Consider the following 54839-nt stretch of genomic DNA (forward strand, 5'->3'; position numbering starts at 1 on the left):
GAACGCCAGCCCGAAAATCGCAACCCCCGGCGATACGGACGGCATGGTCAGCCCTCCTGGCCGGGAGCCCGCCGCACTGGCTGGCTGCCGGGCCGATCCGGCTGTGTCGAGCGACGTCGGAGGGCAGGAGCCATTCGCATGGAGGAAGTCTTCAGCGTCGATAGATCACGGTGAGGGTGACGGAGTTGGCTTCATAACTGCGTCCCGCCTCGTTGCTGTCGCGGTCCAGGTATTCGTAGTCGAAGCGGCCAATCCAGTGCCGCGTGAACTGCTGTTCCAGGCCCACACCCACGACCAGGTTGTCGTCCTCGCGGTCGGTGTCGTCGTAGTCGCGATTCTCGTACCCCGCCAGGAAGGACAACGTCGTCAGCGGCCGCAGCCGGTAATCGACGTCGAACAGCGCGCCGGCCCGGACCTGATCCTCGGCCAGGTCATCCAGGTACTCGAAGCTGCGGTAGTACGGTTGCACGCGGAAGGTGGTTCGCTCGCTCTTGTACTGGTAGACGAGCTTGCCCATGCGCTCGCGATACACCTCGGGCTGGACCAGGATGTCCGGATAGGCGAGGTAGATGAGGTCGCGGTTGGAGAAATCGAACGTCGGCGTGACCAGGTTCTGCGTGGCGTCCGTGTACTGGTAGCGCGCGGTCAGTCCGAGCAGGCTGCGCGAGGAGAAGCGCCAGTCGGCGCGCGCACGCACCAGTGCGCCGGAGTCCTTGTCCGGGCTGATGTCGCGGTCGAGTTCGGTATAGCCAAGATCGACGTCGAAGCTCAGTTGCGGTCCCTTGCGGCCGTAGCCGACATAGGCGTCGTAGCGCTTGTAGTCGGCCCGTTCGCCTTCGGGGTCGTAGTTGATGTCCGCCCCCTCCAGGTTGCCGGTGATGTAGGAGACGGCGTCGATGTCGTGACGCACCCGCGCGGCCGCGCCGTAACGGTCGCCATTGAAGTCCTCGCTGGTCTCGGCCCAGCTGTTGCCGTAGCGCAGGTCGAACTGGCCCCGGGTGGCGGCGCCGAAGCGCGCATACAGCGTGGGTCCGGTGACGAACAGGTTGACCTGCTGCACGTTGTCGGGCGAGTAGGAATCCAGTTCGTCGATCTGCTGCGGACTGAAATAGTCCTGGAAGACCCAGTCGAAGCGGTCCGGCACGATCATCCAGTCCAGCGTGCCGGAGAACTTGCCGCGGAAATCGTCGTCGAAGTTGTTCTGCAGGTAGATCGGATAGAACAGGTCGCCGCGGGCCTGCAGCTTGATGTGCGAGCTGTCCTCCTCCGCGGTGAACCGCACCACCGGGCTCAGCACGGTGTCGCTGACCTCGTTGTCCTCGGTCAGGCTGAGGTTGTCGCCGTACTTCAGCGACAGGCCGACGTCGTACTCCAGGTCGAGCGCCCCCGACGTGCCCGGCAGGACCGCCAGCAGCGAGAGCAGCAGGGCCGTTCTGCGGATGCGTCGCGGAGCGCGGTGGATGGCGGATTGCCCCTTGCGAGCGATCGTCATGGATTGCCCCTCATGAGCCGGTCCTCACACGCCCTGGTTGAACACGACGCCGGCGAACTTGTTCGGATCGAAGTTGGCCGCGGCCTGTGCGATCGCGGCGGGACTGTCGCGCCCGTAGCCGGCGACCAGCACCACGATGTCGGCCAGGTCCGACAGGATGCGCGCGTCGGGACCGGAGCTGACCGGTGGTCCGTCGAGCAGCAGGTAACGCGCCGGGTAACGGTTGCGCAGCGTGTCCAGCAGCAGGTGCATGCGGAACGAAGAGAAATACTCGCCGCCGAACTCGTCCGGCGAACCGGCCGGGATCAGGCGCAGTCTCGGCACGCCGGTCTCGTAGACGATGTCGCCGAGATCCGTTTCCGGGTCGCGCAGGTAGTCGGTCAGGCCGCCGCGCACCGGTTCGATGCGCATCGTGGTGTGCTGGCTGGGATGGTAGGGATTGCAGTCCAGGACCATCGCGCTGCGCGTGTCGTGGAAAGCGAACGCCGCGGCGAGGTTGCGGCACACGTAGCTGGCGCCGCTGCCCGGGCTGACCGCCGTCACCAGCGTGACGAAATTGTGGCCGTCCGCGGTCGCCTGCAGGCGCGTGCGCAGGTCGCGGAAGGCGTTGACCTCGGGTCGGGGCGCCAGGCTGTTGCTGATGATCGACCGTTCCTGCAACTGTGCAGGTGTCAGCGTCTGGCGCTCCATCGCCGGAGTGACATTGCGGTCGGATGCCGGCCGTTCGATATCGCCGTTGCGCGGTGACAGCGTGCTGGGCTGGTTCATTGGGCGAGGATCCATCGGGCGGACAGGGCGAGTCCGTAGGCCACGGGCACCACCAGGACCAGCAGGCATGCCAGTCGCAGCTTGTGCCTGGATTCGGCGCGACGACTCTGCGTGTTCTGCATCGGGATCGTCCCGAGCACGGGCAGGCCGGCGAGTTGCTCCACCTGCGCCGGCGAGCGGACGCGGTTGTCCATCCTCAGCATGCCGAGCAGGAACAGCAGCGGCGCGATGACCGCCAGGAACAGGCCGATGCCGGCCACGTGCACCAGGCGCAGTCCGCCGCTGGGCTGCAGCGGGATGGCCGCAGGTTCGAGCACGCGGAACGTCAGGCCCTTCTTGCTCGTGTCCATGTCCATCGCGACCTGGGCGTTCTCGCGGCGCTTGAGCAGGTCCTTGTAGACGTCGCGGTTCACTTCATAGTCGCGTGTCAGGTCGGACATCTCACCGCTGGCCTCGGCGACGCGGTCGCTGCGCGCCATCTCTTCCTGCAGCAGTTGCTGGCCGAGCGCGATGCGGGACGCCGAAGCCGCGCCGCGGCCGCGGGCATCGGCCACGCGCGTGGAAAGTTCGCCATAGGCCGGGTTGAGTGTCCCGCCGGTGGATGCGCCTTTCGGCACCACCAGCGTCGTTTCCGATGCGGCACTGCTGCGCACGCCGTTTTGCAGGTCGCGGATCTGGCTGTTGATGCGAACCACGTCCGGATGCTGGTCGGTGTAGCTCAGCAGCAGGCGGTTGCGCTCGGCGACCAGTTCGGCCATCTGCACCTGCATCTGGCTGCCACGGCTCTGCATCATGCCGAGCGGGCTCTGGCGCGAAAGCGCGGAGCGCATGGCGCCTTCCTGCGCCTGCGCATCGAGCAGATCCATGCGCGCGTCGTCGACCGCGCGACGCAGCTCGGCGATGCGACGGACGACATCTTCGTCGGAGCCTGCCCGTGCGTCGGGATTGGCTTTGCGGAACGCGGCCAGCTTGGCTTCCGCGTCGCGCAGCCGGGTGCTGTAGCGCGAGACCTGGCCGCTGATGAACTCGTAGGCGCTCCTGGCCTGGCTGGCTCGCGCCGCGAGACTTTCCTCGATGATCATCTCGCCGAGCTTGCCTGTGACCCGGTACGCACGCAGCGGACTGCTGTCGGTGTAGCTCACGCGCACCACGTTCGGCAGTTGCTTGGACGAGGTGATCTCGGTGTTCTGCGCGATCTTCTTGATCAGCTGTTCCTGCTCGAGCGCGCTCGGATGGCTGTCCATCCAGCCGCCGGCCTTGAGCACCTCACGCATCACCTTGCGGCTGAAGGCCACCTCCCGTGCGATGGCTGCACGGTCGACGACTTCGGCGTTCGCGGCGGACTTGCCTGTCGCCAGCGTGTTCTCGTCCACCATGATCGTGGTGGTGGACGAATAGTTCTTCGACAACGTCAGGCCGAAGAACAGGGCGCCGAGCGCGATCGCGGCGAAAATCGCAGCGAGGAACACGGGGCGGCGGCGAGTCTCCTCGAAGACGACGGGCAATAGCGTTGCCGCCGTCGGCAGGCGACTCTCGGGGGCGGTCCACTCGACAAGTGCGGTGCTCATGACGCCGAGCTCAAAGCGCGCGCTCGGGCACGGTGATCACATCGCCGGGCGCAACGGCGTAGTTGGTCGCCAGGTCGCCACGGTTGAGGATGCGATCGAGCTTGACCGCATAGTTGACGGTGTCCTGCCCGTTCTTGCGATACAGCCCGGAGCGGTCAGGCGCCGCGAACTCGGTGACGCCACCGGCGGCGAGCACCGCGTCGAGCACGGTCATGCCCTGGCGGTACGGAATCGACACCGGCGTGCGCACGGCACCGGTCACGCGCACGCGCGACAGGTATTCGTGGCTGCGCAGTTCGGTGAGGATCACCGTGACCTGCGGCTCGCGCACGTAGGTAGCGAGCTTGCTCTGGACTTCCTTGGCGACTTCGTCGGGCAGGCGGCCCGCGGCGGTCACGTCGCCGACCAGCGGCACGGTGATGTTGCCGTCGGGACGCACGGGAGCGGTGATGCTCAACTCGGGACTGCGCCACACCGATACCTGCACGACGTCATCGACGCCGATGCGGTACGCCGAGGCCGTGGTCGGCACGTCGGCGGGAGGTGCGGTGGAAACGGCACCACTGGAGCTCGCGCACGCGGCCAGCAGCAGGGAAACACATACAGCCCACAAACCGATCACGACGCGCATGGCTTTTCTCCGGTATACGCCCTAATTCCGAACGCCTCTGGCGGTTTAACCCGGCCAGCCGAAGCGCCCGGGACATGCAAACCCGGGGCCAACCCGGATCTTCGTTCAGGTGCCGTAAAAACTGCGGTACCACTCGACGAACTTACGTACTCCTACCTCTACCGGCGTGGACGGCGCGTATCCGGTGTCGCGCTGGAGGGCCTCGACGTCGGCGTAAGTGTCCGGAACATCGCCCGGCTGAAGAGGCAGCATCCGCATCTCGGCTTTACGGCCCAGGCATTCCTCCAGGACCTCGATGTAGCGCAGCAGTTCGACCGGGCGGTGGCTGCCGATGTTGTAGACGCGGTAGGGCGCTGACGAACTGGCCGGGTTCGGCACCAGCGGATCGAAGGTGGGATCCGGGCCGGGCACACGGTCGAGGGTGCGGATAACGCCTTCGACGATGTCGTCGATGTAGGTGAAGTCGCGGGTGTGGCGGCCGTGGTTGAAGACGTCCAGCGGCTCGCCGGCGAGGATGCGCCGCGTGAACAGGAACAGCGCCATGTCGGGGCGCCCCCAGGGGCCGTAGACGGTGAAGAAGCGCAGGCCGGTGGTTGGCAGGTCGAACAGATGGCTGTAGGTATGCGCCATCAGTTCGTTGGCCTTCTTGGTGGCGGCGTACATGCTCACCGGATGGTCGACGCTGTCGGCCACGTCGAACGGCAGCTTGCGGTTGGCGCCGTAGACCGAGCTGGAGGACGCGTACACCAGGTGCTCGACGTCGCCGTGGCGGCAGGCTTCGAGGATGTTCATGAATCCGACGATGTTGCTGTCGATATAGGCGTGCGGGTTCTCCAGCGAGTAGCGCACGCCGGCCTGGGCGGCGAGGTTGACCACGCGTTGCGGTCTGAAGTCGGTGAACGCCGTCTTCACGGCCTCGCGATCCTCCAGTGACGCCCGCGTGAAACGAAAACCGGCCTGCGGGAGCAGCCGCGCCAGCCGCGCTTCCTTCAGCCGCGGATCGTAGTAGGCGTTGACGTCGTCGTAGCCCAGGACTTCGTCGCCGCGCTCCAGCAGCCGCTCGCTGAGGCGCGAACCGATGAAGCCCGCGGCTCCGGTGACCAGTACCCGCATGTCGGGCTCCTCGTTCCTTTACAGGCAGCCGTCGACGCTGGCGCGCGGAAACGCGCCCTTGACGTCGAACAGCACCGCGTCGGGCGTGCCGTAGGCGCGGATGCCGTCGATGCCGAGTTCGACGAACTCGCGATGGGCGACGGCCAGGATGACGGCGTCGTACTTGCCGGGGTCGGGGTCTGACACCAGGTCGATGCCGTATTCGGCATGCGCGTGTTCCGCGCTGACCCACGGGTCGTACACGTCGACCAGCGCGTGGAATCCGCGCAGTTCGTTGATGATGTCGACGACCTTGGTATTGCGAAGGTCCGGGCAGTTCTCCTTGAACGCCAGGCCCAGAACCAGCACCCGCTTCGGGGCCGCCTTGCCGTTGCGCTTGGACATCAGGCGCACCAGCCGGCGCGCGACGTAGCCGCCCATGCCGTCGTTGATGCGGCGGCCGGCAAGGATCATGTCGGGGTGGTGGCCGATCTGCTGGGCCTTGTGGGTCAGGTAGTAGGGATCCACGCCAATGCAGTGGCCGCCGACCAGGCCGGGCCGGAAAGGCAGGAAATTCCACTTGGTACCGGCGGCCTGCAGGACTTCGTGCGTGTCCATGTCGAGGCGGTGGAAGATCATCGCCAGTTCGTTGATCAGCGCGATGTTGACGTCGCGCTGGATGTTCTCGATGACCTTGGCGGCCTCGGCGACGCGGATGCTGGAGGTCTTGTGGGTGCCCGCGGTGACGATGCGGCGGTACAACGCATCGACGAACTCCGCGGCCTCGGGCGTGGAGCCGGAAGTGACCTTGCGGATCGTCTCCAGGCGGTGCTCCTGGTCTCCGGGGTTGATCCGTTCGGGGCTGTAGCCCGCGTAGAAATCCTGGTTGAAGCGCAGCCCGGACTCGCGCTCGATGATCGGCACGCACACCTCTTCGGTGGCGCCCGGATAGACGGTCGATTCGTAGACCACGACGCCGCCCGGCGCGATCGCGCGGCCCACCGTGCGGCTTGCAGATTCCAGTGGACGCAGATCCGGACGCTTGAACTCGTCGATGGGCGTCGGCACGGTCACGATGAACACGTTGCAAGCCGCCAGCGGTTCAGCCTGGCTGGAGTACGTCAGCTTCGTCGCCGAGCGGAGTTCCTCGGTGGAGACTTCGAGCGTGTGGTCGTGCTGGCGTTCCAGTTCGGCGACGCGTTCAGCATTGATGTCGAACCCCAGCGTCGGGAACTGGCGGCCGAACGCCACGGCCAGTGGCAGGCCGACATAGCCCAGGCCGACTACCGCAATACGGATCCGGTCCATGGAAGGCAGCGGGGCGGTCATCGCGTCACGTTCTCCGGTCTGGCGGCAGTCTTCGGGAGATGAGCACGCGACGCGTGCCCGAAGGCGGACAGATGGCTCGTGCCGGTTCGATGTCCCCTGTATCGGGACAGAACGTGAAAGTTGCCGGTTACCGGCAAGCACGGGTTTCTGCGTTGTGTTGATGGAGACCGAAAAGGAGGCGAGCCCGATGCGAATTCTGGTGACCGGCGGTGCGGGCTACATCGGCTGCCACACCTGCGTGGTGCTGGCCGAGCGCGGTCATCAGATCGTCATCGCGGACAATTTCGTCAACAGCTCGCCACTGGTGCTGCAGCGGCTTGGCCGCCTGACCCAGAAGGTGATCGCATCGCATCGTGTCGACCTGCGCGACCACGAGGCGCTGAACACGTTGTTCTCCACCTACCGCTTCGACGCCGTGGTGCATTTCGCCGCGCTCAAGGCGGTCGGCGAATCCTGCGAGCGTCCGCTCGACTACTACGAGAACAACGTCTGCGGCAGCATCGCCCTGCTGCAGGCGATGGTCCGGGCCAAGGTGCGGCGAATCGTGTTCAGTTCCTCGGCGACGGTCTACGGGGATCCGCAGCAGGTGCCGCTGGACGAAGCCGCGGCGGTACAGCCGTGCAACCCCTATGGCCGCACCAAGGCGATGATCGAGCAGCTGATCGGCGACCTCTGCGCGTCCGACCCGATGTTCACCGCGGCCTGCCTGCGTTACTTCAATCCGGTCGGCGCACATCCGTCGGGCCTGATCGGCGAGGATCCGTCCGGGATTCCCAACAACCTGATGCCCTACATCTGCCAGGTGGCGGTCGGGCGTCGCGAGCAGCTGCGCATCTTCGGCAACGACTACCCGACGGCGGATGGCACCGGCGTGCGCGATTACCTGCATGTGCTGGACCTGGCGCGCGCGCATGCCGATGCGCTGGAGTACCTCGCCGATACCGGCCGCAACCTCACGGTGAACCTCGGCACCGGCCAGGGCATCAGCGTGCTGCAGCTGCTGCGCGCCTTCGAACAGGCCTGCGGTCGCGAGATTCCATACGAGATCGTCGAGCGGCGTCCCGGTGACGTGGCAACGATCTATGCCGACCCCACGCTGGCGGCGTCGACGCTGGGCTGGCGCACCGAGCTGGACCTGGACGCGATGTGCCGCGACGCCTGGAACTGGCAGATGAGCAACCCGGACGGGTATCGCGCACTGGAGCGCGTGCGGCGGATTCCCGCCCTGCGCACGCGGCGCCGGGGCAACATCGCCCAGGCCTGAGGGGGCGCCGCGCAGAAGTACGGTTGCGGCGATGAGCAACGCGCCGCAGCGCGTGAAGAGGGTGAACTACGGCAGGGAAGGTCTGGAATAGCCGTTGTCATCCCCGCGTCCGACTGGACTCCCTCCGGTCGCAGGAAGAACAGGCCTAGCGCACGGCTGGCCGCACCGGACCGGCGCTGCCGGCGCGGCGGCGGGCCAGGATGATGCGGCGAACCTGCAGCACCGCCCCCATCAGGAACACGAGGAAGGCTATCGCCACGCCCGTCTGGACCACCGGCGCTTCCGGCCCGGAGGCCCACGGCTGCCCCACCGGCACCCGCGTGGCGGTTTCGGTGATGGCCGGAATCATGTGGAAGAACAGTGTCAACGAGTATCCGACCACCGACACATACGCCGATGCGCGTCCGAACCAGTTCCAGTGCTCGGCGCACCAGGCGATGGCCAGCACCATCAGCGTCAGGATGCCGAGCGCGTGCGGCTTGCCGAATCCGCCGTGGCGGAAGATGAAAAAGCCCGTCAGGCAGGTCAGCACCGTCATGACCAGGTAGACGCGGCCGGAGAACGTTCGCGAGCCGATTTCCCCGTAACGCACGAGGGCTGCCACGCCAGCGGCGACCGCGACCAGGCTGATCACGGTATGGACCATGCCGAACGGTGTGATGCCTAACATGACGCCCTCCCCAGGGCTTCTCCGGGTGATTCGCCCCGGTGGACCGAAACAACGTGGTTCCGTGCCCGCGGCGGCCACGCCCCGGATCAGGCGTTCACGCCCTGTAGCGCTTCCAGCAACTGATCGGTCGTGAATATCGCATGGGCGAAGGACGGGGCATTGATCTCGTGCGCGGCATGCATCGCTTCCGGGCTGAACGCCGCGGTGGCGTCGCGCACCAGCGTGACGTGGTAGCCCAGTTCGGTGGCGAAGCGGCCGGTGGACTCGATGCAGGTATTGGCGATCAGGCCGACCAGGATCACGTGGCTGATCCGCTTCTGTTTCAGCAGGAAATCGAGGTCCGTGTTGGCGAAGCCGCTGCCGCCCCAGTGCTCCTTGACGATCGTGTCGCCCGGTTGCGGCGCGAACTCGGGGAACCATTCGCCGCCCCAGCTGCCCTTGGCGAAGACCTGGCCTTTCGCGGTACCGAGCTGGTACGGCGTCGGGTGGTCCCATCCGGCGAAGTCGTCCGGTTCGGAGCGGTGGTGCGGAACGATGAACACGGGGAGCCCAGCGGCGCGCACCGCCGCCACGATCCGCTTGAGGTTGCCGTGCAGCCCCACGGATTCCGCGACGGCGGCGACCCGCGGCCACAGCTTGCCGCCGTCGGCCAGGAAATCGTTGTACGGGTCCACGAACAGCAGGGCGGTATGGCCGGCGGGGTAGGTGGGCATGGGAGGCGTCCGGCGGAGGCAGGAATGAACGCGCATGTTCGACCCGCGTGAAGAGGCCGTCTTGTATGCCAGTGCGGGCGCTTCACGCTCTTTTTCGCACCCGCCCTTCCTACTTGGGCCCGTTAGTGCGTTCGATCCAGACAGGCGGCACCGATCGCCTGCACGAAACCAACCCGCATTCAGCCGCAACGGACCGCGCGTCGGGCGGTGCTGCCGCATTGGAGTGGCATCACCCGTTCGAGGCATGGGGCTTCACGCATCCAATGGAGAGGATGCCTGTCTGTCCGCGCCACGGCCATGCATCGACGAGGAGGCTCCGATGGACACGTTCGACGTTTCCTGGAACACGCCGGTAGACGCGCGCGAATGCGCGGCGGTTGCCGTGCCGCAGGAAGCGCCGGACGATGTCCGTGTCCACTCGCGCTGGAAGCAGGGCTTGCCGCAAGGCACCGTGCTACGCATCCACGACTACATGGCCACGCACATTGGAGAAAGCATCAGCCTGGAGTCGCTGGCGCGCGTGGCCTGCATGAGCCGGTTCCATTTCGCCAGGCGTTTCCGCCAGAGCACCGGATGCAGTCCGATGGCGTTCCTGTTGCGCATGCGCATCGAACGCGCTCGCGGCCTGCTTGCCGATGGCGATACGCGCATCGCCGACATCGCCGCGGAGCTCGGATTCTTCGACCAGAGCCATTTCACCCGCACGTTCCGCCGCACGACCGGCATGAGTCCGCGGGCCTATGCGCGTGCGCAGGTGACGCTCTCCTGACGGCCGCCGTCCTCGCCGAGTCAGTCGTGCTGGATGAAACGCAGGCCGACGCCTGGCTCGGTGGCGATCCAGCGCGGGGCGGCGGCATCGTCGCCCAGCTTGTGGCGCAGTTTGCCGACGAGGATGCGCAGGTAGTGCGTATCGTGCTGGTGGGTCGGTCCCCACAGTTCGCGCAGCAGTTGCGGCTGGGTAACGACGCGGCCCGCATGCTGCAGCAACAGCGCCAGCAGTGCGTATTCCTTTCTTCCCAGCGCGACGACCGCTCCGTCAAGGCGCACTTCGCGGCGCGCCAGGTCGATGTGCAGGCGGCCGTCGTCGTACACCGGCAGGGCTTCGCCTGATGTGGCGTGCGCGCGCAGCAGTACGCGGATGCGGGCCATCAGTTCCTGCACGCCGAACGGCTTGGTCACGTAGTCGTTGGCGCCTTCGTCGAGGCCGGCGACCTTTTCCCCTTCGTGCGCCCGTACCGTCAGCAGGATGACCGGCACTTGCGACCACTGGCGCAGTTCGCGCAGCACGTCGTGGCCGTCGCGGTCGGGCAGACCGAGGTCGAGCACCACCAGGTCGGCGCCGTGGGTCGCCAACGCCTCCAGTCCGCCGCTACCGGTGTCGCGCGTCTCCACCGCATAGCCCTGCGCACGCAGGCTGATGTCGAGGAACTTGCGGATCTGCGGCTCGTCGTCGATCACCAGGATGCGCGCGGGCGGCGTGGCGGACGCCGGACCGCTTGGCGGGGGCGCGTGGTCGTCGGTCATCGTTGCACGGCAGGCGGGGAAGGCTCGATGCGGGGCAGGGTAATGCGGATCGTGGTGCCGCGGCGACCCTCCCCCTCGACGATGCGCCCCGGCAGCGCTTCGACGCTGCCGCCGTGCGCACCGATCATGCCCTGGCAGATCGCCAGCCCCAGGCCCGTGCCCTGGCGCCCGCGGTCGCCGCGTTCCACGCTGTAGAACATGTCGAAGATACGCTTGCGCTCATCCTCGGGGATGCCCGGGCCGCGGTCGCCGACTTCGATGCGCAGTTGACCGTCCACGTCGCGCGCGTCGACGTGGATGGACTCGCCCCGCGGCGAGAACTTCGCGGCGTTCTCCAGCACGTTGAACAGAGCCTGCTCGACCAGTGCCGGGTGTACCCAGATCGCGCGCAGGTCCGGTTCGACCGTGACGTCGAAACGCGCGCCCGGTTCGTAACGCTGCAAGCGGGTGACTGCCGAACCGATCAGTTCGTCCACGCCGATCCAGTCGCGATTGAGGGTGAGGCCGCCATGTCCCAGGCGCGTCATGTCGAGCAGGTTCTGGATGTAACGGTCCAGGCGCTCGCCCTCGACGCGGATGGTGTCGAGCAGGTCGTGGCGGTCGTGCGCGCTCATCGCGTCGGCGTAGCTGTCGAGGCTGCTGGCGGCGCCGATGATCGCCGCCAGCGGTGAGCGCAGGTCGTGCGAGACCGACGACAGCAATGCCGAGCGCAGGCGCTCGGTCTCGTTGCCGACGCGCGCGTCTTCCAGATCGGCGACCAGGCGCGTGCGGACGACGGCCTGCGCTATGTCCTCGGCCATCGCTTCAGCGAGGCGGCGCTGCTCCAGGCCAAGCCGGTGCATGCCGGCGGGAAAGCGCAGGCCGATGACGCCCCCTTCGCCGCCTTCGATGGCCAGCGGCAGGAACCACCATTCCGAACCGGCGAGCGTGTCGGTGTAGTGCCCGGCCGGTTGGCGGTGGCGCTGCGCCCAGTCCGCCGCTGCACGATCCATGTCGCTCAGCGGTGGCGTGCCGTCGCTGAGCCGGATCGGCCCGCTACCGAGGCGGATCATCACGTCGGTGCCCAGCGAACGGCGCAGCGCATCGCGTCCGGCCTGCACCACCTGGCCCAGGTCGGCCGCGGTGGCGAGCTGGCGGCTCAGCGTCTGCATTGCGTTGGCCTGCGCGTTGGCGGCGCGCAGGGCCAGCACCTGCATGCGCAGCTTCGACGCCAGCCGTCCCGCAACCAGCGCGGCGACCAGGAACAGCAGCACCGTGGTGACGCCCTGCCGCGCACTGATCATCAGCGTGAAGCGCGGCTCGATGAAGAAGAAGTTGTAGGCGAGGAAGCACAGGACCGCGGCGATGACCGCGGCGGTCATGCGCGTGCGCGCGGCCACCAGCACCACCGCGACGATGAACACCAGCGACAGGTCGTCCAGGCCGATCCAGCGCTCGGCGATCCAGGCCAGCGCGGTGGCCAGTGTGGCTGAGGTCACCGCCAGCAGCGCGTCGCTACGCCCGAGGTGTTCGCCGAATCCGCGCGAAGAGCGCCGCGCCTTGGCGCGCGCCTCCGGCGTGCTGACGATGGTGAGTTCATAGTGCGCGCCGCGCTGGATCAGCTGCTGCGTCAGCGTGCGGTTGAACATCCGCGCAACAGGACGCTCGCGCGTTCGGCCCAGGACAATCGTGCTGGCGCCGATACGCGAGGCATGGTCGAGCAGCGCGTCGACGATGCTGTTGCCATGCAGGACCGCGGTGTCGCCGCCCAGTCGCCGGGCCAGCGCGAAGGCCCGGTCGAGCTCGAGCTGTTGCGCTTCGTCCGGTACGCGGGCGATCTGCACGTTGACCACGGTCCAGGGCGCGTCGCGGCGTTCCGCCAGTCGGCGCGCGACACGCACCAGGTACTCCGACTGCCCCAGCCCGTCGATGGCGAGCAGCACCGTACGCCGCAGCGGCACGCCGGGAAGCCCGCGCGCGGTCTGCGCTTCGCGCAGGTCGCTGTCGACGCGGTCGGTCGCGGTCTGCATCGCCAGCTCGCGCAGCGCGGTGAGGTTGCTCGGCGAGAAGAACGCCTGCAGCGCGTGTGCGGCCTGTTCCGGAACATAGACCTTGCCTTGCTGCAGGCGTTCGATCAGCTCGCGCGGCGGCAGGTCGACCAGGACGATGTCGCGGAGCCGGTCGAACACGGCATCGGGCACGGTTTCGGAAACGCGCACGCCGGTGATCCGGTGCACGACGTCGTTGAGGCTTTCAAGGTGCTGGATGTTGATCGTGGTATGGACGTCGATGCCGGCATCGAGCAGTTCGATCACGTCCTGCCAGCGCCGCTCGTGGCGGCTGCCGGGTACGTTGCGGTGCGCCAGTTCGTCCACCAGCGCGAGCTTGGGTTTGCGGGCGAGCAGGGCGTCGAGGTCGAGTTCCTCCATCACCCGTCCACGTCCGTCCTGCCCGACGTAGTCGATGCGCTTGCGCGGCAGCACCTCCAGGCCGTCGAGCAGCGCCTCGGTTTCGGCGCGGCCGTGGGTTTCGACCAGGCCAACGACGACATCCAGGCCTCGGCGCTGCAGTTCGCGCGCGCGCGCGAGCATGGTGTAGGTCTTGCCGACCCCGGGCGCGGCGCCGAGGAAGATGGTCAGGCGACCGGCTCCCTGGCGTTGCAGCTCGCCGATGAGGGCGTCTGCCTGTGCATTGCGTTCGATCATGGGGCGCTACTCGCCATGCACTCTGGGTTGGAGGGTCGCGGAGCCAGCTTATAGGACATGGGCCGTGCGCTCGTGGCATGCATCGTCTCGGAAACGCGACGAGGCCCGGGGCCGCGTTCGCCGCCCCGGTCCTGTCCTGGCACGTGGCCGTCGTCAGCGCGTCGCCTGTGCACCGTCCAGCGCCAGGTTGAGTTCGAGCACGTTGACGCGCGGCTGGCCCAGCACGCCGAACTGCGGCGCTTCGGTATGTTCGGCGATCAGCCGCTCGACCGACGCGACGTCCAGGTCACGTGCCCTGGCGACGCGCGCGGCCTGCACCTGCGCGCCGAGTGGCGACAGGTGCGGATCGAGGCCACTGCCGGACTGCGTGACCAGTTCGCCCGGCACCTGCGCTGGTGCGATGCCTTCGCGCGTGGCAACCGCCTGCGTCAGCTCGTCGATGCGCTTGCGCAGGTCCGGATTGCTGCGCGCCATGTTGCTGCCGGCGGCGGCCATCGGGTCGTAGTTGGCGGCCGACGGACGCGGCTGGAAATAGCGCGCATCTCCGAAGGGCTGCGGCACCAGCTCGGAGCCGCGCGCCTTGCCGTCGACGGTCACGATGCTGCCTGTGGCCTGGTGCGGGAACAGCACGCGCCCCAGCCCGGCACCCGCCAGCGAGTACAGGAAGCCGAAGCCCAGCAGGATCACACCGGCGAACACGAGGCTCGCACGAACGGTGGTGCCGTCCTCGAGCACATCCGCGCGAGCGGCGGGAGGAGCGATGGAGGTGGAAGTCAGCGAAGTCATGTCAGAACCCCAGTGCCACGAGGGCGAGATCGATCAGCTTGATGCCGGCGAACGGCAGCAGCACGCCGCCCACGCCGTAGACGAGCATGTTCCGGCGCAGCAGCGCGACCGAGCTGGCGGGCTTGAAGCGCACGCCTTTCAATGCGAGTGGAATCAGTGCCGGGATGATGATTGCGTTGAACACCAGCGCCGCCAGTACTGCGTTGGTCGGGCTCGACAGGTGCATCACGTTCAGCGCGGCCATCTGCGGGATCGCGGCCGCGAACAGTGCCGGCAGGATCGCGAAGTACTTCGACACATCGTTGGCCAGCGAGAACGTGGTCAGCGCGCCGCGCGTGATCAGCTGCTGCTTGCCGACCTCGACCACGGCCAGCAGCTTGGCCGGATCGCTGTCGAGATCGACCATGTTGCCTGCCTCCTTGGCCGCTTGCGTGCCGGAGTTCATCGCCAGGCCGACGTCGGCCTGCGCCAGCGCCGGCGCGTCGTTGGTGCCGTCGCCGACCATCGCGATCAGGCGGCCGCCGGCCTGCTCGGCGCGGATGCGCGCCAGCTTGTCCTCGGGCCTGGCCTCGGCGATGTAGTCGTCGACGCCCGCTTCGGCGGCGATGGCGGCAGCCGTGAGCGGGTTGTCGCCGGTGATCATCACCGTGCGGATGCCCATCGCACGCAGCCGCGCGAAGCGCTCCTTGACGCCGTGCTTGACCACGTCCGACAGCTCGACCACACCGAGTACATGCCGGCCTTCGGACACCACCAGCGGCGTGGCGCCGCCACGGGCGACCTGTTCGATGCGCGCGGACAGTTCCGGCGCGACCTGACCGCCCAGGGATTGCACGTGGCGTGAGATCGCATCGCCCGCGCCCTTGCGGATCACGCGGTTGCCGCCTTCGGCCGGCAGGTCCAACCCGGACATGCGGGTCTGCGCGGTGAACTGCATGTAGTTCGCCACTTCCGGTTCCGGCACGGTGCTCTTCATCTCGCGGGCCAGCCGCACGATCGACTTGCCTTCCGGCGTCGGGTCGGCGAGCGAAGAGAGCAGCGCCGCGTCGCGAAGCTGGCTCATGTCGATGCCGGCGAGCGGATGGAAGGCGGTGGCCTGACGGTCGCCGTAGGTGATCGTGCCGGTCTTGTCGAGCAGCAGCACGTCGACGTCGCCGGCCACTTCCACTGCCTTGCCGGACTTGGCCAGCACGTTGGCGGCGAGCGCACGGTTCATGCCGGCGATGCCGATGGCCGGCAGCAGGCCACCGATCGTGGTCGGAATCAGGCATACCAGCAGCGCGATCAGCAGAAGCGGGTCGAGCTTCGCACCGACGAAGCCAGCCAGCGCGGGCAGGGTGGCCACGACGATCAGGAACGTCAGCGTCATCGCCGCCAGCAGCATGGTGAGGGCGATCTCGTTGGGCGTCTTCTGGCGATTGGCGCCTTCGACCAGCGCGATCATCCGATCTAGGAAGCTATGGCCCGGCTCGGCGCTTACGCGGATGATGATCTCGTCGGACAGCACCTTGGTGCCGCCGATGACGCCGGAACGATCGGTGCCGGCCTCGCGCAGCACCGGCGCGGATTCGCCGGTAACAGCGGCTTCGTTGATCGTGGCGACGCCTTCGACGATCTCGCCATCGGCCGGGATCAGTCCGCCCGCCGAGACGATCACGTGGTCGTCCGGACGCAGCGTGGCGGCGGCGACGCGTGTTTCGCCGCCGATGCGGGTCTTGCCGTTGAGGCGGCGTGCGACCAGGTCACGGCGTGCCGCCCGCAGCGATGCCGCCTGGCCGCGACCACGCGCCTCGGCGATGGCTTCGGCGAAGTTGGCGAACAGCACGGTCACGAACAGGATCACCGTCACCGCGATGCCGAAAGCGAAGTTGCCCGGCACGGCGAACGTGATCAGCGCGGAGAGCAGCGTGCCGATCAGCACGACGAAGATGACCGGGCTCCTGGCCGCCTGTCGCGGCGACAGCTTGCGGAACGAGTCGATCAGCGTCGTGCGCAACACGGCGGCGTCGAGGCCGGCCACCGCCTGGCGGCGGGCCGTGCCGAGATGGGTTTGAGTGGTATCAGTCACGTTCTTTACCTCACGGTGCCGCCGCGGCGGCACTGTAGACAGTCAGGTGTTCGGCAATGGGGCCCATGACCAGCGCCGGCGTGAACTGCAGGACCGTCAGGACCACGATCACGGCGATCAGCGTCAGGGCGAAGGTCGGTGTTTCCACGTGCAACGTGCCGCTGCTCTCGGGGGCCACGCGCTTGCGTGCCAGCAGGCCGGCCACGGCCAGGGGCACGATGAGCGCGGGGTAGCGGCCGAGGGCGAGCACCACCGCACAGCTCAGGTTCCACCACGTCGTCGCATCGCCCAGCCCCTCGAAGCCCGAACCGTTGTTGGCGAATGCCGAGGTGTACTCGTAGAACACCTGGCTGATGCCGTGGAAGCCGGGGTTGGAGTTGCCGGTGATCGACGGAATGGCGAGCGTGACCGCGCTGAAGCCGAGCACGACCAGCGGCTGCAGCAGGATCAACAACGCCAGCAACCGGACTTCGGGGGCTTCGATCTTGCGGCCGAAGAGCTCAGGCGTGCGTCCGGTCATCAGGCCGGCGAGGAACACGCCGAGCAGCAGATAGACCAGGAATTGTTGCAGGCCGCAGCCGATGCCGCCCCAGATCGAGTTGATCAGCATGTTCACCATCGCCATGCCGCCGCTGAGCGGCGCCAGCGAGTCGTGCATCGCGTTGACCGAGCCGTTGTTGACCTGGGTGGTGATCGACGACCACAGCGCCGAGCTGTCCGCGCCGAGCCGCACCTCCTTGCCTTCCATCAATGCGATGTCGTGGTTCGTCGAAGAGAACACTTCGGACCACATCGACAGGCCCGTCGTGGTCACCGACATCAGCAACATCGTGCCGAACACCATCGCGGTCAGTCTGCGGCGTCCGACCAGCGGGCCGACCATGAACGTGATGGCGATAGGGATCAGGACGATCGCCAGCATCTCCAGCAGGTTCGACAGCGGCGTCGGGTTTTCCAGCGCCACCGCGCTGTTGGGGCCGTACCAGCCACCGCCGTTGGAGCCGAGTTGCTTGGCGGCGACCATCGGCGCAACCGGACCGACCGGGATCTTCTGCTCCTTCATCTCGACGGTCGCGTCGATCGGTGCAATCGCCGGACCGCCCTGCAATGTCGAAGGCACGCCCTGCCAGGTCAGAAGCACCGACCACAGCAGGCACAGCGGCAACATGAAGCGCAGCGTGGCGCGCGTGACATCGACCCAGTAGTTGCCGAGGTCGCGATCGGCGCCATCGGCAGCTAGACGTGCATCCGTGGGAGTTGCTTGATCCTGCGGCCATCCATGGCGCGACGATGCTGGCTTCGGAACGGCCGGCCCGGCCATCCCTGGCCGGGCGCTCACACCCGCGACCGACGAGTCGTCGGTCGAGCTTGCGGGTGTTCGCCCACCAAACAACCCGCGCAGCGTCGCCACCACGATCGCCAGGCCCATGACCGGCGTGACGATCTGCAGGCCCACGATGCCGACCATCTGCGACAGGTAGCTCAGCTGCGCCTGGCCGGAGTAGTGCTGCTGGTTGGTGTTGGTCAGGAACGACACCATCGTGTGCAGCGCGGTGTCCCAGCGCATGTTCGGGATGCTGTCGGGGTTCAACGGCAGCCACGCCTGGGTCATGAACTGCACCCAGACCACCAGCCCGACCACGAGGTTGCTCAGCGCGAAGGCCTTGGCATAGCCGCGCCAGGTCATTCCGCGACCCGGGTCGGTGCCGATGGCCTTGTAGATGACGCGTTCCACCGGCCCGAACACGCGGTCGAGCCTGGAGCGGTCGCCGCGCATCACGCGGGCGAGGTAATGTCCGAGCGGCCAGCCCAGGGCTATTGCCAGGACGAAGACAAGAAGGGTCTCGATCATCGTGCGTTACTCAGAAGTCTTCGGGTCGAAGAACGACGTACAGCAGGTATGCGGCGGATACGACCACCGCGACGCTGCATATCAGGGCAAGCCAGCCGGGCATGTCTGTCTCCTCAGAAGGACGCCTGCACGGCCGCTTCGATGCGGTCGCCGGCGAAGTCGTCGCCAAAGATGTCTTCGGCGTTGGAATCGGTCGCGTGCGCGGTCAGGCGCAACTCCAGTGGTGCCTTGACCGCCCACACCGCGCTCACCTGGCCGTGCAGATAGCTGTCGTCGTAGATCTCGTCGAGCCAGTAGTAGCCGACGGCGGCTTCGATGCGGAACGCGTCGTTGATCGGAAACCTGGCACCGACCTGCGAGTAGATGCCGTCTTCATCGCTGCCCAGCGCCTCGGGCGAATAGCCCAGCGACAGCCAGTAGTTGTTCCGGTAGGTCAGCGTGCCGTTGAGTTCGGTCCAGTTGAGGTCGACCGTGGTCGAGGGGTACTGGTAGCGAAGCACGTTGACGTCGAGCGCGAAGTCGTCGCTGATGTTGCCGGCCCAGCCGATCGTGAAGTCGAGTTCGCTGCTGGCATGCGTGTCGGGAGCGAACTCGACGTTCGAGCCCCAGACAGAGCCGTAGAAGCCGGAATCGCCGGCCAGCTTGAAACCGGCCTGCACGGCCGGGTCGCCCTGGGTCTGCGTGGTGCCGCGCCAGACGTAATCGGAGGTCAGCGCGGCATTGCCTGACACGGTCGCGGCGCTGGCCGAACTGGCAGCCAGCATCAGGGCGGCGCCAGCGCAGGCGGAGAACACGAGGGGAACCGTCGCTTCGCGCGAACGGAAAAGTTGCAGGGTCATTAACGGTCTTCCAGATGACATGAGAGGCCCGATCGGCCACGCCGTCATTCTTGGAAAAGCACCCGTAAACCCTCTATGCCGGGCGAGGGCAGCTCCGTAAATTCACCGTAAAACCTGCGCGGTCAGCCGAGCAGGCGATCGACCACCGCGCCGGGCTGCTTCATCCACGCGTAATGGTCTGCGCGCGCGCCGAGGCGCGATTCGTGGAAGACCTCCACGTGCCGCGGCGCATGGCGCATCTTCGAAAGCAGGAAGCGCAGCGAACTCTCCGGCCCCAGCCAGTCGCGGTCGAATGCGATGGCGCGCGTGTCGGCCACCAGTGCGCCCATCGCCGCTTCCAGGTCGATGTCGAGACCCTCGGCGGCATAGCGCCCGCTGAGGCCGCTGCGGGCCCAGTCCTGGATCAGGCCGCGCGCTTCGCGTCCGCCGAAGCCGATACGCCGGCCCGGGAGCGCGCCTTCCAGTCGGGCCAGCCACGGCAGGAACCGGTACGCCAGCGGCAACCAGAACTTTGTCGGCGACGGAAACACGCGCCAGTACGGCGAGCCGCTGGCGACCAGCCAAAGCTGTTGCGCGGTGTTGGGTGACAGGGCGAGCCGGCAGCACGCCAGCTGCCCGCCGAGGCTGTGCCCGCCGATGATGCGCGGCGCGCCTGGGACCTGCTTCTCGATCAGTGTCTCGCTGGCCGGCAGGTCATGCGTCAGCAGTTCGCGGTAGCCCCAGGTGTGGCGGCGATCCGCCCGCAGGCTGCTGGAGCCGTGGCCGCGCCATTCGTGGATGAACACCGCGACGCCACGCGCCGCCAGCGCTTCGGCGAAGGGCAGGTAGTGCCTGGCCGCGATGCCGAGCGCCGGCAGCCACAGCAGGCTGGCCCTGGCCGCTGGCGGAATGCGTGCCAGCACGTGCCAGTGGTGGCCGTCATCGGCGGCCACTTCCAGTTCGAGTGATTGCATCGCGTCAGGCATGCGGAGCCGCACCGAAATGATCGAGCACGACGATGTCGCTGCGCCCGGGGCGATAACCGCCTCGTAACGCGGCATGCACATAGTCGGTGGCCGCCACGCAGCTGCTCTCAAGGGAACGGCCGAGGCACAGGTTGGCGGCCACGGCCGACGCCAGCGTGCAGCCGGTGCCGTGGGCTTCCAGTTGCAGGCGCGGATGCGCGATGGCCTTGATCCGCTCGTCGTCGGCGAACAGGTCGACGACGTCACCCGACCCGGGCAGGTGCCCTCCCTTCAGCAGCACCGCGCGCGCGCCCAGGCGTTGCAGCGCTGCAACGGCGCCGTGCATCGATGCGGCGTCGGGTATCTGTTGCTGCAGCAGCAGCTCCGCCTCCGGCAGGTTCGGCGTGACCAGCGTCGCCAGCGGGATCAGGCGCGTGCGCATGGCGTCCAGCGCGGCCGGTTCCAGCAACCGTGCGCCGGACGTCGCCACCATCACCGGGTCGAGCACGACGTGCACCGGCTGGTACCGCTCCAGTGCGTCGGCGACCGTGGCGATGACCTCGGCGTTGGCGAGCATGCCGAGCTTGACCGCGCCGATGTCGAAGTCGTCGAAGCAGGCATCGATCTGTGCACGCAGGAAGCCGACATCGGGCACGTCGACGGCGGTGACTCCACGCGTGTGCTGGGCGGTCAGCGCGGCGATCGCGCTCAGCCCGTGCACGCGATGCGCGGCGAACGTCTTGAGGTCGGCCTGGATGCCCGCGCCGCCGCCGGAATCGGAGCCGGCAATGGTGAGGGCGGAGATGGGGGCGAGCGTGGCGCGTTCGTTCATGGCGACAGTGTGCCCGCCGGACCCCGCCACAGGCGATAGCCGAAATAGGCGACGCCGGTGGTGCCTGTCAGCACCGCGGGCACGTAGAGCGTGCGATAGGAGAGATGAGGAAACAGCCAGGCGCCGATCACACCACCAAGCAGGAAGCCGGAGATGATCAGCAGGCACAGCGACAGCCGGCGCCGGTCCACGGCCATGCCGCGCAAGGCATGACCGAGGAACACACCGAGGTCGGTGAACATGCCGGTGAGATGCGACGTGCGCACCAGCGCGCCGCTGTAGGTCGCGGTCATGGCGTTCTGCAGGCCGCATGCCATCGCGGCCAGCGCCGCGCCGGCGATCTGCTGGTGCTCGAACAACGGCACGGCGCTGGCGAGCAGCACGGCTTCGATTGTCAGTGCGACTCCGTAACGGCGGCCAAGCCGGAGTGTGCTGTCCTGGATGATCACGCCGCTCAGGGCGGCGCCGCCAACGAACGCGGCGATCAGCAGCAGCAGGTGCAGCGCCGGGCGCATCTGGCCCTGCGCGATGCTCGCGCCGAGCAGGCTGGTGGTGCCGGTGAGGTGGGTGACCGCCTGGTGCTCGAAGCCGAGGAAGCCGACGACGTTGACCATGCCCGCCACCACCGCCAGGCTGGCGGCGCCAATCCAGACCCAGGACGGCAATCGCGAGATCACGGTTTCCCCCAATGCTGAAACGGCCGCGGTCGCGGCCGTCGTGAATGCATTGTCGCGCAGCCACCGCCCGGAGCGAAGTCCGGGCGGGGCGTGTGCGCGGGGAGTTACAGCACTTCCGACGCCTGATCGGCGAGGCGCGAGCGTTCGCCGCGACGCAGCGTGATGTGGGCGCTGTGTTCCCAGCCCTTGAATCGATCGACGGCGTAGGTTAGGCCCGAGGTCGTTTCGGTCAGGTAGGGCGTATCGATCTGCTCGACGTTGCCCAGGCAGACGATCTTCGTGCCCGGGCCGGCGCGCGTGATCAGCGTCTTCATCTGCTTGGGCGTGAGGTTCTGCGCCTCGTCGAGGATCAGCCAGCGGCTCAGGAACGTGCGGCCGCGCATGAAGTTGAGCGAGCGGATCTTGATGCGGCTGGCGAGCAGGTCATTGGTCGCTGCGCGGCCCCAGCTGCCGCCGTCCGGGTTGTGCGTCAGCACCTCCAGGTTGTCGGTCAGCGCGCCCATCCAAGGAGTCATCTTTTCTTCCTCGGTGCCCGGCAGGAAGCCGATGTCCTCACCGACGCTGACCGTGGCGCGGGTCATGATGATCTCGCGATAGCGCTGCTGGTCCATCGTCTGCGCGAGACCCGCGGCGAGCGCGAGCAGCGTTTTGCCGCTGCCGGCGGTGCCGAGTAGGGTGACGAAGTCGATCTCCGGGTCCATCAGCGCGTTGAGCGCGAAGTTCTGCTCGCGGTTGCGCGCGGTGATGCCCCACACCGCGTGCTGGTTGTGGCGGTAGTCGTCGACGATCTGCAGCGTGGCGCGGCTGTCGGTGAGACGGGTGACCTTCAGTTCCGATTCGTCGTCGCCGGGCAGGTAGAGGAACTGGTTGGGATACCAGTCGTCGTCTTCGTGGCGCGCGATCTCGTAGAAGGTGCGGCCCTTCTCGGTCCACGACTTCAGGTCCTTGCCGTGGCGCTGCCAGAAGTCCTCCGGCAGCGCGGTGGCGCCGGTGTAGAGCAGGCTGAAGTCGTCGAGGGCGCGGTCGTTCTCGTAGTCCTCGGACACGATCCCGGCGATCGACGCCTTGATGCGCAGGTTGATGTCCTTGGAGATGAACACCACCGGCACGCCCGGCTCGGTTTCCTTCAGCGACAGGATCGAGCCGAGGATGTGGTTGTCCGGGATCACGGCGCCGAAGCGCTTGCCGGAATCGAAGTCGCGTGTCTGGAAGCGCAGCTTGCCGATGCTCTGCGCGCCGCGCAGCTGCAGGCCCTGCGGGCGACTGAGCGTGATGCCCTCGTGGATCGTGGCGGTGCCATCGGCCTCGATCAGTTCGTTGAGGAAGCGGCTGACCTGGCGGGCGTTGCGACTGGCTTCGGAGTTGCCTTTCTTGGCGTTGTCGAGTTCCTCGATCACCTGCATGGGCAGGTAGACATCGTGCTCCTCGAATTTGAACAGTGCGGTCGGGTCGTGCATCAGGACGTTGGTATCCAGCACGTAGATCCGCTTGCTTCTTGTCATCGAACGCTCCGATGCGGGTTGAACGGGTGGGTCGGGCAGGGCAGCGCCGCCGTGGCCCGCGGGGCGGGACGGCGAAGCGGGTTGAAAGCGGGGGTCGTCACTGGGCTGTGGCAGCCTTGAGAGCGTCGAGAACGGCTTGGGCATGGCCGGTCACTTTCACCGGCCGCCATGACTGGGCGATGACGCCCTCGGGGTTGATCAGGAACGTGCTGCGCTCGATGCCCAGCACCTTGCGCCCGTACATGTTCTTTTCCTTGATCACGCCGAACGCCTGGCACAGGGCTTCGTCGGCATCGCTGACCAGGTCGAACGTGAAACCCTGCTTGGCGCAGAAGTTCTGGTGGGACTTGATGGAGTCGCGGGATACGCCCAGCACGGTCGCGCCGAGTTTCTTGAACTTCGGCAGCAGCGCGTTGAAATCCAGGCCTTCGGTGGTGCAGCCCGGAGTGCTGTCCTTGGGGTAGAAGTACAGGATCAGCCACTGTCCGGCGTGATCCTTCAGTTGCGCGGTTTCGCCGCTGGACAGCGCCAGGGGCAGGCTGGAGACGTTCTTGGGAATTCGGTCGCCGGTGTCGAGCATGGTCTGCTTCGCGCTACTTGGCTCCGAGTGTGACTGGAATCCGCGATTCGTCAAGAGACCCGTCAAGTGATCCGTCGAGCGGATCAGAACTTCATCGGATCCATGATCGCGTCGAGGTTGAGGTGGTCGCAGAACTCGAGGAAGTCGTCGCGCAGCGCCGCGATGTGCATGCTCGACGGCACGCCGATGGTGACCTGCGCCGAGAACATGTCGGCGCCGGTCTGCATGGCGCGGTAGCGCGAGCAGTGCAGGCTCTCGATGGTGATCCCCTGGCGGTCGAAGAAGTCGGCCAGCTGGAACAGGATCCCAGGCTTGTCGGCGGCGACGACCTCGACCACGTAGGGCAGCAGGTTCGACTGAACCTGCTTGGCGCCGGTGCGGTACCACACCAGTTTCAGGCCTTCCTCGCGCTCCAGGCGCGTCAACATGGCTTCGAGCTTGGCGACCGAGTCCCACGAGCCGACCGCCAGCGCGGTGACCGAGACGTCGCGGCCGACCGTGCTCAGCCGGGCATCGACGAGATTGCAGCCCGAATCGGCGATCCGGCGCGTCACCGACAATAGCGGCGACTCCGGATGCGTCGTGTAGGCGTTGATCAGGAGGTGGTTTTCGTTCGGCGACGGCCGGGCGGCGGAATCGGTCAAGGCGGCGCCTGCTTGGGGAGCGTCTTGCTCACATACTGAATGGCGGCCCGTTAAGGGCTGCAGTTGTCCGGCAGCATACTTGCCCGCGCTTTCGGGCCGCAAGTAACATCCCCGGCGTCGTCCCGATGCACGAGCGGATGCCAGGCGCGCGCCGCTGTGGCCCCCGCGACATCGAGCGGGACTCCACGGAAACCCACACCTTGCAACTCTTCGGCAGCATCACCGCGCTGGCGACGCCGTTCAACGCGGCCGGCGACATCGATTTCGACGCCTGGAACTCGCTGCTCGCGCAGCAGTTCGAAGGTGGCACCCAGGCGATCGTCGTGGCCGGTTCCACCGGCGAGGCGGCCGCACTTTCCGATGCCGAATACGATGCACTGCTGCGCAGCGCGGTCGAGTTCGTCGCCGGACGCATTCCGGTCATCGCCGGTACCGGCCTGTCCAATACCGCCAAGACCATCGAGCTGACCCGCCGCGCCGCGGCGCTCGGTGCCAATGCCGCGCTGGTGGTGACGCCGCCTTACGTTCGGCCGACCCAGCCCGGGCTGGTCGCGCACTACCGCGCCGTTGCCGTCGATGGCGCGCTGCCGGTCGTGCTCTACAACGTGCCCGGCCGCACCGGTTGCGACCTGCTGCCGGAAACGGTTGCCGAACTGGCTCCGCATCCCCGCATCGTCGCCATCAAGGAGGCGCGCAGCGAGCCCGAGCGCATGCAGGCCCTGCTGGCGCTCAAGGGCGAAGGCTTCGCGATCCTCAGTGGCGACGACCCGACCGCCTGCCGCGCGATGCTCGCCGGTGCCGACGGCGTGATCTCCGTGGCCTCCAACGTGCTGCCGCGTTCGTTCCGCCGCCTGGCCGACCTGGCCCGCTCGGGGCGGCAGGCCGAAGCCGACGCCTGGGATGCCCGCATGCGCGCGTCCTACGACTTCCTCGGTGTCGAGCCCAATCCCATTCCCGTCAAGGCGCTGCTCGCCCGCCAGGGCATCGGCCATGGTCTGCGCCTGCCGCTGCTGTCGCTGTCGGACGCCCATGCCGAAACCGCGGCGGCGATCGATGCCGACGTCCGCGCCCTCGAAATCGTCTGCCGCGATACGCTCGCGGCCTGAACCTGGAGAACACAATGCGTTTCAACGCCACCCTGTCCCGTGCCGGTACCGTCCTGCTGATCGCAGGCATGGCCTCCGGTTGCAGCTGGTTCCACAAGACGAACGACCTGTACGCGCAGGCGCCGGAAATGCGCCCGCTGGAAGTGCCGCCGGACCTGGACCAGCCGAGCCTGGCCAGTGCCGTCAACATCCCGCAGTCCGCCGCGTCCCCGGGCGCGCAGGCCGGCGCCGTGGGCTTCACCACCACCGGCACGCGCGACGAGGTCTTCGCCAGGGTGGGCGAGGCGCTGGCCGCCGTCGACGGCCTCACCATCGCCAGCAGCGCCGAGGCGATGGGCGTTTACGACGTCAACTACGAGGGCAGCAACTTCCTCGTGCGCGTGGTCGGCGGTGCCGAAGGCGCCTACGTGTCGGCGGTCGACCCGCGCGGCACCCCCGCCAGCGGCGACGCGCCGCGCAAGCTCATCGATTCGCTGCGCACTTCGTTCACCGGCCAGTAAAGGCCGCGCCAGCGCAGAACGAAAAACGGGCGCCGCTGGCGCCCGTTTTTTCGTGCGTGCCGATTGCTCAGCGCTGCAATTGATCGAGCTTGCCGGGCTTGCCTTCCCAGTCCTTGGCGTCCGCCAGGGGCTCCTTGCGGGCGGTGATCACCGGCCAGGCCTTGGACAGCTCGGCGTTCAGGGCGACGAACGCCTCCTGGCCGGCCGGCACGTCGTCTTCGGGGTAGATGGCATTGATCGGGCACTCCGGCTCGCAGAGCGTGCAGTCGATGCATTCGTCCGGATCGATCACCAGGAAGTTCGGGCCCTCGTGGAAGCAGTCGACCGGGCACACCTCCACGCAGTCGGTGTACTTGCACTTGATGCAGTTCTCGGTGACGACGAAGGGCATGGCGTTGATTCCGTGGAGGGTCCCCGGCACGGGGATCGACTAAGTGTAGCGATTCGAGGCGGCGGCCCCCAAGTCGCCACCGGGCGGCAGGCAGGCACGCGGGCCAGAAAAGCATGGCCGGAAAAGCAGAAGGCCCGCACATTGCTGCGCGGGCCTCCGGAATTGGTACTCCCAACGGGATTCGAACCCGTGTATCCACCTTGAGAGGGTGGTGTCCTAGGCCTCTAGACGATGGGAGCAGGGTGAAGCGGTGAACCCCGCGCTGGACTCTCAATGCAACGCGGCTTGCTAGTATATGTGCCGCCGTTGCCTCGGGCAATGGCCTCCACGACTCCACGGAAGGCGGCGAACGCCGGCTCGATGCAAACCCAACACCAGATCCATCTCTCCCTGCAGATCATCCCGCGCGACCAGCACAACGTCTCGCGCAAGGAGATCAGCCCGAATGCCTTGCGCGTGCTCTATCGCCTGCGCGAAGGCGGCTTTGGCGCGTACCTCGTCGGCGGCGCCGTGCGCGACCTGCTGGCCGGTGGTCACCCCAAGGATTTCGACGTCGCCACCGACGCGACGCCGGAACAGGTCAAGGCCCTGTTCCGCAACTGCCGCCTGATCGGTCGCCGCTTCCGCCTGGCCCACGTGGTCTACGGCCGCGAGATCATCGAGGTCGCGACGTTCCGCGCCAATACCGACGACGGCAGCGGCGATCGCGAGCTGCACGAAGGCGGGCGCCTGCTGCGCGACAACGTCTACGGTTCGATCGAGGACGACGCGATCCGCCGCGACTTCACCGCCAATGCGTTGTACTACGCGATCGAGGATTTCTCGGTGCGCGATTACACCGGCGGCTTCGAAGACGTGCGCAACCGCCTGCTGCGCCTGATCGGCGATCCCGAAACGCGCTACCGCGAAGATCCGGTGCGCATGCTGCGCGCGGTTCGTCTTGCCGCGAAGCTCGGCTTCGAGATCGAAGCGGCCACCGCCGCGCCGATCCCGCACCTGGCGTCGTTGCTTTCGGAGGCGGCGCCCGCGCGCCTGTTCGAGGAGTGCCTGAAGCTGTTCCTGTCGGGCCATGCCGTGGAAAGCTTCCTCGGACTGGAGCGGCACGGCCTGCTGCCGGCGCTGATGCCGGAATCGGCCGCGGCGCTGAAGTCCAACCGCAGCGGTGCGCTGCGCAAGATGCTGCTCGAAGGCCTGAAGGGTACGGACGAGCGCGTCGCCAACGACGAGCCGGTCTCGCCGGCATTCCTGTTCGCGCTGCTGATGTGGCCTGCGTATTGCCGTGCCCTGATGGAACTGCAGGCGCAGGGCGTGCACGCCGCCGAAGCGCAGCGCCGCGCGGCCGACCGCGTCACCGTGCACCAGCTCAACATGATCGCGCTGCCGCGCCGGTTCTCGCTGCCGATGCAGGAAATCTGGCTGCTGCAGTCGCGTTTCTCGCAGCGCCAGCGCAAGCGCGTGTTCCGCCTGCTGGCGCATCCGCGTTTCCGCGCCTCGTTCGATTTCCTCGTGCTGCGCCAGGCGGCATCGGACGAACATGCCGCCGACGTCGCGTTCTGGCGCGAAGTGCAGGACAAGCCGGGCGACGAGATCTCGGCCCAGCTCGATGCGCAGACCTCGCATGAGGAGGCGGAGGCACCGCGCCGGCGCCGCCGGCGGCGCCGGGGTGCTCCGGCCAGCGGCGAATGAGCCCCACGGTCGACGCGTACGTAGGACTGGGCAGCAACCTCGGCGAGAGCGTCGCGACGCTGCGGGCGGCGCTCACCGCACTCGACGCGATCTCTGGCACGCACCTGGTGCGTGCCTCGCACTTCTATCGCACGCCGGCCTGGGGCGTGACCGAGCAGCCGGACTTCCTCAATGCCGTGGCGATGGTGCGCACGCAGTTGCCGGCGGCCGAACTGCTCGCGGCGATGCTAGACATCGAGAGAGCCGCCGGGCGCAACCGCAGCGCCGACGGCAGTGACCGCTGGGGCCCGCGCACGCTGGACCTCGACCTGCTGCTCTACGGCGACGCCGTCGTCGACGTTCCCGGCCTGCACGTGCCGCATCCGCACCTGCACGAGCGCGCCTTCGCGCTGGTTCCGCTGGTGGAAATCGCCCCCGATACGGTCATTCCCGGCGTCGGCCGGGCGCGCGATGCGCTGGCAAGGATGGAAACTGCCGACATCGAGGCGTTAACGTATACCGATCCCCCCGCAGACGCCTGACCTGCTCGCAGGCCGGCCAGACCAGCCCATGTACAGCGGAACCCCCAACGACAAGCCGTGGACGGTGCCGGCGCTCGCCGACGCCAAGCGGGAAGGCCGCAAGCTGGTGATGCTGACCTGCTACGACGCCGGCTTCGCGCGCACGATGGATGCAGCAGGAGTCGACCTGGTACTGGTCGGCGACTCGCTGGGCATGGTCGTGCAGGGCCACGACAGCACTTTGCCGGTGACGACGGCCGACATGGTCTACCACACGGCCTGCGTCGCGCATGGGCTCGACAAGGCGCTGCTGATCTCCGACCTGCCGTTCCAGGCCGACGCGACCCCGGAACGCGCGCTGGATGCTTCCACCAGCCTGCTGCAGGCCGGCGCGGCGATGGTCAAGCTGGAAGGCGCGGGGCATAAGCTGGATGTCATCCGTTTCCTGGTCGAGCGCGAGATCCCGGTCTGCGCGCACCTCGGCCTGACGCCGCAGTCGGTGCTGCGGCTGGGCGGCTACAAGGTGCAGGGCCGCGATGAGGCCGCTGCGGCGCGCTTGCGTGAAGATGCGCGTGCCGTGGCGCAGGCCGGTGCGAGCCTGCTGGTGCTGGAATGCGTACCCACGCCGGTCGCAGCGTCGATCACCGCCGACTTGTCGATCCCGACCATCGGCATCGGCGCCGGTCCGCAGTGCGACGGACAGGTGCTGGTGCTGCACGATCTGCTGGGCCTCAGTTCGGGCCACCGCCGCCCGCGCTTCGTCAAGGATTTCCTGGCCGAGGGCGGCTCGGTCGCCGGCGCTGTCCAGGCCTATGCGCAGGCCGTGCGCGACGGCAGTTTTCCCGACGCCGAACATTCCTACGCCTGACCGGCGCGAGTCACCGAGACCGATGATCGAGATCGTTACCGAACTGGACGCGCTGCGTGCGCGCGTTTCGCAGTGGCGCCGTGAAGGCCTGCGCGTCGGCTTCGTGCCGACCATGGGCAACCTGCACGAAGGCCATTTCTCGCTGGTGCGTCTGGCGCGCCAGCATGCCGATCGCGTGGTGACGAGCGTCTTCGTCAATCCGACGCAGTTCGGCCCCAACGAGGATTTCGCGCGTTACCCGCGTACGCCGGAAGCCGATGCCAAGGGCCTGGAGGCGGCGGGCTGCGATGCGATGTGGCTGCCCACGGTCGAGACCATGTATCCCTACGGCGCCGAGTCGACCGTGCGCGTGCAGGTGCCGGTGGTCAGCGAGACGCTCGAAGGCGCGCACCGTCCGGGCCATTTCGACGGCGTGGCGACCGTGGTGTCGAGGCTGTTCAACCAGGTCCGGCCGGACGTGGCCGTGTTCGGCCGCAAGGATTACCAGCAGCTCGCGGTGATCCGCTACATGGTCCGCGACCTCGCGTTCCCGCTCGAACTGGTCGGCGCCGACATCGTGCGCGAGGCCAATGGCCTGGCCATGAGTTCGCGCAACCAGTACCTGTCGGCGCAGGAGCGCGAGCAGGCCGCCGGCATCCACCGCTGCCTGCAGGCCATGCGCGAGGCGGTGCAGGGCGGCCAGGCGCGCGAGGACGTGGAAACGCAGGCGCGCGAGCGCCTTGCCGCCACCGGATTCGATCCTGACTACGCGGTGGTGCGCCGCCCGGACCTGACGGTGCCGGCCCACGGCGAGGGCGGGGCAAAGGTGGCCCTGATCGCGGCCCGGCTCGGCCGGACCCGGCTGATCGACAACCTCGAGTTTGCGGTCCCAGGCCTGTCGCGTTAACGGGCCCTGACCGTTCCACAGCCGGCGCCAATCGAGGCGCCGGGGTGATGTTGCACTGCGCCATGCGCTGCTAGACTTTGTTCTCTCATACGCCCGCACGTCCGCGGACGGAGCCACCCCCATGCATCTGAACGTCCTCAAGGCCAAGATCCACCGCGCTACCGTGACCCACGCCGAGCTTCATTACGAAGGCTCGTGCGCGATCGACGGCCGCCTGCTCGATATTTCGGGCATCCGCGAGTACGAGCAGATCCACATCTACAACGTCAACAACGGCCACCGCTTCGTCACCTACGCGATCCGCGGCGAGGAAGGCAGCGGCGTGATTTCGGTCAACGGCGCCGCAGCGCACTGCGCGCAGCCGGGCGACCTAGTCATCATCTGCGCCTATGGCGTCTGCGATGAAGCCGAAGCCGCCAAGTACAAGCCGACGCTGGTGTACGTCGACCGCCACAACGCGCTGACGCACACCAACCGTTCGATGCCTGCCCAGGCCGCCTGACCCTCACGCCAGCAAAGGGCCACACATGGATGCCGACGCCCGACTGAGCCACCTGCGCGCCCAGGCCGGGCGCGTGGTCCAGACCCCGCTGAAGGCGCTGATCGCCGCCGACCCCGCCCGCGCGCAGGATTTCTCGCTGCGCGTCGGCCCGGTCTACGCCAACTTCGCGCGCCAGCACTACGACCGTGAAGCGCTGCAGGCGCTGTTCGGCATCGCCACCCGCGCCGACGCGCGCGGCCGCCTGCAGGCGCTGTTCGACGGCGAAAAGATCAACCTGACCGAAGGCCGCTCGGTGCTGCATACCGCACTACGCAGCGATCTGTCGCCCGCGCCGGTGGCGCGCGATGCGCATGCCGAAGCCATGCAGGCGAGGGGGCGCATGCGCGCCCTCATCGACCAGGTGTCGGCCAGCGATATCACCGATATCGTCAGTGTCGGCATCGGCGGTTCCGACCTCGGACCGCGACTGGCGGTCGACGCGTTGAGCGGACCCGCGCCGGGCCGCTTCCGCGTGCACTTCCTGTCCAACGTGGACGGCCACGCCGCGCAGCGCGTGCTGGCCGGCCTCGATCCGCGCCGCACCGCGGCGGTGCTGATTTCCAAGACCTTCGGCACGCAGGAGACGCTGCTCAACGGCGCGATCCTGCGCGACTGGCTGGGTGGTACGGAGCGGCTGTACGCCGTGTCCGCCAACGTCGAGCGCGCGGCCGAGACGTTCTCGATTCCCGCCGAACGCATCCTGCCGATGTGGGATTGGGTCGGCGGCCGCTATTCGCTGTGGTCGGCGGTCGGTTTCCCGATCGCGCTGGCGATCGGCATGGATGCGTTCGAGGCGATGCTCGCCGGTGCGGCGGAGATGGATGCGCACGTGCTGGGCACGCCACTCGAGCAGAATCTCGCCGCGTGGCATGCGCTGACTTCGGTGTGGAACCGCAATGCACTCGGGTACGCCACGCAGGCCGTGCATGCCTACGACGAGCGCCTGAAGCTGCTGTCGAACTACCTGCAGCAGCTGGTGATGGAAAGCCTCGGCAAGTCGGTGCGGACCGACGGCGAGGCGGTGTCGGTCGAGACCGTGCCGGTGTGGTGGGGCGGGGCCGGCACCGATACGCAGCACAGCTTCTTCCAGGCCCTGCATCAGGGCACCTCGATCGTGCCGTCGGACTTCATCGGCGTGGTCCGTTCCGATGCCCCGTTTGCCGCCAATCACCGCGCGCTGCAGGCCAACCTGCTGGCGCAGACCGAAGCCTTCGCCAACGGCCAGGCCAGCGACGAGCCGTCTCGCGCCTACGCCGGCAATCGTCCCAGCACGACGATCCTCCTCGACGCGCTGACGCCGCAATCGTTCGGAGCGCTGCTGGCGCTGTACGAACACAGCGTCTACCTGCAGTCGGTGGTGTGGGGCATCAACGCCTTCGACCAGTTCGGTGTCGAGTTGGGCAAGCAGGTGGCGAGCCGCCTCTTACCGGCGCTGGCCGGCGAGGCGGAGGCCGAGGATCCGGTGACGCGGGAATTGCTCGCGCGACTGCGCTGAAGTCCCTCTACCTGGCGCTTCGCGCCTGACCCCGCAAGGAAGAGGGATCGGTGGCGATGCATTTCCTTCTCCCCTTGCGGGAGAGGGACAGACCGCCGAAGGCGGTCAGGGAGAGGGGTGTCCATGCCGCCGCAGCGCCCACTCGATGTGCTCGCGCACCATTGGACTTGCCGATTCCCGGCGTGATTGCAGCGCGGCAATGACGTCCGGCGTCGTGGGCGCGTTGCCCAATGCCACAGCGATATTGCGCAACCAGCGTTCGTGGCCGCTGCGTCGGATCGCGGTGCCTTCGGTGCGTCGCAGGAACTCGTCTTCGTCCCAGGCGAACAGCTGCACCAGCGTGGCCCGGTCGAGGTCGTTGCGCGCACGGAAATCGGGCTCGTCGGTGCGCTTTGCGAACTTGTTCCACGGACAGATCAGCTGGCAATCGTCGCAGCCGAAGATGCGGTTGCCGATCGGTTCGCGCAGTTCTTCCGGAATCGCGCCCTCGTGCTCGATCGTCAGGTAAGCGATGCAGCGTCGCGCATCGAGCCGGTACGGCGCCGTGATCGCCTGGGTAGGGCAGATGTCGATGCAGCGGCGGCACGTGCCGCAATGCGCGCTCGCCGGCGCATCGACGGGCAGCGGCAGGTCGACGTAGATCTCGCCGAGGAAGAAGAACGAGCCGCCGTCCTTGTCGATCAGGCAGGTGTGCTTGCCGATCCAGCCCAGGCCGGCGTTGCGCGCGAGTGCGCGTTCGAGCACCGGCGCGGAATCGACGAACACGCGGTGGCCGAACGGTCCTACCTCTTCGGCGATGCGGTCGGACAGGCGTTGCAGGCGTTGCCGCATCAGCTTGTGGTAGTCGCGGCCGAGCGCGTAGCGGGCGACGTAGGCGCGTTCGCCATCGTCGAGCGTCGCCCAGGCCTCGTCGCTGTCGCGGCCGTAGTCGAGCCCGACCGAGATCACGCGGATCGTGCCCGGATGCAGCTCGTGCGGACGTGCGCGCATCTCGCCGTGACGGGCCATCCAGTCCATCGATCCGTACAGGCCCTGTTCCAGCCAGTCCTTCAGGTGGGCCTCGTCGGGCGCCAGGTCGATGCCGGCGATGCCGCAGCGCTGGAAGCCAAACTCGTTCGCCAGGGCGCGGATGCGGCCGGCCAGGGCGACGTAGTCGGGCGTCGCGGCGGACGTGGCTTCGGAGGGGAGCGGGACAGGCTTCACGATGTGGCAAGTATAGAATCGCGCGATGCCACACGACGCCGCGACGTTCACCTCCGCCCTGTACGACGCCGCCGCGCTGCGCGTGGTCGAAGCGCGCGCGGCGCAGACGCTGGGCGATGCGTTCGAGCTGATGCGCCGCGCCGGCCAGGCAGCCTGGCGCGAACTGCTGGCGCACTGGCCACAGGCGCAACGCGTCGTCGTGGTCTGCGGTCCCGGCAACAACGGTGGCGACGGCTATGTGCTGGCGCGTCACGCGCAGGAGTCGGGCCGCGAAGTCCGCGTGGTGCATCTTCCAGCGCATGAGCCACGCAGTGAGCTGGCGCGCCGTGCCGCGCAGGAGTACGTGGCGGCCGGTGGCGTCGCCGTCGTGTTCGAGGACGCGTTGCCAGCGGCGGATGTCGTGGTGGATGCGCTGTTCGGCATCGGACTGACGCGTGCTCCCGAGCCCGCGGCCCAGGCACTGATCGAAGCGGTCAACGCCCGTCATGTGCCGGTGCTGGCGCTCGACGTGCCCAGCGGCGTCGATGGCGACAGCGGCCGCGTCTATCGGCCCGCCGTGCTTGCCGATCGCACGATCGAGTTCATCGCCTGCAAATCCGGCTTGCGTACGGGCGCGGCGCTGGATCACGCCGGGGCTGTTTCACTGGCGTCGCTGGATCTGACCGGCGAGCTCTTCGAAGGCATCCTCCCTGTCGCGCAGCGGCTCTCGGCGATCGAACTTCCGCGCTGGCTCGCACCGCGACGTCGAGACAGCCACAAGGGTTCCAACGGACGCGTGCTCTGCATCGGCGGCGAACTCGGCAGCGGCGGCGCCATCATGCTGTGTGCCGAAGCGGCGCTGCGCAGTGGCGCCGGACTTGTCGAAGTCGCGACGCGCGAACGGCATGTCGCGCCGCTGCTGGCACGCCTTCCCGAAGCGATGGCGCACGGCGTCGATGACGGCGAATCGCTGCAACGGGCACTGGATCGCGCGGATGCGATCGCGCTGGGTCCCGGCCTCGGCACGCAGGCATGGGGACTGTCGTTGTTCGAACGCACGATTGCCAGCGGCAAGCCGCTGCTGCTCGATGCCGATGCACTGAACCTGCTGGCCGCGCATCCGTTGGCGTTGCCCGCCGATGCCGTGATCACGCCGCATCCGGGCGAGGCTGCGCGCCTGCTCGGCATCAGTACGGCGCAGGTGCAGGAAGATCGATTTGCCGCTGCCAGGGCATTGTCGGAGCGTTATGCCTGCGTAGCGGTACTCAAGGGTGCCGGTACGATCGTGGCTGCGACGCACGAAACACCGCGCGTGATCGCTGCGGGCAATCCGGGCATGGCCGTCGGCGGCATGGGCGATGTGCTGAGTGGCGTCATCGCCGCATTGCGCGCGCAGGGAGTCGATGCATTCGAAGCAGCGAGCTGTGGCGCGCTGCTGCATGCAGCAGCGGGCGATGCAGCCGCGCACGACGGCGGTGAGCGCGGTCTGCTGCCGAGCGATCTGATGCCGTGGCTGCGCCACTACGCCAATCCGGAGTCCGCACGATGATGTCATTGCTTTTGCCCGATGCATCCGCGACCGATGCGCTTGGCGCTGCGCTCGCACGCACGCGGCCCGCGCGTGCGGTCGTGCATCTGCACGGCGATCTGGGTGCAGGCAAATCGACGCTGGCGCGCGCGCTGTTGCGTGCGTTGGGCGTGAGCGGCGCGATCCGCAGCCCGACCTACACGCTGGTCGAACGTTATCCGTTGCCCGATGGCGGCGAGGCCTGGCATCTGGATCTCTATCGCATTGCCGACGCCGGCGAGCTGGAGTTTCTCGGTCTGGATGGCGACGAGCCGACCCTCTGGCTGGTCGAATGGCCGGAGCGGGGTGCCGGTGCGTTGCCAAAGGCCGATCTGGTGGTGGAGCTGGCGATCGAGGGCTCGGGCCGGCGCGCGGGTCTGGTTCCGGGCACGCCGGCCGGGGAGGGCTGGGTGCGCACCCTTTCAGCCGAGCATGGGGTTGCGGGTCATTCCTGAACGTTACGGCAGGAACCTGCGGCAGGTGCCGGATTTGTAAAGAAAAAATACTTGCAATCGTCTGGCGCTGGTGCTTGACTAACGGCCATGCGCGTCAAGGCCGCCACCGTCCAGAAAGTTCTGCTCGGCTCAGCCCTGCTGGCTGCGTTGGCGTGGAATCTGGCGCAAGCCTCTGAAATCAATGGCTTGGCGCTGAGCGCGGGTGCCACCGGTACTCGCGCCGAGATCGGACTGGATCGCGAAGCCGATTTCAAAGTGATCAGCCTCAAGGGGCCGGATCGCCTCGTAGTCGACCTGCCGACGTCCAGCCTCGCCAAGGGCGTGAAGCTGCCCGCGCCGGCCGGACTGATCAAGGCCGTGCGCACCGGTGCTCCCAGCGAAGGCACGACCCGTATCGTGTTCGATCTCGCGCAGCCGGTTGCCGTGCTGAAGCCCCACCTGGAGCCCGGAGCCACCGGTCCGCGACTGGTGCTGGAGTGGCCGGGTGATGGCGCCGAGCCTGCACCGCCACTTGCCGCTACGCCCGCACCGGCACCGCCAGTCAATGCGGCCGCAGCGAATCCGCCAGCCACGCCCGACTCCGCGGCCTCTTCCGCGGCGACGACGCGCCTGATCACTGAAATCGCCGCCCGCAGCGCGGGTACGCCCGTGCCCGGCAACAACGCTTCGGCGAACCCGCCGCTTTCGAATGCAGCGGCACCGTCCACGAACTCCGCCACGGTCGCCAGCAATCCGGCCACGGTGTCTCCTGCGCCGGCCACGGCCGTGCCGCCGCCGCAGCCCGCGATCGCCACCGGCGTCCCGACCCGGGTCGCGACCGGCCAGCCCGCAGCGCCGTCGCCAACCGCTTCGGCCGCTGTTCCGCCGCCCGCAGGCGGAGAGGCGGTGCCGGGCGCGGTCAAGACGATGAAGGACGTGATGCGCGGCCGCGGCATGCGTCCGCTCGTCATCGCGATCGATGCCGGGCATGGCGGCCAGGATTCGGGTGCGGTCGGCGTCAAGGGCAACAAGGAAAAGGACGTGACGCTGGCGATCGCGCGCGAACTGGCGCGTCAGGTCAACGCCACGCCCGGCCTCAAGGCTTACCTGACCCGCGACAGCGACTTCTACATCCCGTTGAACAACCGCGCCAAGCTGGCGCGCGGCGCCAAGGCCGACATGTTCGTGTCGATCCACGCCGACGCCGCGGAGAACCGCAGCGCCAAGGGTTCGTCGGTCTACGTGCTGTCGCTGAAGGGGGCGTCCTCGCAGCGTGCGCGCTGGCTGGCCGACAAGGAAAACGCCTCGGACATGATCGGCGGCGTGCGCCTGACCAAGACCAGCGACACGCTGGCCTCGGTGCTGCTCGACCTGACTCAGAGCGGCCACATGAAGGCCTCCGAGGACGCAGCCAACCACGTGCTCGACGGCCTCAAGCGCGTCGGCAACAACCACAAGCCCAGCATCGAGCGGGCCAACTTCGCGGTGCTGCGCACCTCGGACATGCCCTCGATGCTGGTCGAGACCGCCTTCATCTCCAATCCGGACGAAGAGCGCCGCCTGACCGATCCCGCCTACCAGCGCACGCTGGCGCGCGCGGTGCTCGAGGGCGTCAATACCTACTTCACCCGCCAGCCGCCGCCGGGCACGCTGTATGCGGCGAAGGCGGAGGCGAACTATTCAGCCTCGCTGGGCGGCGCGGGCGGCGGCGCGCCGTAACGCCGACACAATCGCCGGGCGACGCTCGGCTATCATTCGGGCTGATCCCTCGTGCGGCTCCACGCCGCGCTGATTGCCTAGTGACGATCCGCCAGCTCCCCGACACCCTTATCAACCAGATCGCCGCCGGCGAGGTCGTCGAACGGCCGGCTTCGGTGGTCAAGGAACTGGTGGAGAACGCCCTCGACGCCGGAGCCCGGCGGGTCGACATCGACCTGGAGGAAGGCGGTGTCCGCCTGATCCGCATCCGAGACGACGGCGCCGGCATCGAACCCTCGGAACTGCCGCTGGCGGTATCGCGGCACGCGACCAGCAAGATCGCCTCGCTCGACGACCTCGAAGGTGTCTCCACGCTCGGCTTCCGGGGCGAGGCGCTGCCGTCGATCGCCTCGGTCAGCCGCTTCGCGCTGATCTCGCGCCGCAAGGATGCCGAGCACGGTGCGTCGCTGGAGATCGAAGGCGGGCGCATCGGCACGGTGACGCCCAAGCCGCATCCGCAGGGCACGACGGTGGAAGTGCGCGACCTGTTCTTCAACGTGCCGGCGCGGCGCAAGTTCCTCAAGGCCGAACGCACCGAACTCGGCCACATCGAGGAATGGCTGCGGCAACTGGCGTTGGCGCGCCCCGACGTCGAACTGCGCGTCTCGCACAACGGCAAGCCGTCGCGGCGCTGGAAAGGCGAGGGCGATCTGCTGTCCGAGTTGCGCCTGCATGAGGCGCTGGGCGAGGAGTTCGCGCGCCAGGCGCTGCATGTCGACCACAGCGGCGCCGGTCTGCGCCTGCACGGCTGGATTGGTCAGCCGGCCTACAACCGCGCCAGCGCCGACCAGCAGTACTTCTACGTCAACGGCCGCGCGGTGCGCGACCGCAGCGTCGCGCACGCAGTGAAGCAGGCCTATGCCGACGTGCTGTTCCATGGACGCCAGCCGGCCTACGTGCTGTTCCTCGAACTCGATCCACGCCGCGTCGATGTCAACGTGCATCCGGCCAAGCACGAAGTGCGCTTCCGCGATGCGAGGCTGATCCACGACTTCGTCTACCGCACGCTGCAGGCTGCACTGGCGGAGACGCGCGCCGGCGTCGAACCCGCGATTGCGGGTACCGCCTACGAGATGCCGCCACCGTCGTCTTACGCGTCCGCACAGATGCAGTCGGCGCAGCCCTATCGCTGGAATGCACCGCAGGCGCCGTTGGGGCTGCAGGTAGAGGACACTCGTGCCGGTTACGCCGCGCTGTACGGCGCTCCGGCTCCGGCGATGCCGCAACAGCCCGTGGCGCTGCCCGTGCAGGACGACGCGACGCTGCCGCCGCTTGGCTATGCGATCGCGCAGTTGCATGGCATCTACATCCTCGCCGAGAGCGCGCAGGGGTTGATCGTCGTCGACATGCATGCCGCCCACGAGCGCATCGGTTACGAGAAGCTCAAGTGCGCCCACGACGGCGAAGGCCTGCGCACGCAGCCGCTGCTGGTGCCGTCCACGCTGGCCGTGTCCGAGCGCGAGGCCGAAGTGGCCGAGCGCGAGGCCGCGACGCTGGCCGAACTCGGCTTCGAGATCACGCGCAGCGGGCCGCAGTCGCTGACTCTGCGCAGCGTGCCGGCACTGCTGGCGCACGGCGATGTCGAAGCACTGCTGCGCGACGTGCTGGCCGACCTGCGCGAACACGGCGAATCCCGCCGTGTCGCCGCCGCACGCGACGAACTGCTCGCGACGATGGCCTGTCACGGCGCGGTGAGGGCGAACCGCCGTCTCACTTTGCCGGAAATGAATGCCTTGCTGCGCGAGATGGAAGTGACCGAGCGCTCGGGCCAATGCAATCATGGTCGTCCGACCTGGGCGCGTTTCAGCCTGGCCGACATCGACCGCTGGTTCCTGCGAGGACGCTGACGCAATGCCGACCCGAACCGCCATCGCACCAAAGACCTTGCGCGCCGCCTGCGCAGTGCTGCTGTTCGCGCTCGCCGCCTGCGGCAAGTCCGAGCCGGATGCAGAACAGCTCAAGGCGGCCGCACAGGCTGCCGCGCGCGAGGCCGCCTTTGCCGCCGAGGAAAAATCCTGGCGCGACGAACGCGTGGCCAAGCTCACCCAGCCTGATGGCTGGACCAGCCTGATCGGCCTGCACTGGATCGACCCGGGCTCGCATTACATCGGCAGCGATGCCGACAACGGCGTGCGCCTCGCGCTCGGCCCGGAGCACCTCGGCCTCCTGCACATGAAGAGCGGCCAGATGCGCTTTGTGCCCGAACGCGGCGCCGCGCTCACGCTCGACGGTGCGCCGCTGACAGGGACGGCGGCACTGCGCAGCGACGACGATCCGGCAGGCCCGAGCAAGCTCGGTTTCGACGAAGGCAAGGGCGTGGCCACCGTGATCAAGCGCGGCGATCGATACGCGCTGCGCGTCAAGCACGCCGATGCCGCGACCCGCACCGGCTTCAAGGGCATCGACTACTGGCCGCTGGACTCGAAGTGGAAGGTGACCGGCCACTTCGTCGCGCACCCGGCGGGCAAGACGATCGCGATCGCCAACATCATCGGCACCACCGACGAAGTGCCGAATCCGGGCGTGGTCGAGTTCGAGCGCGAAGGCAGGACCTTCCGCCTCGAAGCACTGGATGAAGGCGGCGACGAACTGTTCCTGGTGTTTGCCGACCGCACCAGCGGCCACGGCAGTTACGGCGCCGGTCGCTTCCTCGATGCGCCGAAGCCGGACGCCCAGGGCCGCGTGACACTCGACTTCAACCGCAGCTACAACCCGCCGTGCGCGTTCACGTCGTTCGCGACCTGTCCGCTGCCGCCTCCGGAAAACCGCCTCGATCTGGCCATCAACGCCGGTGAGAAGGCCTACGCCCACGCCACCAACTGATTCAACCGAGGCCGCGATGTCCCGCTCCTTCAAGAAGATCGGCCTGACCGCACTGGCGATCGCCGCGTTGTCGTCGGCCGCTGCGGTGGCCGTCACCCAGCAGGGCGCTGCGCCGGCCGTGGCGCAGGCCGCCACGGTCACGGCAGCCAAGGCGCCGCCGGTGCCGTTGCTGTGGAAGGTGTCCGACCGCGACAACGCCGTGTATCTACTCGGTTCATTCCACCTGCTGAAGGCCGATGACTATCCGTTGTCGAACGACATCGACACGGCGCTCGCCGCAGCGGACAAGGTGGTGTTCGAAGTGCCGCCGGAGCAGGTGACCGATCCGGCCACCGGCGAGAAGTTCCGCGTCGCTGCAGGCTTCGCCGACGGTCGCACCCTGAGCCAGGTGCTGCCTGCCGACATGCGCGAGAAGCTGAGCCGCATCATGGCGATGAGCGGTGCTTCGATTGACCAACTCGACAGTTACGAGCCGTGGTTCGTCAATCTGTCGCTGATGCTGGGCGTGTCGCAGTCGCTTGGCTTCAGCCCGGACAAGGGCCTGGATCAGTACCTGATGCAGCAGGCGGCGGCGGTCAACAAGCCGACCGGCGGCCTGGAAACGATGGAACTGCAGTTCCAGGTGCTCGATTCGGCACCGATGACGGAGCAGATCTCGTCGCTGCGCGAGTTCCTCGACCGTCCGCAGGACATGCCGGGCATGCTCACCGACCTGCACCAGGCGTGGCGCGACGGCAACGTGGCGCGGCTGGACGAGCTGTCGCGCAAGGAAATGCAGGAAAAGACGCCGCAGACCTACCGCCAGATCAACATCGAACGCAACGACGCCTGGGTGCCGAAGATCCGCGGCATGCTCGACGGCGTGAAGAAGGGCGACACGCTGGTGGTCGTCGGCGCGCTGCACCTGTTGGGCCAGGATGGTGTGGTCGAGAAGCTGCGCGGCCACGGCTACACGATCGAGCGCGTGTGCACGGCGTGCAATGCCGCGAACGACGGTGCTTCGCAGGCGAAGTAAGGCATAGGGCGGGCCTTGGCCCGCCAGAAGACTTCGATCAACCGATGCGGCGGGTTTTGAGCCCGCCTTACGGCGCCACCAGCACGATGCAGTCGACCGGGCAGGCTGGGATGCACAGCTCGCAGCCGGTGCACAGCGGTTCGATCACGGTGTGCATGTGTTTGGCGGCGCCGATGATGGCGTCGACCGGGCAGGCCTGGATGCATTTGGTACAACCGATGCAGTCGGCTTCGACGATCAATGCGACCTGCGCAGGCTTGTGCTCACCGCGCGAGCGGTCGTATGGCTTGGCGTCCACGTCCAGGACTCGCGCCAACGCGCGTGCGCCGGCGTCGCCTCCGGGTGGGCAGCGGTCGATGTCCGCGTCGCCTGCCGCCATCGCTTCGGCATAAGGCCGGCAGCCGGCATAGCCGCACTGGCCGCACTGGGTCTGCGGCAGGATGCGGTCGAGGCGTTCAGTGAGATCGGACATGTCGGCATTATCCGCTCTCCGTGCGGGAGCGGGCTTTGATCCCTGCTCCCTTGGGGAGAAGGGGGCGCGAAGCGCCGGATGAGGGTTCGGCTGGGCAAGGATGCTGCGGTCTCGATGACGCCGCTCCGCAAGCCCTCACCCCAACCCCTCTCCCGGAGGAAGAGGGGCTTGAACACGAGTGGTGCTCGCTCAGCGCACCGGCATGCCCGGTTCCACGCCGCTGTCGGCATCGAGCAGGTGCAGCGAGCCGCCGTCGAAACCGGCCGACAGGATCATGCCTTCGCTGATGCCGAAGCGCATCTTGCGCGGCGCGAGGTTGGCGATGAACACCACGCTGCGGCCGACCAGTTGTTCCGGTTCGCCGTAGGAGGCGCGGATCCCGGAGAAGATCTGGCGCTTGCCGAGCGTGCCGGCGTCCAGTTCGAAGCGCAGCAGCTTGTCGGAACCGTCCACGAACTCGCACGCGAGCACCTTGCCCACGCGCAGGTCGAGCTTGGCGAAGTCCTCGATGCCGATGTTCGGCGCAGCGCCCTGCGGACCCGGCGCTTCGGCCTTCTTGGCGGCAGGCGCCGCGGCAGCCGGTGCGGCGGCGGTGTCGGCGGGCTTCAGCGATTCTTTCGAGGCTTCAATCATGGTGTCGATCTGCTTTGCGTCGATGCGGGTGAACAAAGGCGTGTAGCCGGCGATGCGATGGCCGTTGTGCAGTGGTTGTGCGAGGTCGCTCCAGCGCGAGACCGGGGCGGCGAGGAAGGCTTCGGCCTGGGCGGCCACTTGCGGGAGCACCGGCTTGAGCGCCGCGTTGAGCACGCGGAACAGATTGAGTCCCTGCGTGCACACGGCCTGCAGTTGCGCATCGCTGCCTTCCTGCTTGGCCAGCACCCACGGCTTGTGCTCATCGATGTACTTGTTGGCCTCGTCGGCCAGCGCCATGGTCAGGCGCAGCGCGGTGGCGGCTTCGTTGCGCTCGTAGGCCTGGGCAATCGGCTCCAGTTGTTCGACGAAGCGCGCATACATCGCGCGGTCGGGCAACTCGGCGGACAGTTCGCCATCGAAGCGCTTCTCGATGAAGCCTGCGCAGCGGCTGGCGAGGTTGACGAACTTGCCGACCAGGTCCGAGTTCACGCGCGCGGTGAAGTCGGCGAAGTTCAGGTCGACGTCGTCCACGCCACCGGAGGTCTTGGTGGCGAAGTAGTAACGCAGCGCTTCCGGCGCGATGCCCTGCTCGAGGTAGGTGCGCGCCATGATGAAGGTGCCGCGCGACTTCGACATCTTCTCGCCGTTGACCATCAGGTAGCCGTTGACGTGCAGGCGCGTCGGCGCGCGGAAACCCGCGCCGTGCAGCACCGCCGGCCAGAACAGGCCGTGGAAGTTGACGATGTCCTTGCCGATGAAGTGATGCATCTCTGCAATGCTGTCGGGCGTGAGGTAGCTGAAGAAGTCGAGGCCTTCGCGTTCGCACAGCACCTTGAAGCTGGCGAGGTAGCCGATCGGCGCGTCCAGCCATACATACAGGTACTTGCCCGGGTGGCCGGGGATCTCGAAACCGAAGTAGGGCGCATCGCGCGAGATGTCCCACGCGCGCAGGCCGCCTTCGGCATCGATCCATTCCAGCAGCTTGGCCTTCACGCCCGGCGTGGCGACGTCGCCGGCCAGCCACTGGCGCAGGAAGCCGGTGAAATCGCCGACCTCGAAGAAGAAGTGTTCCGACTCGCGCACCTCCGGCGTGGCACCGCTCAGCACCGAGCGCGGTTCCTTCAGTTCGCTGGGCGAGTAGGTGGCGCCGCAGTTCTCGCAGTTGTCGCCGTACTGGTCGGGCGTGCCGCAGTTCGGGCAGATGCCCTTCACGTAGCGGTCGGGCAGGAACATGCCCTTGACCGGATCGAACAGCTGCGCGACCGCGCGGCGGCGGATGTGGCCGTTGTTGTCCAGCTTGGTGTAGATCGCCTGCGTCAGCTCGCGGTTGTGCGTGGAGTTGGTCGAGTCGTAGTGGTCGACGGCCACGCCGAAGTCGCGCAGGTCGCGCTCGTGCGAGGCCTGCATGCCGGCGATGAAGGCTTCCGGCGTTACCCCGGCCTTTTCCGCGGCCAGCATGATCGGCGTGCCATGGGTGTCATCGGCGCTGACGAAGCGCACCGTCTTTCCGGCCATGCGCCGGGCCCGCACCCAGATGTCGGCCTGGATGTAGCCGACCAGATGGCCCAGGTGGAGCGCGCCGTTGGCGTACGGCAGCGCGAAGGTGACGAAGATTTCGCGGGACATGGGGGAGGCGATGGCGAAAGAGCGGGGAATTATCGCATGCGCGCCCGCATGGCCCGTTGTGGCCGCGAAACGAAACGCCCCGGCGAGGGCCGGGGCGTTGATGGGCCGGTTTGGCCGCGTGCTGCTTTAGCGGCGTACCCAGGTCTGCGTGCGGCCGAGCAGCGAGAAGCCCATGAAGCCGCGCACTTCCAGCTTCTTGCCGTCTTCGACCGGCGTGACCTTGACCGAGTAGACCTTGCCGGTCTTCGGATCGAGGATCTGACCGCCTTCCCAGGTGTTGCCCTGCTGGCGGATGCCCCACAGGATCACCATGCCCTTGACCGGCTTGTCCTTGCGATCGCCCGAGCATTTGTCGCAGACCGGGTTGGGGCCGCGATCGGACTGCAGGACTTCGGTGACACGGCCGGCGAGGCTGCCGTCCTTGGCCTGGTAGATCTCGACCACCGACTTCGGCTTCTGGGTCTTGTCGTCGATCGTGGTCCAGTTGCCGACCGGCGTGTTCTGCGCGAACGCGCTCAGCGGCAGAGCCAGCAACAGCAGGGCAAGCAGTTTCGTACGCATGTGTCCCCTCCCAGGGATTCGGTATCGGCCAGCGCCGGTCGCGCGGTTGCCGTCCGTTATACCGCATCCGCCTGAGTACGGAACGTGGCTTCGGCCGGGGTTCGTAGGTGGTATATCGCCTGCGGCAAGGCGGCGGCGGCGCGGCGAACGTAAAATGGGCGCTCCGGAACATCGCCGTTTCTGCAAGGCCCCCCACGTGAGTGATTTGCTGCAATCCCGTATCGCCGCCCTGATCGTGCCCGACGCCGGCATGACGCTGGGCGAAGCCGGTGCCCGCATCCGCGTCGTCGAGACCGCTGGCCGTGCCGTGGTCGAACTCGTGCTCGGATTCCCCTGCCAGACCCTCAAGCCGTGGCTGCAGGCCGAAGTCGCGCGGATCGTCTCCGAGGCCGGAGGCGAACTCGCACATCTGGAGGTCCAGCAGCGCATCGCCACGCACGCAGTGCAGCCGAACGTGTCGCCGCTGGCGAACGTGCGCAACCTCATCGCCGTCGCCTCGGGCAAGGGCGGCGTCGGCAAATCGACGACCGCGGTCAACCTCGCCCTCGCACTGGCTGCCGACGGCGCGCGCGTGGGCGTGCTCGATGCCGACATCTACGGCCCCAGCATCCCGATGATGCTGGGCCTGAGCGGCCGTCCCGACAGCCCCGATGGCAAGTCGATCGAGCCGATGCGCGCGCATGGCATCGAAGCGATGTCGATCGGCCTGCTGATCGAGCAGGACACGCCGATGATCTGGCGCGGCCCGATGGCGACCTCGGCGCTGACCCAACTGCTGAACGACACGCGCTGGGCCGGTGGCGATGGCAGCCTCGACTACATGATCGTCGACCTGCCGCCCGGCACCGGCGACATCCAGCTGACGCTGGCGCAGAAGATCCCGGTGGCAGGCGCGGTGATCGTGACCACGCCGCAGGACGTGGCCACGCTCGACGCGCGCAAGGCGCTGAAGATGTTCGAGAAGGTGCAGGTGCCGGTGCTGGGCCTGGTCGAGAACATGGCCGTGCATGTGTGCTCGAACTGCGGGCATGCCGAACACGTCTTCGGCGAGGGCGGCGGCCGCCGCATGGCCGAACAATATGGCGTGCCGCTGCTGGGCAGCCTGCCGCTGGAGGTCGCCATCCGCGAGCAGGGCGACGCCGGTACGCCGATCGTGAATTCTTTAGCCGACTCGGCTGCCGCTCGTTCGTACCGCGCGACCGCCCGTCGGCTTTCGATGGCGCTTGCAATTCGTGCGCAGATCGCACAACCCCTGTCCGTCTCGCTTATTGGGTCCTGAATAGGCTTTGTGGCGTGGTGCGACGCAACATGCAGACGCCAGATTCGGCAAATTAGATTCGGATCGCGCGGCCCATGGCCGCGCTTTCTCTATTTAGCCAATTTGCCGAGGGGTTTTTCTGCATGAAGCACCCGTACCGTACTGCGGCGCTCGCTGGCGCCGTGCTGGTCTCGCTTGGTCTCTCCTCCGCCGCGTTCGCCGGCGGCCGTCCCGATCTCTCCATCGCCGGTCTGAAGGCCGGTCGCGCCCATGAGGCCGACCAGCTGCTGGTCAAGTACCGCGATGGCTCTACCTCAGCCCAGCAGGACGGCGTTCGCCGTGGCCTGGGCGCGCAGAAGCTCGACACCGTCCGTGGTGGCAACGGCAAGAAGGGCGAGCTCGCCCTGCTGCGCCTGCCGGCCGGCCGCGACCTGTCCTCGGCCATCAGCGCCCTGAGCAGCAACCCGAACGTCGAATACGCCGAGCCGAACTGGACCTACCAGCACAGCGCGACGTCGAACGACACCTACGCCACCAACGGCTCGCTGTGGGGCATGTACGGCGATGCATCGTCGCCGGCCAACCAGTACGGCTCGCAGGCTGCCGAGGCCTGGGGCGCCGGCCACACCGACTGCAGCAACGTCTATGTCGGCGTGATCGACGAGGGCATCTTCTACAACCACGAAGATCTCGCCGGCGTGGTGTGGAGCAACCCGTACGATCCGGCCGACGGCGTCGACAACGACGGCAACGGCTATGTCGACGACATCCGTGGATGGGACTTCGACGGCAACACGAACGACATCAACTCCGGCAAGGCCAACGACGACCACGGCACGCACGTCACAGGCACCATCGCCGGCGCCGGTGGCAACGGCAAGGGCGTGGCCGGCGTGTGTTGGAGCGGCGTCAAGGTCATCAGCGCCAAGTTCCTGGGCCGTCGCGGTGGCAGCACCGCCAACGCGATCAAGGCGGTGGACTACATCACCGACCTGAAGACCCGCCACGGCATGAACATCGTCGCCACGAACAACTCATGGGGCGGCGGCGGCTTCTCGCAGGGCCTGCAGGACGCGATCGGCCGTGCGAACACCGCGGGCATCCTGTTCATCGCCGCCGCGGGCAACGATGCCTACGACAACGACGTGACCGCCAGCTATCCGTCGAACTACCCGAACGCCAACATCATCGCGGTGGCCTCGATCACCAGCACCGGCGCGCTGTCGAGCTTCTCGCAGTGGGGCAAGACCACGGTCGACATCGGTGCGCCTGGCTCGGGCATCTGGTCGACGGTGCCGGTGAGCTCTAAGGGCAATGTCGTCTCCGGCTACGCCAGCTACAACGGCACGTCGATGGCGACCCCGCACGTGACCGGCGCCGCAGCGCTGTACAAGTCCTCGCATCCGGGGGCGACGGCGGCCGACGTCAAGGCCGCGATCCTGGGCTCGGCCGTGCCGACCCCGTCGTTGCAGAACAAGGTGGTCACCAACGGCCGCCTGAACGCCAGCGGCTTCTGATCCCGCCGCGCTCCGGACGGCGTTCCGGAGGTTCGATCCGAAGGCCCGGCCCCGCGCCGGGCCTTCGTCTTTTCAGGCGCCGGCGTGGCCGCGCCGGACCCGCGAGCCGGTAGAATCGCGCTTTCCGACCCGCAGGATAGCCAGACCGCATGAGCATCAAGTCCGACCGTTGGATCCGCCGCATGGCCGAGCAGCACGGCATGATCGAGCCGTTCGAGCCGGGCCAGGTCAAGACCGCGGCCGACGGCCATCGCATCGTCAGCTACGGCACCTCCAGCTACGGCTACGACGTGCGCTGCTCGCGCGAGTTCAAGGTGTTCACCAACATCAACTCGACCATCGTCGACCCGAAGCATTTCGACAGCGGCAGCTTCGTCGACATCGAGTCCGACGTCTGCATCATTCCGCCGAATTCGTTCGCGCTGGCGCGCACGGTCGAATACTTCCGCATTCCGCGCGACACGCTGGTGGTGTGCTTGGGCAAGAGCACCTACGCGCGCTGCGGCATCATCGTCAACGTGACGCCGCTGGAGCCGGAGTGGGAAGGCCACGTCACGCTGGAGTTCAGCAACACCACGCCGCTGCCGGCGCGCATCTACGCCAACGAGGGCGTGGCGCAGATGCTGTTCTTCCAGTCCGACGAAGTCTGCGAGACCTCGTACAAGGACCGCGGCGGCAAGTACCAGGGCCAGGTCGGCGTGACGCTGCCGCGTACCTGAGTCCAACTGGACGCATACGAAAAAGGCCCGCGAGAGCGGGCCTTTTTCATTCCATGGTGTCGCGGATCAACGGCGCACGTAGGTGACGAAGAACCCCTGCAGGTCTCCGTTCTCGGTGTAGCCGACCACGTCGACGACCTGGTAGCCGTTGGAGTTGAACGCCTGGTGGGCCTGGTTGAGTTCGGTGGCCGAACCGCCCTTGCGCGCGCCCCAGTCGACGTCGACGTAGATGCTGACCGTCTGCTGACCCGCGCGGGCGATTTCGGCCGCCTTCTTGTCGTACTGCGTCTGGGTGGCGGCAACGGCCGAACCGGCGCCGAAGACGGCGGTGAACAGCAGGGCGGTGGCGAGGAACTTGCGCATCGGGGTTTCCTTCAATGGGTGGCGCCCGCGGCAAGACGGACGTCGTGTTGTACGGTCAACGCGGTCGCGATCGCCAGGCGCAGGGCCTGCGTCGCCACCGTCGGTGGCAGGCTCGGCGCTCCGGGATGGTGCGCCGCCTGCGCAGGAGAATACGGAATGTGGATGAACCCGCCCCGGACGCCCGGCACGTTTTGCAATGCGTGCATCAGCCCGTAGAAGACGTGGTTGCAGACGAAGGTGCCCGCCGTCTGGGAAATTTCGGCCGGGATGCCTTCCGCGCGCAGCGCCGCCAGCATGGCCTTGATCGGCAGGCTGGCGAAGTAGGCGGCCGGCCCGTCCTCGGCGATGGCGGTGTCGACCGGCTGCGCTCCGGCGTTGTCGGGGATGCGGGCGTCGTCGACGTTGATGGCGATGCGCTCCAGCGAGATCTGCGCGCGGCCACCGGCCTGGCCGACACACAGCACCAGTTCCGGACGCACCTCGGCGATGGCCTCGCTCAGCGCAGCCAGCGAAGCGCCGAACTCCACCGGCAGGCAGCGCGTGACGACGCGCCGGCCTTCGATGACTTCGCCTTCCAGCGCGCAGACAGCGTCCTGGCTGGGGTTGCAGGTCTCGCCGCCGAACGGCGCGAAGCCGGTCAGCAGCACGGTGCCGGTCGTGGCGTTCATCGGAAGGCGAACCAGTACATCAGCATGACGTTGCACAGCAGCAGCACCGCGCCGGTGAGCCACTGCGCGCGGATTACGCCGTACGGCTCCTTCAGCTCCAGTAGTGCGGCGGGCACGAGGTTGAAGTTGGCGGCCATCGGCGTCATCAGCGTGCCGCAGTAGCCCGAGAGCATGCCGATGGCGGCGAGTGCGGCTGGCTCGGCGCCATGCTGGCGGACCAGCAGCGGCAAGGCGATGCCGGCCGTCATCACCGGGAAGGCGGCGAACGCGTTGCCCATGATGATAGTGAACAACGCCATGCCCAACGCATAGGCCAGTACGACCGCGAAGGCGTTGTCGACCGGGATCAGCATGCGCACGACACCCGCGACCGCGTCGCCGACGCCGCCGGCTTCGAAGACGCTGCCCAGCGTCGCCAGCAACAACGGCAGCAGCGCCGCCCAGCCGATCGAATCGACCAGCCGCCGCGACTGCTCGACCGCGCTCCACGGCGACTGCCGCGCCATGCGGCAGGCCGCGAACAGCGCGACCACGCAAGCCAACCCGAGCGAAACCAGGGTGACATTGGCCGGGTCCAGCAATGGAGTACCGCCGAAGTCGATGTGCTTCAGCCCCACCGCGCCGACCAGCGTCACGGCCGGGATCAGCAGCGCTGGCCAGAATAGCCGGTTGCCCAGTCGCGATGCTTCGTCATGCTTTTCCTGCGTGCTGCTTTCGTCGTAGCTGCCGCGGCGGAGGCCACCGCAGCCGGCGAGCAGCGCCAGCACCACCACGATGCCGCCGACCACCCGTGCCGGCAGGTGTTCCGCGGCGAACATCAGCAGCGCGAGCAGAGCCCAGAACAGCGCCGTGGTGTGCCGGCGCGGGTTGCCGGGATCGCGCTGGCCGCGCCAGGCCAGCGCGGCGAAGTAGGCGCCCATCAGCCAGTAGACGAAAGTCAGGTCGAGCATGCGTGCCTTACTCGCTGGCCTGGGACGGCGCGGACACGTCCTGCACCCGGGCGCGCCGTGCGAGCCTGCGCTCGAAGCGCAGCACTCGCACGGCGTGGATGGCGAACGCGCAGATCGCCGTCGGGATGCCCCACAGCGCGATCTGCAGCGGCTCCAGGCGGATGCCGTGTTCGACGAAGAATCCCTGGATAAGCAGCACGGCACCGAAAGCGATGAAGATGTCCTCGCCGAAGAACAGGCCGACGTTGTCGGTCGCTGCAGCCATGGCCCGGATGCGTTGGCGCTCGTCGTCGTCGAGTTCGCCGTGGCGCAGTTCCGCCGCGGCCTCGGCCATCGGCGCAAGCAGCGGGCGAACGGTCTGCGGGTGCCCGCCGAGACTGGTCAGCCCGAGCGAGGCGGCGATCTGGCGCATCGCCAGATAAGCCACCAGCAGCCGGCCGAGCGTCGCGCCGCGCAGGCGCGCCACCCAGGCCTGGGCGTGTTCCTTCAGTCCGTGGCGCTCGAGCAGACCGATCACGGGCAGCGTCAGCAGGAACAGCAGCAGATAGCGCTTCTCGGTGAACGCCTTGCCGAGGATTGCGAGCACATCCCACGGAGACAGCTTGGCGGTCAGCCCGGTGATGAATCCGGCGGCGACGACCACCAGCGCCGGATTGAGCCGCAGCACGAAGCCGATCACGACCGCAGCCACGCCGATGAGGGGCCAATAGCTGATCACTTCGCTCATGCTTTGGATCCGACCGGAAGAATGGCGATGCCGTCACCCTCCAATGCATCGCGCACGGCCCGTGCGAACGCCGCGGCTTCGTGGCGGTCGCCGTGCAGGCAGAGCGTGTCGGCGCGCAGCGGCACCACGAAGCCATCGTCGGCGACCACTTCGCCGCGCGTGGCCAGGCGATGCACCTGGGCGATGGCCTGGTCGAGGGATTCGATCACCGCGCCCGGTGTGCCGCGTGGCAGCAGGCGGCCGCGATGGTCGTAGCCGCGTTCGGCGAAGACTTCGTGGGCGACATGCAGGCCATGCGCTTCTCCGGCCTCGGTCAGCGCCGAACCGGACAGGCCGAACAGCACGAGCGACGGATCGAACGCCGCAACGGTGGCGGCGATGGCATCGGCCACCTCGCGGTCGTCGGCGGCGACGTTGTACAGCGCGCCGTGCGGCTTCAGGTGCGACAGGCGCATGCCTTCCTCGGCGGCGATGCGCGCCAGCAGCGCCAGTTGCGTGTGCACCATCGTGGCGATGACGTCGCTGCCGAGCGGCATGGCGCGGCGGCCGAAATGCTCGCGATCCTCGAACGAGGGGTGTGCGCCGGCGGCCACGCCGAACTGCCGGCACAGGCGCAGCGTTGCGCGCATCGTCGCCTCGTCGCCGGCATGGCCGCCGCAGGCGATGTTGGCGGAGCTGACCAGCGGCAGGATCGCGGCGTCGTCGCCGCAGCCTTCGCCGAGATCGCAGTTGAAGTCGATGCGCTTGCCTTGAGTGTTCACGTGGCCCCGTGCCGCCTGGCGTGCAGGTCAGCCTCGCTTGAAGAGCATGCCCAGGCCGACCACGATCAGGATCGCCGGCCACCAGGTCATCAGCAGCTTGCCCAGGCTCATGTCGGTGAAGCCGAGGTTGTTGAGCAGGAAGAGGGTGCCGATCACGACCAGCACCAGCGCGCCGACGACATTGGATTTCATGGGACTCCAGGGAAAGGCTGAATTGAGGAAGAGCTTTCAGACCGAGGCGAGGCGCGTGTCGATCATCCATTGGATTCTGGCGACCCGGGCCTGCGCCGCGCAAGCCAGACGACGGGCCGTGGCCGCATCGCATGCCTCGAAGTGCAGACGCTGTCCCGGAGTGCATTGCGCCAGGCGCGGCAGGTCGGCGGCGATGACATGGCCGAGCCGAGGGTAGCCGCCGACGGTCTGCGCGTCGGCGAGCAGCACGATCGGCTGCCCGTCCGGCGGCAGTTGGATGGTCCCAGGGGCGACGGGCTCGGAGACGCCGGCGGCAGCCGGCGCCGGCAGTGCCTCGCCTTGCAGGCGCAGGCCCTGGCGATTGCTGCTGGGACTGACACGCCAGACCTGGGAGCACAGCGAGGCAGCCTGCGGAACAGGCTGGTAGCGGATCGGCGCGTGCGGATCAGTGTCGTGGTGCAGGTCGATCCACCATGGCACGGAGCGCAGCGACGTGGCGTTCGCCGGCACGACGGTTTCGCCCAGCGCCAGCGTGTCGCCTGCACGCAGCGCCCGGCCGGCCACGCCGCCGAAGCCGCCGCGCAGATCGGTGCTGCGGCTGCCGAGCACCATCGGCACATCGAATCCGCCATCGACGGCGAGCCAGGCGCGTGCGCCGCCGCGCAGTGCGCCGAGTTCGAGCGTGCCTGCCGGCAGTTCGACCGGGCGTCCCATCGGCACCAACGTGCCTTCGAACTTCGCCGATACGGTCGCGCCGGTGAGGGCGATCCGCACCGGCGCATCGAAATGCAGCGTCGGACCGCGCAGGGTGATTTCGAGCACGGCAGCGTCACCGGCATTGCCCGCGAGCCGGTTGGCGAGTTGTGCCTGCGCCGGATCGAGGGCGCCTGCGTGGGCGACGCCGAGATGTCGCCACCCGCTGCGGCCCAGGTCCTGCACCGTGGTGAGCAGCCCCGCCTGCAGCACGCTCGCCTGCCGTGTCATGCCAGCTCCTGCGCGACGGCAGCGCTGTCGATGGCGACGAAACGCACGCGATCGCCCGGTTGCAACAGCGTCGGCGGATTCTGTTCCGGGTCGAACAGCACGCGTGGCGTGCGGCCGAGGATGCGCCAGCCGCCGGGGCTTTCGCGCGGATAGATGCCGGTCTGCGCGCCGCCAATCGCAACGCTGCCGGCGGCGACACGCGCGCGCGGCGTTGCGAGGCGGGGCAGGGCCAGTTCCGGATCGAGGCCCGACAGATACGGGAAGCCAGGCGCGAAACCGATCATCGCCACCGTGTATTCGCCGGCCGCGTGACGCGCCGCCAGTTGTGCGGCGGCCATGCCCAGCTCCTGCGCGGCGCTTTCCAGGTCGGGGCCGCATTCGCCGCCATAGATCACCGGGATCTCGACCAAGCGGTCGCCGGCCGTCGTGGCGACCGCTTCCATCGACTCGACGATACCCTCGAGTTCGACGCGCACACGGTCCGGCGACGATGCCGGATCGAAGAACACGCCGAGACTGGCGAACGCCGGCACCAGGTCGCGCAGCCAGTGCGGTGCGCGCGAACGGATGCGGGCGGCGAGGGCGTGGACATGCGCATTGAGCGCGGGATCGAGGGTGTCGCCGAAGCGCAGCAGCCAGGCGTCGTCGGCCAACGCCTCGATGTCGCAGGCCGGGCGCGACGGCGTCATGGCGCCAGCACGGCGCGCAGCTGCTCGATCCGGCTCACCAGCGCTTCCGGCGTATAGGGCTCGGCAGTGGCCATGCCCCAGACCGGCTTGGGCCAGGCGATGTCGTCCTGGAAGCGCGCTATCACGTGCACATGCAGTTGCGGCACCAGGTTGCCGAGCGCGGCGACGTTGAGCTTGTGCGGCTTGAACGTGCGCTTCATCGCATGACTGACCAGCGTGATCTCGTGCATCAGCTCGGCCTGTTGCGCGGTGTCGAGGTCGATCAGTTCGGTCGCACCGGGCACGCGCGGCACAAGGATCAGCCACGGGTGGTGCGTGTCGTCCATCAGGCGCAGTTCGCACAACGGGAAGTGCGCTACGGGATGGGTGTCGTCGGCCAGTTGCGGGTGCAGTTGCCAACCATTGGAAGGCGCGGAGCGGCTCATCGCAGGTTCTCCGCGAAGAAATCCAGGGTACGGCGCCAGGCCTGTTCGGCGCTGGCCGGTTCGAAGACGTGGTTGTCGACGTCGCGGTTGAAGGCGTGGTCGGCACCCGGATAGACGTGGATGCGCGCGTGCGGCTGCTTCGTGCGGTGCTGCTCGACGACGTCGGGCGGGATGCTGGCGTCGCGCTCGCCGAAGTGGAACATCATCGGCGCGCGCAGCGGTTCGTCCAGGAAGGGCACCGTGCGCGCGCCGTAATAGGACACGGCTGGCAGGCCCAGCCGGGTGTTGGCGAGGAAGCTGACGCTGCCGCCCCAGCAGAAGCCGACCACGCCGACGCGAAGTCCCTCCCGCTGCTGCAACGCATCGGCGGCGCTGGAGACGATGTCGACGGCGCGATCGAATCCGAGCTCGTTGCGCAGGGCGACACCGCGCTGGGTGTCGGCCTCGGTATAGGTCAATTCGATGCCGGGTGCGACGGGGTCGTACAGCGAGGGCGCCAAGGCGGTGAATCCGGCCGTGGCGAAACGCTCTGCCACGCTGCGGATATGGGCGTTGGCCCCGAAAATCTCCTGCAACACGATCACGGCGCTGTGAGACGGGGCGCTCGGATCGGCGCGCCAGGCGCGGACAGGGCCATGCGGGGTGTCCAGGTCGGTCCAGTGGGCCATGGCGGCAGATTCCGTTCAGCTGGGGGACGGGGACGATTCTAGGCGTGTTCGCGCTCTTCGCGTGCTCCGAATGACGGGAGTTGCGCCTGCTCAACGTCGCTGCGTCGCGTATCGACGGGCCTTTCCTGGCTGGTCCCTGCGCGTCGCAGGTCATGCGGAGACTGCAAACGCGCCTTGGCCCCGGGGGCTATAATTCGCGGCCCTCCTGACGCCCGCTCAGCCGTCCTTTTTGACGGCCGCTCCGGGCTGTTGCCGGGAGTTTCCCTCCGCGTCTGGTCCGTTACATGTCCGTTGCCAATCCCAAAGTCGGTTTCGTCAGCCTCGGTTGCCCGAAGGCCCTGGTCGATTCCGAACGCATCCTCACCCAGTTGCGCGTGGAGGGCTACGACATCGTCCAGAGCTACGACGACGCCGA

General features: G+C 67.8%; 56 protein-coding genes, 1 tRNA gene and 1 pseudogene (2 of these 58 cut by a window edge). 20 read left to right on the top strand and 38 right to left on the bottom strand.

From position 1 onward, the window contains the following. From IU514_RS09740 to IU514_RS09770, 7 genes are all read right to left on the bottom strand, one after another. Positions 1-45, bottom strand: the 5' portion of a protein-coding gene (locus tag IU514_RS09740; RefSeq protein WP_194930925.1) for a glycosyltransferase family 2 protein. 1137 nt of this gene lie to the left of the window's left edge; only the first 45 of its 1182 coding nucleotides appear in the window; its start codon is at positions 43-45; its stop codon lies off the left edge, out of view. A 106-nt stretch (positions 46-151) separates the two neighbouring features. Further along, positions 152-1492: an outer membrane beta-barrel protein gene (locus IU514_RS09745; RefSeq protein ID WP_194930926.1), complete on the bottom strand. Its 1341-nt coding sequence runs from the start codon at positions 1490-1492 to the stop codon at positions 152-154. Positions 1493-1516: 24 nt separating this feature from the next. After that, entirely contained in the window at positions 1517-2260 is a 744-nt protein-coding gene (locus IU514_RS09750; protein ID WP_194930927.1) for a P-loop NTPase family protein, read from the bottom strand. Next, complete coding sequence (locus IU514_RS09755; protein WP_194930928.1) at positions 2257-3828, bottom strand: XrtA system polysaccharide chain length determinant; 1572 nt, start codon at positions 3826-3828, stop codon at positions 2257-2259. The genes IU514_RS09750 and IU514_RS09755 overlap by 4 nt, the downstream gene beginning before the upstream one ends. A gap of 10 nt (positions 3829-3838) precedes the next feature. Further along, positions 3839-4459, bottom strand: coding sequence for an XrtA/PEP-CTERM system exopolysaccharide export protein (locus tag IU514_RS09760; protein ID WP_194930929.1), 621 nt, complete (start codon positions 4457-4459; stop codon positions 3839-3841). A 105-nt stretch (positions 4460-4564) separates the two neighbouring features. Then, entirely contained in the window at positions 4565-5572 is a 1008-nt protein-coding gene (locus IU514_RS09765; RefSeq protein WP_194930930.1) for an NAD-dependent epimerase, read from the bottom strand. 18 nt (positions 5573-5590) lie between these two features. Beyond that, positions 5591-6880, bottom strand: a complete 1290-nt coding sequence (locus IU514_RS09770) for a nucleotide sugar dehydrogenase (RefSeq protein ID WP_324187810.1) — start codon at positions 6878-6880, stop codon at positions 5591-5593. Between the two features lie 187 nt (positions 6881-7067). Between IU514_RS09770 and galE the strand changes: the two genes are divergently transcribed. After that, the gene (gene galE / locus IU514_RS09775; RefSeq protein ID WP_194930931.1) at positions 7068-8144 is read left to right on the top strand and encodes a UDP-glucose 4-epimerase GalE; all 1077 of its coding nucleotides are present in this window, start codon (positions 7068-7070) and stop codon (positions 8142-8144) included. A 145-nt stretch (positions 8145-8289) separates the two neighbouring features. On the opposite strand, the gene IU514_RS09780 is transcribed toward galE, so the two are convergent. Together IU514_RS09780 and IU514_RS09785 are read right to left on the bottom strand one after the other, a co-directional pair. Further along, complete coding sequence (locus tag IU514_RS09780; RefSeq protein WP_194930932.1) at positions 8290-8814, bottom strand: hypothetical protein; 525 nt, start codon at positions 8812-8814, stop codon at positions 8290-8292. Between the two features lie 86 nt (positions 8815-8900). Further along, positions 8901-9527, bottom strand: a complete 627-nt coding sequence (locus IU514_RS09785; RefSeq protein ID WP_194930933.1) for a cysteine hydrolase family protein — start codon at positions 9525-9527, stop codon at positions 8901-8903. Between the two features lie 319 nt (positions 9528-9846). Between IU514_RS09785 and IU514_RS09790 the strand changes: the two genes are divergently transcribed. Then, positions 9847-10296: a helix-turn-helix domain-containing protein gene (locus IU514_RS09790; RefSeq protein ID WP_194930934.1), complete on the top strand. Its 450-nt coding sequence runs from the start codon at positions 9847-9849 to the stop codon at positions 10294-10296. 20 nt (positions 10297-10316) lie between these two features. On the opposite strand, the gene IU514_RS09795 is transcribed toward IU514_RS09790, so the two are convergent. The 13 genes from IU514_RS09795 to IU514_RS09855 form a co-directional block, all read right to left on the bottom strand. Then, entirely contained in the window at positions 10317-11051 is a 735-nt protein-coding gene (locus tag IU514_RS09795; protein WP_194930935.1) for a response regulator, read from the bottom strand. Beyond that, positions 11048-13735 (bottom strand): sensor histidine kinase, encoded by a 2688-nt coding sequence (locus IU514_RS09800; protein ID WP_194930936.1) that lies wholly within the window; start codon positions 13733-13735, stop codon positions 11048-11050. Before IU514_RS09800 ends, IU514_RS09795 begins: the two co-directional genes overlap by 4 nt. 153 nt (positions 13736-13888) lie before the next feature. Then, a complete protein-coding gene (gene kdpC, locus IU514_RS09805) occupies positions 13889-14521 on the bottom strand; it encodes a potassium-transporting ATPase subunit KdpC (RefSeq protein ID WP_194930937.1) in 633 nt (210 codons plus the stop codon). A 1-nt stretch (position 14522) separates the two neighbouring features. After that, the gene (kdpB, locus tag IU514_RS09810; RefSeq protein ID WP_194930938.1) at positions 14523-16589 is read right to left on the bottom strand and encodes a potassium-transporting ATPase subunit KdpB; all 2067 of its coding nucleotides are present in this window, start codon (positions 16587-16589) and stop codon (positions 14523-14525) included. A gap of 10 nt (positions 16590-16599) precedes the next feature. Then, positions 16600-18441, bottom strand: coding sequence for a potassium-transporting ATPase subunit KdpA (gene kdpA, locus IU514_RS09815; protein ID WP_194930939.1), 1842 nt, complete (start codon positions 18439-18441; stop codon positions 16600-16602). A gap of 10 nt (positions 18442-18451) precedes the next feature. Beyond that, the gene (locus tag IU514_RS09820; protein WP_194930940.1) at positions 18452-18544 is read right to left on the bottom strand and encodes a potassium-transporting ATPase subunit F; all 93 of its coding nucleotides are present in this window, start codon (positions 18542-18544) and stop codon (positions 18452-18454) included. A gap of 10 nt (positions 18545-18554) precedes the next feature. Beyond that, on the bottom strand, positions 18555-19280 hold the full coding sequence (locus tag IU514_RS09825; protein ID WP_194930941.1) for a TorF family putative porin: 726 nt from the start codon (positions 19278-19280) through the stop codon (positions 18555-18557). Positions 19281-19402: 122 nt separating this feature from the next. Continuing rightward, the gene (locus IU514_RS09830; protein ID WP_228760627.1) at positions 19403-20245 is read right to left on the bottom strand and encodes an alpha/beta hydrolase family protein; all 843 of its coding nucleotides are present in this window, start codon (positions 20243-20245) and stop codon (positions 19403-19405) included. Continuing rightward, positions 20238-21056, bottom strand: coding sequence for a bifunctional hydroxymethylpyrimidine kinase/phosphomethylpyrimidine kinase (thiD, locus tag IU514_RS09835; RefSeq protein WP_194930942.1), 819 nt, complete (start codon positions 21054-21056; stop codon positions 20238-20240). The genes IU514_RS09830 and thiD overlap by 8 nt, the downstream gene beginning before the upstream one ends. Next, positions 21053-21733, bottom strand: coding sequence for a YoaK family protein (locus IU514_RS09840; RefSeq protein ID WP_194930943.1), 681 nt, complete (start codon positions 21731-21733; stop codon positions 21053-21055). Before IU514_RS09840 ends, thiD begins: the two co-directional genes overlap by 4 nt. Before the next feature lie 104 nt (positions 21734-21837). Beyond that, entirely contained in the window at positions 21838-23235 is a 1398-nt protein-coding gene (locus IU514_RS09845; protein ID WP_194930944.1) for a PhoH family protein, read from the bottom strand. A gap of 97 nt (positions 23236-23332) precedes the next feature. Further along, positions 23333-23815: a peroxiredoxin gene (locus IU514_RS09850; RefSeq protein WP_194930945.1), complete on the bottom strand. Its 483-nt coding sequence runs from the start codon at positions 23813-23815 to the stop codon at positions 23333-23335. Between the two features lie 83 nt (positions 23816-23898). After that, positions 23899-24459 carry a glycine cleavage system transcriptional repressor gene (locus tag IU514_RS09855; RefSeq protein WP_194930946.1) on the bottom strand — a complete coding sequence of 187 codons (561 nt, stop codon included), beginning with the start codon at positions 24457-24459 and terminating at the stop codon, positions 23899-23901. Between the two features lie 200 nt (positions 24460-24659). On the opposite strand from IU514_RS09855, the gene dapA reads away from it, so the two are divergent. Then, positions 24660-25565: a 4-hydroxy-tetrahydrodipicolinate synthase gene (gene dapA / locus IU514_RS09860; protein WP_194930947.1), complete on the top strand. Its 906-nt coding sequence runs from the start codon at positions 24660-24662 to the stop codon at positions 25563-25565. 14 nt (positions 25566-25579) lie between these two features. After that, a complete protein-coding gene (locus IU514_RS09865) occupies positions 25580-26065 on the top strand; it encodes a hypothetical protein (RefSeq protein WP_194930948.1) in 486 nt (161 codons plus the stop codon). 67 nt (positions 26066-26132) lie between these two features. On the opposite strand, the gene fdxA is transcribed toward IU514_RS09865, so the two are convergent. Next, positions 26133-26456, bottom strand: a complete 324-nt coding sequence (gene fdxA, locus IU514_RS09870) for a ferredoxin FdxA (RefSeq protein WP_194930949.1) — start codon at positions 26454-26456, stop codon at positions 26133-26135. A 163-nt stretch (positions 26457-26619) separates the two neighbouring features. Beyond that, a tRNA-Glu gene (locus IU514_RS09875) sits at positions 26620-26695 on the bottom strand. Positions 26696-26843: 148 nt separating this feature from the next. On the opposite strand from IU514_RS09875, the pseudogene pcnB reads away from it, so the two are divergent. From pcnB to pgi, 6 genes and pseudogenes are all read left to right on the top strand, one after another. Further along, a pseudogene (gene pcnB, locus IU514_RS09880) lies at positions 26844-28142 on the top strand (polynucleotide adenylyltransferase PcnB); the annotation flags it as partial. Further along, complete coding sequence (gene folK / locus IU514_RS09885) at positions 28139-28663, top strand: 2-amino-4-hydroxy-6-hydroxymethyldihydropteridine diphosphokinase (RefSeq protein WP_194930951.1); 525 nt, start codon at positions 28139-28141, stop codon at positions 28661-28663. The pseudogene pcnB and the gene folK, both read left to right, overlap by 4 nt. A 28-nt stretch (positions 28664-28691) precedes the next feature. Further along, on the top strand, positions 28692-29510 hold the full coding sequence (gene panB / locus IU514_RS09890) for a 3-methyl-2-oxobutanoate hydroxymethyltransferase (RefSeq protein WP_194930952.1): 819 nt from the start codon (positions 28692-28694) through the stop codon (positions 29508-29510). Positions 29511-29532: 22 nt separating this feature from the next. Beyond that, a complete protein-coding gene (gene panC, locus IU514_RS09895; RefSeq protein WP_194930953.1) occupies positions 29533-30396 on the top strand; it encodes a pantoate--beta-alanine ligase in 864 nt (287 codons plus the stop codon). Between the two features lie 121 nt (positions 30397-30517). Continuing rightward, positions 30518-30898 (top strand): aspartate 1-decarboxylase, encoded by a 381-nt coding sequence (gene panD / locus IU514_RS09900; RefSeq protein ID WP_194930954.1) that lies wholly within the window; start codon positions 30518-30520, stop codon positions 30896-30898. Positions 30899-30923: 25 nt separating this feature from the next. Next, the gene (gene pgi, locus IU514_RS09905; RefSeq protein ID WP_194930955.1) at positions 30924-32432 is read left to right on the top strand and encodes a glucose-6-phosphate isomerase; all 1509 of its coding nucleotides are present in this window, start codon (positions 30924-30926) and stop codon (positions 32430-32432) included. A gap of 105 nt (positions 32433-32537) precedes the next feature. Here pgi and queG read toward each other — a convergent pair whose 3' ends face one another. Then, positions 32538-33575 (bottom strand): tRNA epoxyqueuosine(34) reductase QueG, encoded by a 1038-nt coding sequence (gene queG, locus IU514_RS09910; protein ID WP_194931155.1) that lies wholly within the window; start codon positions 33573-33575, stop codon positions 32538-32540. Between the two features lie 85 nt (positions 33576-33660). Here queG and IU514_RS09915 point away from each other — a divergent pair, with 85 nt between their 5' ends. From IU514_RS09915 to IU514_RS09940, 6 genes are all read left to right on the top strand, one after another. Next, entirely contained in the window at positions 33661-35163 is a 1503-nt protein-coding gene (locus tag IU514_RS09915) for an NAD(P)H-hydrate dehydratase (RefSeq protein ID WP_194930956.1), read from the top strand. Continuing rightward, the gene (gene tsaE, locus IU514_RS09920; RefSeq protein ID WP_194930957.1) at positions 35160-35636 is read left to right on the top strand and encodes a tRNA (adenosine(37)-N6)-threonylcarbamoyltransferase complex ATPase subunit type 1 TsaE; all 477 of its coding nucleotides are present in this window, start codon (positions 35160-35162) and stop codon (positions 35634-35636) included. Before IU514_RS09915 ends, tsaE begins: the two co-directional genes overlap by 4 nt. Positions 35637-35723: 87 nt before the next feature. Further along, a complete protein-coding gene (locus tag IU514_RS09925) occupies positions 35724-37334 on the top strand; it encodes an N-acetylmuramoyl-L-alanine amidase (protein WP_194930958.1) in 1611 nt (536 codons plus the stop codon). Positions 37335-37414: 80 nt separating this feature from the next. Further along, a complete protein-coding gene (gene mutL / locus IU514_RS09930; RefSeq protein ID WP_194930959.1) occupies positions 37415-39220 on the top strand; it encodes a DNA mismatch repair endonuclease MutL in 1806 nt (601 codons plus the stop codon). Positions 39221-39224: 4 nt separating this feature from the next. Then, a complete protein-coding gene (locus IU514_RS09935; protein WP_194930960.1) occupies positions 39225-40196 on the top strand; it encodes a DUF1684 domain-containing protein in 972 nt (323 codons plus the stop codon). A 16-nt stretch (positions 40197-40212) separates the two neighbouring features. Beyond that, positions 40213-41211 (top strand): TraB/GumN family protein, encoded by a 999-nt coding sequence (locus IU514_RS09940; protein ID WP_194930961.1) that lies wholly within the window; start codon positions 40213-40215, stop codon positions 41209-41211. Positions 41212-41278: 67 nt separating this feature from the next. Here IU514_RS09940 and rnfB read toward each other — a convergent pair whose 3' ends face one another. The 3 genes from rnfB to IU514_RS09955 all read right to left on the bottom strand — a co-directional run bounded on the left by rnfB (position 41279) and on the right by IU514_RS09955 (position 44503). Continuing rightward, a complete protein-coding gene (rnfB, locus tag IU514_RS09945) occupies positions 41279-41683 on the bottom strand; it encodes an Rnf electron transport complex subunit RnfB (RefSeq protein ID WP_194930962.1) in 405 nt (134 codons plus the stop codon). 189 nt (positions 41684-41872) lie between these two features. Continuing rightward, positions 41873-43942, bottom strand: coding sequence for a methionine--tRNA ligase (gene metG, locus IU514_RS09950; protein WP_194930963.1), 2070 nt, complete (start codon positions 43940-43942; stop codon positions 41873-41875). A gap of 126 nt (positions 43943-44068) precedes the next feature. Continuing rightward, positions 44069-44503, bottom strand: a complete 435-nt coding sequence (locus IU514_RS09955; RefSeq protein ID WP_194930964.1) for a DUF2147 domain-containing protein — start codon at positions 44501-44503, stop codon at positions 44069-44071. Positions 44504-44753: 250 nt separating this feature from the next. On the opposite strand from IU514_RS09955, the gene apbC reads away from it, so the two are divergent. The 3 genes from apbC (at position 44754) to dcd (ending at position 47997) form a co-directional block, all read left to right on the top strand. Continuing rightward, positions 44754-45782 carry an iron-sulfur cluster carrier protein ApbC gene (apbC, locus tag IU514_RS09960; protein ID WP_194931156.1) on the top strand — a complete coding sequence of 343 codons (1029 nt, stop codon included), beginning with the start codon at positions 44754-44756 and terminating at the stop codon, positions 45780-45782. Between the two features lie 122 nt (positions 45783-45904). Then, positions 45905-47278, top strand: coding sequence for a S8 family peptidase (locus IU514_RS09965; RefSeq protein ID WP_194930965.1), 1374 nt, complete (start codon positions 45905-45907; stop codon positions 47276-47278). A gap of 149 nt (positions 47279-47427) precedes the next feature. Further along, the gene (gene dcd / locus IU514_RS09970; protein ID WP_158730638.1) at positions 47428-47997 is read left to right on the top strand and encodes a dCTP deaminase; all 570 of its coding nucleotides are present in this window, start codon (positions 47428-47430) and stop codon (positions 47995-47997) included. Positions 47998-48063: 66 nt separating this feature from the next. On the opposite strand, the gene IU514_RS09975 is transcribed toward dcd, so the two are convergent. The 10 genes from IU514_RS09975 to IU514_RS10020 are packed head-to-tail and all read right to left on the bottom strand — an operon-like array spanning position 48064 to position 54424. Then, positions 48064-48360, bottom strand: a complete 297-nt coding sequence (locus tag IU514_RS09975) for a hypothetical protein (RefSeq protein ID WP_194930966.1) — start codon at positions 48358-48360, stop codon at positions 48064-48066. Positions 48361-48371: 11 nt separating this feature from the next. Next, on the bottom strand, positions 48372-49028 hold the full coding sequence (gene pcp, locus IU514_RS09980; RefSeq protein WP_194930967.1) for a pyroglutamyl-peptidase I: 657 nt from the start codon (positions 49026-49028) through the stop codon (positions 48372-48374). Beyond that, on the bottom strand, positions 49025-49978 hold the full coding sequence (locus IU514_RS09985) for a DUF979 domain-containing protein (protein WP_194930968.1): 954 nt from the start codon (positions 49976-49978) through the stop codon (positions 49025-49027). The genes pcp and IU514_RS09985 overlap by 4 nt, the downstream gene beginning before the upstream one ends. A 7-nt stretch (positions 49979-49985) precedes the next feature. Next, positions 49986-50705, bottom strand: a complete 720-nt coding sequence (locus tag IU514_RS09990) for a DUF969 domain-containing protein (RefSeq protein ID WP_194930969.1) — start codon at positions 50703-50705, stop codon at positions 49986-49988. Continuing rightward, entirely contained in the window at positions 50702-51466 is a 765-nt protein-coding gene (locus IU514_RS09995) for a 5-oxoprolinase subunit PxpA (RefSeq protein WP_194930970.1), read from the bottom strand. The genes IU514_RS09990 and IU514_RS09995 overlap by 4 nt, the downstream gene beginning before the upstream one ends. Before the next feature lie 27 nt (positions 51467-51493). Then, positions 51494-51658, bottom strand: a complete 165-nt coding sequence (locus tag IU514_RS10000; RefSeq protein ID WP_194930971.1) for a LiaI-LiaF-like domain-containing protein — start codon at positions 51656-51658, stop codon at positions 51494-51496. 36 nt (positions 51659-51694) lie between these two features. After that, a complete protein-coding gene (locus IU514_RS10005; protein ID WP_194930972.1) occupies positions 51695-52642 on the bottom strand; it encodes a 5-oxoprolinase subunit C family protein in 948 nt (315 codons plus the stop codon). Then, positions 52639-53331 (bottom strand): 5-oxoprolinase subunit PxpB, encoded by a 693-nt coding sequence (gene pxpB, locus IU514_RS10010; protein WP_194930973.1) that lies wholly within the window; start codon positions 53329-53331, stop codon positions 52639-52641. The genes IU514_RS10005 and pxpB overlap by 4 nt, the downstream gene beginning before the upstream one ends. After that, the gene (locus IU514_RS10015) at positions 53328-53756 is read right to left on the bottom strand and encodes an HIT domain-containing protein (protein WP_194930974.1); all 429 of its coding nucleotides are present in this window, start codon (positions 53754-53756) and stop codon (positions 53328-53330) included. Before IU514_RS10015 ends, pxpB begins: the two co-directional genes overlap by 4 nt. Beyond that, complete coding sequence (locus IU514_RS10020; RefSeq protein ID WP_194930975.1) at positions 53753-54424, bottom strand: dienelactone hydrolase family protein; 672 nt, start codon at positions 54422-54424, stop codon at positions 53753-53755. The genes IU514_RS10015 and IU514_RS10020 overlap by 4 nt, the downstream gene beginning before the upstream one ends. A 284-nt stretch (positions 54425-54708) precedes the next feature. Here IU514_RS10020 and rimO point away from each other — a divergent pair, with 284 nt between their 5' ends. Beyond that, a protein-coding gene (gene rimO, locus IU514_RS10025) for a 30S ribosomal protein S12 methylthiotransferase RimO (protein WP_194930976.1) crosses the window boundary here: on the top strand, positions 54709-54839 show its 5' portion. 1219 nt of this gene lie beyond the right edge of the window; only the first 131 of its 1350 coding nucleotides appear in the window; the start codon lies at positions 54709-54711; its stop codon lies off the right edge, out of view.

Source organism: Lysobacter niastensis, assembly GCF_015453285.1.
Taxonomy (GTDB): Bacteria; Pseudomonadota; Gammaproteobacteria; order Xanthomonadales; family Xanthomonadaceae; genus Lysobacter_J; species Lysobacter_J niastensis.

What these genes read in the sequence shown, in the direction of transcription:
- IU514_RS09780 (WP_194930932.1), bottom strand. Translation starts at nt 8,814, where the DNA reads ATGTTAGGCATCACACCGTTCGGCATGGTCCATACCGTGATCAGCCTG.
- IU514_RS09820 (WP_194930940.1), bottom strand. Translation starts at nt 18,544, where the DNA reads ATGCCCGGCTGGCTTGCCCTGATATGCAGCGTCGCGGTGGTCGTATCC.
- apbC (WP_194931156.1), top strand. Translation starts at nt 44,754, where the DNA reads ATGACGCTGGGCGAAGCCGGTGCCCGCATCCGCGTCGTCGAGACCGCT.
- panD (WP_194930954.1), top strand. Translation starts at nt 30,518, where the DNA reads ATGCATCTGAACGTCCTCAAGGCCAAGATCCACCGCGCTACCGTGACC.
- IU514_RS09915 (WP_194930956.1), top strand. Translation starts at nt 33,661, where the DNA reads ATGCCACACGACGCCGCGACGTTCACCTCCGCCCTGTACGACGCCGCC.
- IU514_RS09865 (WP_194930948.1), top strand. Translation starts at nt 25,580, where the DNA reads ATGCGTTTCAACGCCACCCTGTCCCGTGCCGGTACCGTCCTGCTGATC.
- thiD (WP_194930942.1), bottom strand. Translation starts at nt 21,056, where the DNA reads ATGAACGAACGCGCCACGCTCGCCCCCATCTCCGCCCTCACCATTGCC.
- kdpC (WP_194930937.1), bottom strand. Translation starts at nt 14,521, where the DNA reads ATGACTTCGCTGACTTCCACCTCCATCGCTCCTCCCGCCGCTCGCGCG.
- IU514_RS09985 (WP_194930968.1), bottom strand. Translation starts at nt 49,978, where the DNA reads ATGCTCGACCTGACTTTCGTCTACTGGCTGATGGGCGCCTACTTCGCC.
- IU514_RS09765 (WP_194930930.1), bottom strand. Translation starts at nt 5,572, where the DNA reads ATGCGGGTACTGGTCACCGGAGCCGCGGGCTTCATCGGTTCGCGCCTC.
- IU514_RS09850 (WP_194930945.1), bottom strand. Translation starts at nt 23,815, where the DNA reads ATGCTCGACACCGGCGACCGAATTCCCAAGAACGTCTCCAGCCTGCCC.
- IU514_RS09760 (WP_194930929.1), bottom strand. Translation starts at nt 4,459, where the DNA reads ATGCGCGTCGTGATCGGTTTGTGGGCTGTATGTGTTTCCCTGCTGCTG.
- metG (WP_194930963.1), bottom strand. Translation starts at nt 43,942, where the DNA reads ATGTCCCGCGAAATCTTCGTCACCTTCGCGCTGCCGTACGCCAACGGC.
- IU514_RS09965 (WP_194930965.1), top strand. Translation starts at nt 45,905, where the DNA reads ATGAAGCACCCGTACCGTACTGCGGCGCTCGCTGGCGCCGTGCTGGTC.
- IU514_RS09800 (WP_194930936.1), bottom strand. Translation starts at nt 13,735, where the DNA reads ATGATCGAACGCAATGCACAGGCAGACGCCCTCATCGGCGAGCTGCAA.
- panB (WP_194930952.1), top strand. Translation starts at nt 28,692, where the DNA reads ATGTACAGCGGAACCCCCAACGACAAGCCGTGGACGGTGCCGGCGCTC.
- IU514_RS09795 (WP_194930935.1), bottom strand. Translation starts at nt 11,051, where the DNA reads ATGACCGACGACCACGCGCCCCCGCCAAGCGGTCCGGCGTCCGCCACG.
- IU514_RS09755 (WP_194930928.1), bottom strand. Translation starts at nt 3,828, where the DNA reads ATGAGCACCGCACTTGTCGAGTGGACCGCCCCCGAGAGTCGCCTGCCG.
- IU514_RS09825 (WP_194930941.1), bottom strand. Translation starts at nt 19,280, where the DNA reads ATGACCCTGCAACTTTTCCGTTCGCGCGAAGCGACGGTTCCCCTCGTG.
- IU514_RS09750 (WP_194930927.1), bottom strand. Translation starts at nt 2,260, where the DNA reads ATGAACCAGCCCAGCACGCTGTCACCGCGCAACGGCGATATCGAACGG.
- IU514_RS09925 (WP_194930958.1), top strand. Translation starts at nt 35,724, where the DNA reads ATGCGCGTCAAGGCCGCCACCGTCCAGAAAGTTCTGCTCGGCTCAGCC.
- IU514_RS10015 (WP_194930974.1), bottom strand. Translation starts at nt 53,756, where the DNA reads ATGAGCCGCTCCGCGCCTTCCAATGGTTGGCAACTGCACCCGCAACTG.
- IU514_RS10005 (WP_194930972.1), bottom strand. Translation starts at nt 52,642, where the DNA reads ATGACACGGCAGGCGAGCGTGCTGCAGGCGGGGCTGCTCACCACGGTG.
- IU514_RS09935 (WP_194930960.1), top strand. Translation starts at nt 39,225, where the DNA reads ATGCCGACCCGAACCGCCATCGCACCAAAGACCTTGCGCGCCGCCTGC.
- fdxA (WP_194930949.1), bottom strand. Translation starts at nt 26,456, where the DNA reads ATGCCCTTCGTCGTCACCGAGAACTGCATCAAGTGCAAGTACACCGAC.
- IU514_RS09940 (WP_194930961.1), top strand. Translation starts at nt 40,213, where the DNA reads ATGTCCCGCTCCTTCAAGAAGATCGGCCTGACCGCACTGGCGATCGCC.
- galE (WP_194930931.1), top strand. Translation starts at nt 7,068, where the DNA reads ATGCGAATTCTGGTGACCGGCGGTGCGGGCTACATCGGCTGCCACACC.
- dcd (WP_158730638.1), top strand. Translation starts at nt 47,428, where the DNA reads ATGAGCATCAAGTCCGACCGTTGGATCCGCCGCATGGCCGAGCAGCAC.
- IU514_RS09790 (WP_194930934.1), top strand. Translation starts at nt 9,847, where the DNA reads ATGGACACGTTCGACGTTTCCTGGAACACGCCGGTAGACGCGCGCGAA.
- kdpA (WP_194930939.1), bottom strand. Translation starts at nt 18,441, where the DNA reads ATGATCGAGACCCTTCTTGTCTTCGTCCTGGCAATAGCCCTGGGCTGG.
- pgi (WP_194930955.1), top strand. Translation starts at nt 30,924, where the DNA reads ATGGATGCCGACGCCCGACTGAGCCACCTGCGCGCCCAGGCCGGGCGC.
- folK (WP_194930951.1), top strand. Translation starts at nt 28,139, where the DNA reads ATGAGCCCCACGGTCGACGCGTACGTAGGACTGGGCAGCAACCTCGGC.
- IU514_RS10020 (WP_194930975.1), bottom strand. Translation starts at nt 54,424, where the DNA reads ATGGCCCACTGGACCGACCTGGACACCCCGCATGGCCCTGTCCGCGCC.
- IU514_RS09975 (WP_194930966.1), bottom strand. Translation starts at nt 48,360, where the DNA reads ATGCGCAAGTTCCTCGCCACCGCCCTGCTGTTCACCGCCGTCTTCGGC.
- IU514_RS09830 (WP_228760627.1), bottom strand. Translation starts at nt 20,245, where the DNA reads ATGCCTGACGCGATGCAATCACTCGAACTGGAAGTGGCCGCCGATGAC.
- IU514_RS09955 (WP_194930964.1), bottom strand. Translation starts at nt 44,503, where the DNA reads ATGCGTACGAAACTGCTTGCCCTGCTGTTGCTGGCTCTGCCGCTGAGC.
- pxpB (WP_194930973.1), bottom strand. Translation starts at nt 53,331, where the DNA reads ATGACGCCGTCGCGCCCGGCCTGCGACATCGAGGCGTTGGCCGACGAC.
- panC (WP_194930953.1), top strand. Translation starts at nt 29,533, where the DNA reads ATGATCGAGATCGTTACCGAACTGGACGCGCTGCGTGCGCGCGTTTCG.
- IU514_RS10000 (WP_194930971.1), bottom strand. Translation starts at nt 51,658, where the DNA reads ATGAAATCCAATGTCGTCGGCGCGCTGGTGCTGGTCGTGATCGGCACC.
- pcp (WP_194930967.1), bottom strand. Translation starts at nt 49,028, where the DNA reads ATGAACGCCACGACCGGCACCGTGCTGCTGACCGGCTTCGCGCCGTTC.
- IU514_RS09785 (WP_194930933.1), bottom strand. Translation starts at nt 9,527, where the DNA reads ATGCCCACCTACCCCGCCGGCCATACCGCCCTGCTGTTCGTGGACCCG.
- IU514_RS09770 (WP_324187810.1), bottom strand. Translation starts at nt 6,880, where the DNA reads ATGACCGCCCCGCTGCCTTCCATGGACCGGATCCGTATTGCGGTAGTC.
- IU514_RS09845 (WP_194930944.1), bottom strand. Translation starts at nt 23,235, where the DNA reads ATGACAAGAAGCAAGCGGATCTACGTGCTGGATACCAACGTCCTGATG.
- rnfB (WP_194930962.1), bottom strand. Translation starts at nt 41,683, where the DNA reads ATGTCCGATCTCACTGAACGCCTCGACCGCATCCTGCCGCAGACCCAG.
- IU514_RS09990 (WP_194930969.1), bottom strand. Translation starts at nt 50,705, where the DNA reads ATGAGCGAAGTGATCAGCTATTGGCCCCTCATCGGCGTGGCTGCGGTC.
- tsaE (WP_194930957.1), top strand. Translation starts at nt 35,160, where the DNA reads ATGATGTCATTGCTTTTGCCCGATGCATCCGCGACCGATGCGCTTGGC.
- IU514_RS09745 (WP_194930926.1), bottom strand. Translation starts at nt 1,492, where the DNA reads ATGACGATCGCTCGCAAGGGGCAATCCGCCATCCACCGCGCTCCGCGA.